This window comes from Acinetobacter populi (assembly GCF_002174125.1).
Taxonomy (GTDB): Bacteria; Pseudomonadota; Gammaproteobacteria; order Pseudomonadales; family Moraxellaceae; genus Acinetobacter; species Acinetobacter populi.
In genome coordinates this window covers 1-57,671 of sequence record NZ_NEXX01000002.1, presented here as the reverse complement: position 1 = coordinate 57,671, position 57,671 = coordinate 1, and the positions used below count along the sequence as shown (strand labels likewise).

Below are 57,671 nucleotides of genomic sequence, written 5' to 3'. Positions count from 1 at the left end.
ACAGCGAGCGCTGGAAGGTTTTGTGAAATCTGTCGGTAAAGAGTTTAAAAAGGGTATTGCCGCAGAGTTGGTCTATGTCGATCAGGATGCACAGGACAATATTGAATCCACTTTACGTTTTCTATTATCTCCACGATCTGCCTATGTGTCTGGTCAGGTGATTCGTGTCTCCAAGGCAAAAACAGTAGAAGTTGATTGGGCACAGCCATTGGCGGGGAAAACTGCTGTGGTGACCGGTGCCAGCCGCGGTATTGGTGAAGCAATCGCACATGTTCTGGCACGAGATGGCGCACATGTGATTTGTCTTGATGTTCCTCAACAACAGGCCGATCTTGAGCGGGTTGCAAATGAGATTGGTGGTTCTGTTCTGACACTGGATATTACAGCAAATGATGCCGGCGAGAAAATCAAGGCTGCCGCTGCGACTCAAGGTGGACTGGATATTATTGTACATAATGCCGGGGTTACACGTGACAAGACGTTAGCAAACATGAAACCAGAATTGTGGGATTTGGTGATTAATATCAATCTTGCAGCCAATGAACGTGTTAATGATTACTTACTAAATAATGCCGGCTTAAATGAAAACGGCCGTATTATTTGTGTATCATCAATCAGTGGTATTGCAGGTAATCTGGGTCAAACCAATTATGCAGTATCCAAAGCAGGTGTGATTGGACTGGTAAAATTCACAGCACCTACACTGAAAAACGGTATTACCATCAATGCAGTTGCACCTGGGTTTATTGAAACACAAATGACTGCTGCGATTCCTTTTGCAATTCGTGAGGCAGGTCGTCGTATGAATTCCATGAGCCAAGGTGGTTTACCTGTTGATGTGGCAGAAACAATTGCATATTTTGCTTCGACTGCCTCTACCGGCTTAAATGGCAATGTGGTACGTGTTTGCGGTCAGAGCCTGCTTGGCGCTTAAAACCAAGGCTAATCAAAATATCAAATTATTCAAGAGGGTGGTGTAATCCCCCTCTTTTTTGATCACAAGAGGTTCAATAAATAAATGAGAACTCGTCATTTTAGTGCATTGCCTAAAGCTTATACAGTCTATCCAAAGGTTATTCAGAGTTTAATCCAGAAACCAAAAAACACTGAAAAAGTTTTGCCACGAGTAGAATATGTGGTGGATCAACTTGAGATTAATGTTCCCCATCTGACCCAATATAATCGAATTTGCCAGTTTAAAAATGATGGTACTGTGCCTGCCATGTATTTGGCTGTATTGGCACAAAGTTTACAAATGCACATGATGACTAGTGAATCTTTTCCTTTTGTATTGCTTGGATTGGTTCATATTCGCAATAAAATCAAACAGTATCGGGTGATTCAGGCCGCTGAAACTATTCAGCTTGCATGTAAATTTGGTGAATTGCAACCGCATGACAAGGGCTTACAGTTTGACTTTATCATTACTGCAAAAATCGGTAATGAAGTAGTATTTGAAGGTTTGACCACTTATCTTTCCAGACAAAAGGTCGATAAAAAAGTTTCTACTGAAAAGACGAAAGGTGGTGATCCTGTTGTGGATTATCAACTTCAGGATACATGGACATTGGCAGAAAATACCGGTCGTCGCTACGCCCTGATTTCCGGTGATTTTAACCTGATTCATATTCATGCATTGACTGCCAAAGCTTTTGGATTTAAACAAGCCATAGCCCATGGTATGTGGAGTAAAGCAAGGGCATTGGCTGCACTGTCACCTTTACCAGCAGCTTATGAAGCAGATGTCGTGTTTAAACTTCCAATCTTTTTACCTTCGCAGGTTGAGTTTTTAACCGCACAAGTTGATACAACAACAGATTTTCTCTTGCGGAATGCGAAAAATCATAAACCTCATCTAAGCGGTGAAGTAAAAACACTTTAAACAGAGAGCATGTTGAGTACGCACCATATATTCAATTTAGCCTGATATAAAAAAGCCAGATTTTTTGATCTGGCTTTTTTGTTGAACTTTAATATTAAAAATCAATAGGTTTGAATGCATTATTTGCAGTGGTTGGATCAAGATTCATATTATCCAGACGAACTTGAAGATTTTTGACATATTGCTCAAAACGCTCAATCCATGAACCTGAACGAAGCACCTGTAATTTAAAATTGTCATCATCAATTTCTGATAAATGATAAATACACGTGCGTTGTCCGAGTTGATCGAGAAAGATTCGGTAAAATGTACTGGATCTGCCAATAATGACCACATGATCGCCATCAAGCCAGACATATTTTCTCACGTCGGTATATTCATTCCAGAGCGATACGCCTAAAGATTCCGGAATACCTTTTTTCTGGTTAATTTCCGATTCGATGTCAAAAAGTTGATCAATCAACTCCTTTATATGCCCCGCAGTTTTGTCAATACTATCATTTGATGTCATTTTCTCGTTCCTTTTTTCCACGTTGTCTTAATTGAGACTTTAATAAAAAACACGTTGTGAATAAATATGATGAAAGTCTAAGGCTGAATTTATAAATCTAAGTTTTTAAATTATAAGGGGAAAAATAAATGAATAAAAGATCATATAGGATTTTTGACTAACTTTTTCAATAATTTTTTAGCGAGAAAGATTTCATCAAAAATCGGGCATTTTCGCAATTGAGTGTTGCTATTTTCACTTTAGAATACAAAGTATGCGATACATTTATCTTTATCAAGGACTAGATCATGCAAGGTTTGAAAATCATCAAAAAGATTACCCAAGGGAAAAAAGACAATTACCGTGGGCAATGTGATGAACAGTTTCAGCCTGTTGCACAAGTTTTAAGTCAGATACAACCTGAAACCACTTTGGGCGGTGCTGCCATTAGTGTTTATTTTCAGGGACAGCAGGTTGCCGAGCTCTATACCGGAGAAGCCAAACCGGAAGAGGCTTGGGATCAGCGACATATGGCCTTGAGCTACTCAACCGGCAAAGCAATATTGGCAACTTTAACGCATATTTTGGCCAGTCAAGATTTGCTTGATTATGATGTGCCGATTGCACACTATTGGCCTGAATTTGCTCAAAATGATAAATCAAAGATTACGTTAAGACATGTACTGAGTCATCAAAGTGGCTTATATGACATTCGACATACCATTTCCAATGCCGCGCAAATGTTGGATTGGCAAGGCATGTTACAGGCATACGAGCAGGCGACACCACGTTTTGCACCTGCAACGGCGACAGCATATCAGGCTTTAAGTTTTGGCTGGCTTGTTGGTGGTACGCTGGAAAAAATCATGCAAAAACCACTGGCAGAATTATTACAAACTTATCTGGTTGAACCTTTGGCACTTGATGGCGCATATTTTGGTGTGCCTGAAGATCAACTTGAGCGTGTAGCAAAACCCTTTAAAAAGATCAAGGAAGGTCAGCCACAAATCCAGAAACCGCGTAAACCTTTAACAGCGGAAGGACGCCGACCTTTGAGTTTTACCGAGCGAGTCATTAGTCTAAGCGGTATCAATCCCTATGATGCTGATGATGCACTGGTGCCGCGAAGTATGGGCAAGTTTGATTTTTATAGTGATGAAGCATTACAAGCGATTATTCCGTCTGCCAACGGGGTATTCACGGCAAATAGTTTGGCGAAGATGTATGCCATGCTCGCGAATAAAGGGCAATGGAATGGACAGCAATTAATTCGCCCAGAAATATTCGAAGAACTTAGTAGCATTCAGACCTATGCTCGAGATAAAGTAATGCCGATACCGATGCATTGGCGTTTGGGTTATCATCGGGTATTTACCTTAGGTAAGCGTGTCCCAACTGCTTTTGGTCATATTGGCTATAATGGTTCTGGCGCATGGTGTGATCCTACACGTAATTTAAGCTTTTCCTATATTCATAATTTTAAATCCGGCAACATTACTGGTGATTATCGTTTGTGGTGGTTAACACAAACAGTCTTACAATGTGCCGATGAAGCATTAAAAGGTCACAAAAGCTGGTTTTAAGTTTAATACTTTTAACCAGGTTACATTTCTATATTGAGAAAAATGATGCGCTCTGATAATAAGTAAGCATCATTTTTTAATTTTATCCGACATTGAAAACGCTCTTTTTATCGACAGTTTGTGCTGCAAATCTGGCCTTTAGTTCAATTGCCTGGTCACATGGCGATATGGACTGGAGTAATATTACTGCGGAGAAAAATCAATATCTAGATATTCCCGATTTGGGCAGTCAGGTGGGTTTAATTAGTCGCCAACAAGAAAAACAAATTGGTGAAAAAGTATTACGTCAAGTGCGTCAGCAATTACCAGAAATTCAGGATGCCTGGCTTGAAGATGAAATAAATCAAATTTTTGCCAGTATTTATAGTCAGACCAATATGGGTAAACCCATTGCATTGGTTGTGGTGCGCGATCAACAAATCAATGCATTTGCCGTACCGGGGGGATTATTTGCAATTAATGCCGGAACCATTACCGCATCACATAATATCGATGAAATTGCCGGTGTGATGGCACATGAAATTGCACATGTCACACAACGTCATTACAGCCGCAGTCAGGAAGCCTTTAAAGGACAGGGACTTTTGGCATTGGCTGGTTTATTGGCTGGTATTGCCGTTGCATCTCAATCTTCTGATGCCGGTGCAGCAGTCATGTTAGGTTCTCAGGCAGCCATGCTGGATCGACAGTTATCTTATAGTCGTAATCAGGAACGTGAAGCGGATCGGGTTGGCATGCAGTATATGGCTATAGCCGGTTATAATCCCGAAAGCATGGCAGATTTTTTTGAGCTAATGCAACGCTCATCAACCCAATTAAGTTATTTGCCGGATTTTTGGTTAACTCATCCACTCACTGCCGAGCGTATGAGTGAAGCACGCTTAAGGGCGCGTCAATATAATGTCAAAATTAACAATAGTCTTGAGAAGCAGCAAAAATTTGAATTGATTCGATGGCGTACTGCGGTATTGGGCGGTTATGCCAATATCAATCAGTTAAAATCACTCGCGCCCCGCAATTCTGCTGCTGGTCTGGCCTTGGCAAGTTATTATATTCAACAATCGCAATATCAAAATGCCAAAGACATATTGGATGCAACTCAACCGACAGCCATTCAAAAAACTTTATATACGTTGACGTTATCGGATTGGTATATGGCACAGGGACAGTATGCGCAGGCCTTACAGACAATATTACCCTTATATCGTATTGCGCCTGAAAATCGGGCAGTCGCATTAAAGCTTGCGGAAATCTATATTCTGAATAAACAGCCAAATGATGCCAATAAGATTCTAACCAGCTTATCCAGTCGTTTTCCGATGGATACTAGTGTATGGCAATTGCTGCAACGGGCAGAAGACCTTCGCGTGGACAGCCCGGTGCGTGCGATTAATGTGTTGCGTTATCGTGCAGAAGTTCAATTTTGGAATGGTCAGGAAGAAGAGGCGATTAAAAGCCTATTACACGCACAGCGATTAAATAAGGATAATGAAGCATTAAAAGCACAAATAGAGGGGCGTTTAAAACAGATGCAGGATGCCAGACAATTAAAAATTTAAACCGTACCATGGAGAATAAATATGATTAGAGGTCAATGTTTATGTGGGGCGGTCAAGTATTCTTATCATGCGCCAATTGTAGAAACCATCATTTGTCATTGTTTGGATTGTCAAAAAGCACAAGGTTCTTTATTTGCGTTTAATAGCCCAATCGACCAACAACAGTTTGTCATTGAACAAGGTCAGTCGGCATTAAAAGAATTTTTCTATACAGAAAATAAGGCACGGGTGTTTTGTCAGCATTGTGGCAGTCCTTTGTATTCCTACCGCAAAGATCTTCCCAATGTTATTCGATTACGATTAGGTACAGTGAGCGAAGGCAATATTCCTGCACCCAAACAGGCTTTTTTTGTGCAACATTGTCCTGACTTTTTATCCATTCAATTATGTCAAGAATAAACAATTAGATGAGTTAGCAAAATTTATGCGATGAATGAGTTTGTAAAGGTGCATCAAGTTTGAGATCGTGATAATATAGGCTGCAATTCGGGTATTGCCCGATTTTTTTATGCGACCGATTTTTCGGTATTGATTTAATTTAGGTTTTACCACATGCCCATTTCAGAGACATGGTTGTTGCCTGATGGTGTAGCAGATGTTCTACCCGAACAAGCTCAGGTAATTGAACGTTTACGTCGTCAAGCATTAGATTTCCTTGCACAGCGTGGTTATCAGCTGGTCTATACGCCATTTATTGAATATTTGGAATCTTTATCTTCTTTAAGCGCACTCAATCACGATTTAGATTTGGTGACCTTTAAGATCATAGATCAGATTTCCGGGCGTTTACTCGGTGTTCGTGCCGATATGACACCGCAAGTTGCCCGTATAGATGCGCATGTTCGCCCGGTTTCAGGCGTTGCCCGTTATTGTTATGCGGGTACGATTTTACATACCAAACCGCAAGGTTTAACCGCTTCTCGTGCACCTTTACAGCTAGGTGCAGAATTATTTGGTCATGATGGTCTGGATGCCGATCTGGAAATGATTGATATCATGCTCGGTGTACTGAATGTTGCTGGTTATCAGGAAGGACTGCATTTAGACCTTGGACATGTCGGTTTATTCCGTAGTTTGGTTGAAGTTGCTGGATTAAATAAAGATCAGGAACTTGCGCTCTCAGAACTTTATCAGCGCAAGGCACTGCCGGAATTAAAAGATTTTACTGCAAGTTTAAATTATGGTTCGGATTTCTACGAATTAGGACGTCTATCCGGTGATCTTGATGCACTGACACAACATTTATCACAAGATATTCTGAATCATGCAAATTTTCATCAGGCATTAACCAGTTTACAAACCGCAATTGAGCAAATTGAATCCCGTTGGCCACAGGTGTGCGTTGGTGTCGATGTGGTTGAGCTGCGTAGTTATCATTATCATACTGGCTTGATGTTTGCTGTGTATGCACCGAATCATGCCATGCCATTGGCACAAGGTGGTCGTTATGATGGCATTGGCGAACATTTTGGTCGTGCCCGTGCAGCAACCGGTTTTAGTTGTGATTTATATCGTCTGGTGGCCAATCAATTTGCGCAGGTTGAGTTGATTGTTGCGCCAAGTGGGCGTGAACAAGATTTACAGGATGCGATTGCGAATTTGCGTCAGCAAGGGCGTCACGTCATACAATTACTGGGACAAGATCAACTGGATTCTGTACCACAGGCAACACATCAGCTTGTGAATAATAATCAGGGCTGGCAAGTTCAAACGATTTAAAGCGGAGGAAGTTGTTTTAAGAATGACTGTTTTGACATGCTCTCTGATGTCAATATGGTAGAGGAAATAGTTTTGGGTTTAATCTTAATGCTGTTTTCATTGAACTTTTTCCTTGGTGAAAAGGCTTAATCGCAACTTCTTTAAATTAAATTTTCTAAAAGATGTAATGAGGCAATTATGGGCAAGAATGTTGTGGTACTCGGTACCCAATGGGGCGACGAAGGTAAAGGTAAAATCGTCGACCTGCTCACAGACCAAGCAGCAGCTGTGGTACGTTATCAAGGTGGCCATAACGCTGGCCATACGCTCGTTGTGGGTGGCAAGAAAACTGTGCTACACCTCATTCCATCAGGTATTTTGCGCGATAATGTATTGTGCTTGATTGGCAATGGTGTGGTACTTTCACCTGAAGCATTGATCAAGGAAATGGATATTCTGGAACAGGAAGGTGTTCCTGTAAAAGACCGTCTGCGTATTTCCCCAAATTGTCCACTGATTTTGCCAAACCATATTGCGCTTGATCAGGCACGTGAGAAAAAGCGTGGTAATGCCAAAATTGGTACAACTGGTCGTGGTATTGGTCCAGCTTATGAAGATAAGGTTGCACGTCGTGCCATCCGTGTTGCGGATCTGGTGCGCGGTGGTGAAGCGCTCAACAAACAAATCGAAGATTTACTGGAATATCATAATTTTCAGTTGACCCAGTATTATGGTGTTGAAGCGATTAAAGCTGAAGATGTTATCGCTTTGTGTGACGAATGGCGTAAAGTCATTACTCCACTCGTGATTGATGTAACCGAGACTTTGCATGATTATCGCAAAGCTGGTAAATCGATCATGTTTGAAGGTGCACAAGGTTCATTACTTGATGTCGATCATGGTACTTATCCATTTGTAACCAGTTCAAATACTACAGCAGGTGGTGTGAGTTCCGGTTCTGGTTTAGGTCCTTTACATTTAGATTATGTCCTTGGCATTACCAAAGCCTATACAACACGTGTGGGTAGTGGTCCATTCCCAACTGAATTGGTATATGATGCTGCAACCGATACAGGTGACGCAATTGGTCGTCATCTGGGTACAGTTGGTCGTGAGTTCGGTGCGTCAACAGGTCGTCAACGTCGCTGTGGCTGGTTTGATGCAGAGATTTTACGTCGTTCAGTCGAAGTAAACTCGTTATCTGGTATCTGTTTGACTAAACTTGATGTGCTTGACGGACTAGAAGAAGTCAAAATCTGTGTTGGTTATGAAAATGCAGATTCTGGCTGTGTGGGTTCATCGGATGCTTTTTCATTTGAACATTTAAAACCAGTATATGAAACATTACCAGGCTGGTCTGAATCTACAGTGGGTTTAACTGATATTCAGCAATTGCCAGAAAATGCACTTGCTTATGTAAAACGTATTGAACAATTAATTGAATGTCCGATTGATATTGTTTCTACAGGTCCAGACCGTGCAGAAACGATTATCTTGCGCCATCCATTTAATGGTTAATGAGTTAAAACATAAATGACTTTTCCCCCTTAGTTGGGGGGAAGTTGTTATTAGGCAATAGGTTTTAAGCGAATTGTCTGTAGGGTATTAAAATAAGTTAGATCACCAGTAATTGATATTCATCCTGTGTGATCTTGATTTTAATCTGCTTATATTTTCGTTTATTTGGATTCATTGAGGAACCGACGACTTCTTCAAAAAACTTACGTTCCTGCATCAATTCAAAATACATTCGATAACCAATCAGGAGTTTTTCTGGTTTTTTTAATTTTTCGATTTCTTTAATTGACTCATTTAACTGATCAAAATATAACATCACATTGAGCTCATAAAAATTCGCTAGTATTATGGTACTAGTCTATGAATCTAAGATGACAATTGTATCAGCTAAGATAAAAAATTGTTATCTTAACTTTTAACCTCAAGTTGATATTCATCCGTCGTAACTTTGATTTTAATTTTTTTGTATTTACGTTTGGTGGGTGTCATTGCCGAATTCATAATTTCATCTGCAAATTTTGGATGATCCATTAACTCTGCATATGCTTTATAACCAATCAGTAGCTTTTCTGGTTTTTTCCCAGATTTTAAGGCTTCATCGATTAAATTGTTTAAGTACTTTACACTAATTTCCATCGGCACACACCTTTAAAAGTCTTTCAGTCATCTTAAGGTCAAATTGTTACACTTAGAAGTCATGAGTCAATATAAGCATTTAGGTGTTTATATTTTGGCAGATATTAAAATCAACCGCAGTTCATTGAGGGTTGATTTTAATATAGATTAATTATTTTCTATCACTATTTTTGTCTAAAAATAGTGCAATACTTAAATCCGTTCCAACAATATACCCGATTCAATATGATGTGTATAAGGAAATTGGTCAAATAGAGCAAAGCGTTTAATCTGGTGTGTTTGGGTTAAGGTCTTGAGATTGTCATGTAGGGTATCGGGATTACAGGAAATATAGATAATCCGCTGGAATTGAGAAATAAGTTTTAAAGTATCATCATCAATTCCGGCACGAGGTGGATCGACAAATACCGTATCAAATTGATATTGTTTTAAATCAATCTGTTGTTCTTTTAAACGACGAAATTCACGTGTACCTTGATAGGCTTCGGTAAATTCCTCCGCAGAAAGCCTAGCGATCTGAATATTGTCAATTTGATTTTGCTGCATATTCCATTCCGCTGCCTGTACCGAGCTTTTGGCAATTTCCGTGGCAAAGACTTTGTTGAAATAACGTGAAAGGGGCAGGGTAAAATTACCAATACCACAATATAGTTCCAGCAAGTCACCAGAAGTTCCTTGTGCAACCTCACATGCCCACGACAGCATTTTTTCACAGACTTTGGCATTGGGTTGGGTAAAACCATTTTCAATTTGTTTATAGATATATTGACGTTCACCCACAGTTAATTTTTCTATCACAAATTCATCCGTGAGCACAATTTTCTGTCCACGGCTGCGACCAATAATTTTAATATTCAGATCTTGCTGTAATTGCAAGGCGTGGTCTTGCCACTTCTGATCCAGTTTCCGATGATAGATCAGGGAAACCAGCATCTCGCCGCTTAAAGTCGCAAGAAAATCAATTTCAAATAAGCGTTTGGCTAATATCGGAATATTTTTGATGGCCTGTAATAATTTTGGCATTAAATCGTTAATGGATTGATCCGCAATAGGAAAATCTTCAATACGTACTACAGTTTTATTTTGATCCTGTGCATTACGTTCAAACATTGCATAAAACATGTCATCTTCGGTATGCCAGATACGAAACTCGGCCCGCATACGAAAATGTTGTTCAGGTGAGGAAAATACTTCTAAAGTGGGAATATTAAACTCAGCAAATTGTGCTTGGATACGCTGTGTTTTATCGTCAAGTTGTTGCTGATAGGTTTGGGTCATTATGTTGCAAAAATTAAAAACAGGGTTGAGCATTTTAACAAAATCTCGTTAAAAAAACAGAAGATAATCTCAATGAAAGTCTTTATGTTATATACTCGATATGTATAGCATCAAGATTAGAATTGCTAAACAAATTTCGGTATCATGCATCTTGGCTTACTAATTGTAAGAAAATGTAAAAATTTGTGTTGACTAAAGTTTTCTCGATAGAAGATAATAATTATCATTAGAATTATCTTAAGGCATCATGGTGAAATTCATGACTTATCAATCTCCACTTGCTATAGCAATTAAAATCTCCCTATTTTCTTTAGCTGCTACACTTAGTCCTGCTATTTTTGCTGAAGAAGATATCAAAATTTTACCAACGATTATTATTGAAACTTATGACGAAGGAAAAATCGCCCAAAAATCAGATTTAGGTGTATTGGGTGAAAAATCACTAATAGATACTCCCTTTTCAATTTTAACTTACACACAAAAAGGAATTAAAGATCAACAGGCTTCAACTGTTGCAGAAGTATTAAAAAATGATCCAAGTATTCGTGCCACTACAAATTCAGGGCATATGATGGAAAATTTAACCATTCGTGGTTTTGATGTTAATCATGATGAAATTGCTTTGAATGGTCAATATGGTATGCAACCTTTTGGTAATACGCCTACTGATTTGTTGGAATCAGTTACTGTTATTAAAGGTCCGAATGCTTTGGTTTCAGGTATGTCGCCAACAGGGGGCGTCGGCGGTAAAGTCATTGCAAATACCAAACGTGCGACAGAAGAGCTGACAGAAGTTTCTGCATCAATTGAAAAAGGTGGATACTATAAATCTGGATTTGATGCAGCAAGACGTTTTGGTGAAGATCAACAATTTGGTATTCGTACTAGTGCTTACTATGGTACAGGTGAGCATGTAGTTGATGGTATGGACGATACAAATGTCAGTGGTATTATTGCTTTGGATTATACAACTGATAAGTTTAAACTTAATTTTGATGCTTTCTCAATTAAACAAGACCGTCAGGGTGGTTCGCCTGCAATGATTTCTTTGGCAGCATATGCCAATAAAACAGTTCCTTCAGCACCTGAAGGAGATACTAATTATTTACCTTATTTATTTGGTCACATTAAAAGTAACTATGTTGGCCTAAATGGTGAATATAAGTTTACCCCAGACTTTAAAGTTTATGCTGGTGTAGGTTATGCAGAGAAATCTCATTCAGGGCAAATGTTCGGAACGCGTGTGAACTATCGAAACGGCATATATTCAATTAATTATTATGATCAGCCTCAATCTGAAATTGCGGTCACTGCGAATACAGGTGTGGAAGGTATTTTTAATACTGGAGCGATTCAGCATACTGTAGGGTTACGTGCTGATTATTTAACACAAAATACCTTTCAATATCAGACTACGGGATCATCTTCGACTTTGATTTTAGATGATTTCTATACTCCAAACACGACTTATGCAAAAACCACTTCTCCACAAACTTATCGATATGACGATAATAAATTTGTAAGTTATGCATTAACTGATCAAATGTCAGTGTTTCAGGACAAATTACAAGTGATTTTAGGTGCCCGTTATCAGGATATGGATATTAAAAATCACTTATCAAATACAACCTATTCTGGTGATCATGTATCACCAAGTGTAGCAGTTGTATTAAAACCTTTTGATGATAATTTTTCTGTTTATAGCAGTTATGTCGAAGGTTTAACTCAAGGAAGTACTGTCGGAAACACTTACGCTAATTATGGTACCGTACTAGATCCATATAAAACCAAACAATATGAGTTGGGAGCGAAATATCAGCAGGGATCATGGTTAAACACACTAGCATTCTATCAAATTGAAAAAGCAGCAAGTCTTGAAGAAGTGCGTAATGGATTAACTTATTTAACACAAAATGGTCAACAGCGTTCTCGTGGTGTGGAATGGATTTTCACAGGTAATTTAACTGATGATTTGAGTGTATTGGGTAGTCTGGCATATATTGATGCTGAATATACCAAACATGCGACACTTGAAGGAAATACAGTATTAGGTATTCCTGATTTTACTGCCGGTTTAACTTTAACTTATGATCTTCCATTTGTTGAAGGGCTAAGTGTTAATACCCATGCTACTTATGTTGCTGAGCAGTATTTGGATCAAACCAATACGATTAAATTACCGGATTATACTGTTGTCGATTTAGGCGCTAAATATGAAACTAAACTTGGCGGTGTAGGCACTATTTTGCGCTTAGGTGTTGATAATGTAGCGAATAAAAAATATTGGGCTGGAGTATTTGGTAATAATTACGCCACTATTGGTGAAGGGCGTACTTATACAGCAGGCGTTACGTTCAACTTCTAAATTTTTTATAAGTTAAAAATAATTAAAAGACAGCTTAGGCTGTCTTTTAATTTATTTCTCTATTCAATTTTTTTCAATGAAATAAAAATAACATGAGTTAGAAATTCTTAACCTAATTTTTCAATTTTAATAGTCACTTATCAATTGTAAAAAAATGTAAAAATAATGGTTGACTGAAAAACAAATTGCGAATGATAATAACTATTATTTAAGTCAATTTGGTTTTTAATGATGAAATTTTCTACACATCAAACAATTTTAAGCACCATGATAAAATGTAGTTTATTAACAGGCTGTGCCGTGATTGGAACAGCCGTTTTTGCCGATGATACGGTTCAACAATTACCCACCATTGAGATTAAGGCTGCACAAGAAGACACGTATACTGTTAAAGAAAGCAAAGCAGCAACCAAGCTGGATTTGAGTTTAAAGGAAACACCGCAATCGGTAACCGTCATTACCCAACAACAAATTGAGGATCAGAATTTAACCAGTACGAGTGCAATTTTGGCACAGACCCCGGGCATTACCAGTATTCAATATGGGCAGGAAGGTGCAGGGTATAGCACCTATTATTCACGAGGTTTTGCAATTACCAATGTACAACGGGATGGTATCCCGACCACTACCGCATCATTTGGTGGTTCAGATATGTTTGGTCTCGAAGATTCGGCAATTTATGATCGCATTGAAATTACCAAAGGTTCAACTGGTTTAACCAGTGGTTCGGGGAATCCAAGTGCCAGTATTAATTACGAACGTAAACGTCCAAGCAAAGATTTAACGGGTTCTATTCATATTCAAGGTGGCAGCTGGGATAATTACCGTAGTCAAATTGATGTTGGTGGTGCTTTAAATGATGAGGGTTCCATCCGTGGTCGTACAGTTGCTGTGTATGAGCAGGGTGGAAATCAGCAGGATCGTTATCATCGTCAAAACGCTGTGTTTTATGGTGCACTGGATTTTGATTTGTCAAAAAATACAGTTTTAACCACGGCTTTAACAGCACAACAGGTTAAACTCGATAATGCAACTGCACATGGTTTTCCTTTTATTACCCATGATGGGCAGAAACAGGTAACTTTTGATCGTAAAGATAATGCTGCTGCGAATTTTACCTATAGTGATACTGAAAAATTAAATGTCTTTGTCGGGTTGGAACATCAATTTAATAACAATTGGTCAGGCGTTGCAAATTATGCTTTTACCAAAGCCTCCAATCAACGTGAGTATGGCGTCGCTGGTTCAGGTGGAATAACTTATGATGTACCTTATAGAGTCAATGCTGGTTTGACTTTGCAGCCAGGTGAAATGGTGGTAACCAGTGGCCGTTTTGAAAGTACGCCGACAGTACATTCTGTGGATGTATATACCTCAGGTAAATTTAATGCTTTTGGACAGGAGCATAGTGTTAGTTTTGGCCTTAATGGTTATCATATTGAGTCTGATGATCCTTCTTTTGGACGTTATTATACGGCTACAGCAATTGAGGGATGGAATGGAAATAGTCCTCGACCAGATATGCAACAAACAGGTCGAACCATTGTCGATGAACAACAGCTGGGTGCATTTGCAGCGGCAAAATTACAATTGTTGGATCCATTGAAATTGATCATAGGTTCTCGTTTCAGTAACTGGGAACGTAAAGCGACCAATAATGAACAAAAACAAAATGGAGTATTTACCCCTTATGCAGGATTAGTTTTTGATATTACTGATCATTTGTCTGCATATACCAGCTATACCACAATTTTTAATCCATCTTCACGTAAAGACAAAAATGAAGATTATCTTGATCCAGAAGAAGGGAATAGTTTTGAACTAGGCTTAAAAGCAGATTTTTATGATGGACGTTTGAATGCCAGTGCAGCATATTTTGATATGAAGCAAGACAATTTTGCAGTACAAGATTTAAGTGCAGATGCTCAGCTTGTTGGATTTCAACCCTATATTGCTATTGATGGTGCAAAAGTCAAAGGCTATGAACTTAGTGTGGCTGGGGAGGTTTTAGCAAACTGGAATATTCAGGCAGGTTATACTCATACTGATGCCAAAGATCAAACAGGGAATATCTTAAACTCGCAACTGCCAGAAGATACCTTTAAGCTCTTTACAACGTATAAATGGGATAAATTTACGTTAGGTGGTGGTGTTAACTGGCAAAGTGAGTTTTACAATGCAGCGGCAACAGGTTTGGCTGCAAAATTAACACGTCAGGATAGCTATTATCTGGTGAATTTAATGGGGCGTTATCAGGTAAATGATGATATTGCGCTAGGTATTAATGTGAATAATTTGCTTGATGAAGAATATAAGCTAAATATTTCAAACTCATGGGGTGCCGGACGTAATATTACCGCATCTCTAAATTATAAGTTTTAACACCATAATTAATACTACTAGGCAGCTTTAGCTGCCTTTTTTGTGCGTGCATTAAGTGGTAGCATTACAGCCTTATCCATCTTTATCCATGATCTTCTCAAACATGATGTCTTTCTTGCAACCTACCATTTCAGAGTTAAATCTAAAGCAGCTTAAAAAGGGCGAACGTCGCTGGGTCGGACAGATTCAAGGTTCGATTGGTAGTTTATTGCTGAGTGAAATTGCCCAGCAAGAAAAACGCTTGATGGTGATAGTCGCAAGAAATAATCAGCATCTAGGGCAGTTGGAAAGTGAATTGGAGTTTTACGGTGTTAAACCACAGGTTTTTCCGGACTGGGAAACGCTGCCATATGACCGTTTATCACCGCATCAAGATATTATTTCCGAACGGTTGAGTTTACTCACCAATATTCCCAAGACTGGCATTGTATTGTTGGCAGCTACCACGTTGGCGCAGCGAGTTGTGCCACCTGGCTGGTTGTTTGGACAGCATTTTGATATCAAACAAGGTGAAAAATTTGATATCGAACGAAAGCGGGAACAATTGATCGCAGCGGGTTACCATCTGGTTGATACGGTCTACGAACATGGGGAATTTGCAGTACGGGGCAGCTTGATGGATATTTTTGCCTCAGGTCAGGAATTTCCGGTACGAATTGATTTGTTTGATGATATCGTTGAAAGCCTGCGTTATTTCGATCCGGAAACCCAGCGTACCACAGAAAAAGTCGAGAATTTCACGATCTTGCCTGCCAAAGAATTTCCATTAAAAGATGGGCGAAGTACTTTCCGTAATCGTTATGCCGAGATTTTTCCCAATGCCAATCCAAAACGTAATCCCTTATATCAGGATGTGATGGATGGTCTGGCGAGTCCGGGACTGGAATATTATTTCCCGCTGTTTTTTGAGAGTGAACAATTACAACAAAGTTTATTTCTGGATTATATTCCACTTGATGCATTAATCGTCACAGAACAGCATTTGGAGCAGGATGTTGATCATTTCTGGCAGGAAGTCGAACGACGTTATCATGATCGTCGTCATGATATTGATCAGCCGATTTTGCCACCGGAGCAATTGTTTGTGCCACAGGCACAAATTTCCCAGCGTTTAAATCAATATGCACGTTTGATTGTTGGCAATGACAGCGCATCGGATCGGGCTGGCGCAGTTAATTTATCGGGTCTGGAACCGCCAAAGTTAAGCGTTGATCATAAAAATGAAGACCCGTTTGCCAGTCTAAAACATTTTATCGCCCAGCAAAAACAGCCGACATTGATTGTGGCCGAAAGTGCTGGACGACGTGAAACCCTGAAAGAGTCATTAAAATTAAATAAATTGCCTGTGGTGACAGGCTTTCAGCAATTTATTCAGGATAAGTTAAATCTGGCGATCACTGATGCACCGCTGGAACGTGGTTTGCAGTTACCCAATCAGTTGACTATCATTACTGAAAATCAATTATATGAACAACGGGTAATTCAGCGTCGTCGTAAGCATCAAAAAGAAGTATCGGAAGAATTTTTGGTCAGAAGTTTGACTGAGCTGTCGATCGGTGCGCCAGTGGTACATATTGATTATGGTGTCGGACGTTATGCTGGTTTGGTAACGCTGGATATTGATGATCAAACCCATGAGTTTTTACAGCTTAATTATGCCGATGATGCCAAGGTCTATGTGCCTGTCACCAATCTGCATTTAATCAGTCGGTTTAGCGGTGGTGATCCAGATCTTGCGCCTTTACATAAATTGGGGACCGACCAATGGAATAAAGCCAAACGCAAGGCGCTGGAACAAATTCATGATGTGGCAGCAGAGTTATTGCATATCCATGCCCGTCGTCAGGCCAAACCGGGCTTTGCTTTTGTGGTGGATGAAGTTGCCTATCATCAGTTTGTCAGTGGTTTTATCTATGAGGAAACTATCGATCAACAAAATGCCATTACTGCAACCTTGCATGATATGCAACAGGCACGTCCGATGGATCGTCTGGTCTGTGGTGATGTCGGTTTTGGTAAAACTGAAGTGGCAATGCGTGCGGCATTTGTAGCAGCACAGAATGGCAAACAGGTAGCCGTACTGGTGCCGACGACCTTGTTGGCACAGCAACATTATGAATCCTTCAAGGATCGTTTTGCAGATACACCGATTCGAATTGAAGTTTTATCCCGTTTTGGAACCAATAAGACCCATCAAAAAACCATTGAGGATATCGCTGAAGGAAAAGTTGATATCGTAATTGGTACACACAAGATTTTGCAGGAATCGGTACAGTTTAAAGATTTAGGCTTGATGATCGTCGATGAGGAACATCGTTTTGGTGTGCGTGACAAAGAGCGGATTAAGGCATTACGTGCCAATGTTGATATGCTGACTTTGACTGCAACACCAATCCCACGGACCTTGAATATGGCATTTTCAGGTATGCGGGATCTTTCCATTATTGCCACGCCACCAGCACGGCGGTTGGCGGTAAAAACCTTCGTGATGGACGATACCGATGCCACCATTAAAGAGGCGGTACTTCGTGAATTATTGCGTGGTGGACAAGTCTATTTTCTGCATAACGAAGTTGAAACCATTGAACGCGCCGCAGAAAATTTACGGGTTTTATTACCTGAAGCGCGGGTTGCCGTGGCATATGGTCAAATGCGTGAAAAAGAGCTGGAACATGTGATGCAGCAGTTTTATCACAAACAATATAATGTGCTGGTCTGTTCTACCATCATTGAAACAGGGATTGATGTACCAAATGCCAATACCATTATTATTGAACGTGCGGATAAGCTAGGTTTGGCACAACTGCATCAATTGCGTGGTCGTGTGGGGCGCTCGCATCATCAGGCCTATGCCTATTTGCTCGTACCGTCTGTTAAGCATCTTAAAGGCGATGCCGAAAAACGCTTAGATGCGATTCAACGTGCCAATACGTTGGGTGCAGGTTTTGTGCTTGCCACCGAAGATCTGGAGATTCGTGGCGCAGGGGATTTATTGGGTGAGCAGCAAAGCGGGAGTATGCAGGCGATTGGTTATAGCCTGTATATGGAAATGCTGGAAAAAGCCACCAAAGCCATTCAAAAAGGCAAATCACCAAACTTTGATGCACCTTTGAATTTAACCGCAGATATTAACCTACATTTGCCGGCCTTGATTCCCGATGATTATCTGGGTGATGTACATCAACGTCTGTTATTTTATAAGCGCATCAGTAATGCAGCCAATGCCGAAAAACTGGATCATATTCGTGTTGAATTAATTGATCGTTTTGGAATTTTACCGCAAGCGGTCAAGGATTTGTTTGCTGTACATCAAATTCGGTTAAAAGCTGAAACACTGGGTATTGCCAAAATTGATATCGCCAAAGGTGGCGGTAACATCGACTTTTTGCCTGATACGCCAGTACAGGCCATGACGATTATTCAATTGATGCAGAAAAATCCGACCCATTATCGTATGCAGGGCGGACAGCGTCTAAAAGTGACTGTGAATCTGGAAGAGTCGGAAAAAAGACTGGCATTTGTACAGCAATTGCTCGATGGTCTATTGCAAGCTTTACATTGATTTTGCTGAATACTGGAGGATTGGATATGGAATGGCTACTTAAGTAAATATTTGTCGAAAAACTTAATATCTATCGCATAGCTATGATAGTATTGCTGCATCGTAATAACTGCTTCATTTAATAGATATGTTTACTTTGCATCCTCAACTCGCCCAAGACACTTTTTTTGTAGGTGATTTTCCGCTGTGTACATGTCGTCTGATGAATGATATGCAATTTCCATGGCTCATTTTGATTCCACGTGTGCCAGGTGTTAGTGAATTATATGAATTAAGTCAGGCAGATCAGGAACAATTTTTACGTGAATCAAGCTGGTTATCCAGTCAACTTTCCCGTGTTTTTCGTGCTGATAAAATGAATGTTGCTGCGCTAGGCAATATGGTGCCACAATTACATTTTCATCATGTAGTTCGTTATCAAAATGATGTGGCTTGGCCAAAACCGGTGTGGGGAACACCCGCAACCCCTTATACCAATGAAGTTTTAAATCATATGCGCCAAACCTTGATGCTCGCCTTGCGTGGTCAGGGAGATATGCCTTTTGACTGGCGTATGGATTAACTTCCCTAAAAGAGGGAATTTAAACTATGGCAATGATGCAGAATATCTTCAATTCCCATCATTTTAGCCGAATCTTACGTTTTGTCGGCTATGTCATTTTAAACCTGATTTTATTTGTCAGTACCATTACTGAAATACACGTTGAACTAAAACATTTACTATTGATTCCTTTTGTAGTTTTTGTTTTGTTGTATGAGTCACTTGTTTTAAAAAAAATAGAATATCACTTTGGTAAAACTGTACGTAAGAATGTACAGTTTATTATCGATGTCGCATTGGTGACATTATATGTTGCTGCAATGCATGCATTGCTTATTCCGACCTTGACGATTCTGGGTGCATTGATCTTTACTGCTGTATTTGGACGTATAAATAAGCTGGTTTTGATCATTTCTCCGATTGTGAGTTTGTTGGTTTTCTATCTGTCATCTTTCTTTGTGTTTGGTTTTCAGCCTTATTTAGACGTTACCAGTCGGGAACTTAATATTCTGTCCATTTTTGCCTTCATGCTATTTATTTTTATGGGCATGTATTATCAGGTACGACAATCCCATATTCTCAGTCAAGAAAAACAATATTATATGGAAGAAACCAATCGCTATTTAAAATTGAATAATCAACTGGCACGTTATGCACCTATGCAATTATGGCAATCCATCATGCGTGGTGAGCTAGAAGCCAAAGTTGAATATAAACGACGTAAATTAACGGTTTTCTTTTCAGATATTCAGGGTTTTACAGATTTATCAGAAAAATTAATTCCTGATGATTTGGCTTTTTTACTGAATGATTATCTCAAGCACATGACTGAAATCGCCAAGAATTATGGTGGTACCATCGATAAATTTATGGGTGATGGTATGCTCATTTTCTTTGGTGATCCAACCAGTCGTGGCGTAAAAGAAGATGCCATAGCTTGTCTGGATATGGCAGTTGCCATGCGCCAGCAAATGCGTATTTTGCGTGAACGCTGGATAAAAATGGGCTATGCCTCACTTCATATCCGTATGGGTATTGCAACAGGATATTGCCACGTCGGTAATTATGGCACCATTCATCGGATGTCTTATACCATCGTAGGGCGAGATGCCAATCTGGCATCGCGTTTGCAGACTGCGGCCGAAGTGGATCAAATTTTAATTTCAGAAGAAACTTTTAATTTGGTTAAAGAACAATTTTTATGTATTAAAAATCAGCCGATGAAGCTCAAGGGAATTACCGAATTTGTCCGATCATGGCAGGTGGTAGAGCGTTATAATGAAGCAGTAGATAAATATCAGCGTTGGTATGATTATGAATATAAAGGCTTTAATTTATTATTAAATCTGGACAAAACCACAATATACGAATATCCGCAATTGATTAATGCTATGGAGCAAACCATAGAACGTTTGAAACTACAACAAAAAAGAACGGATGATGATGGGGTAGTGGTACTAAGCGAGAAAAGTATTATACGTCTACCGAATGAAAATAATAAAGATGATAAAACCAAATCGTAATTCAGTTTTATCCTAATCTATCAAATCCTCATTTTTATAATCGTTTAATGCTTTTCAGAGGCATGATTGATGGTATATTTTGGAATCTCGATTTCCAGATCTTCATCTTCAATCTCAACCTGACAGGACAAACGGGATTCTGGTTCCAGTCCCCATGCTCGGTCGAGCAAGTCTGCTTCTACATCACTCATTTCATCTAGCTCATAAAAGCCTTTACGTACCACGACATGACACGTCGTACAGGCACAAGACATATCACAGGCATGTTCAATTTTGATACCATGATCCAGTAAGCTCTGGCAAAGATTGGCTTTTTTCTCAACTTCAAATTCTGCACCATCTGGGCAGATTTCAGGATGAGGTAAAACTTTAATACGTGGCATGGCTTATTTATCCTTGTCTTGTTGATTGGCTGCCCAATCTTCTACACGAGTACCTTTTAAGGCATGATCAATATGGCGATTCATACGCATTGCCGCAAATAGATCACTATAGACTTTTAGATTTTCTACAGCTTGCTCGATTTTATCAATGTCCTGATCTTGCAAGGTATGCTCTAAAATTTTCAAGGCACTATTTAATCGCTCTGCTTCTTCTGCACTTAAGAGATGCTGATCTACAGCAAGCGCCTGTTTTAGTGCTTCAATTTCACGCTGTGCCTCAACTTTGGTTTCCTGTAACTGGCGGTCTTTTTTATCTTGTTCGGCAAATTTAAAACCTTCCAATAACAGACGTTCGGTATCTTTTTCCGACAAGCCATAAGAGGGCTTGATAGTAATATGTGCCTGTACATTCGAAGTAGTTTCCAGTGCAGAAACATTGAGTAAGCCATCAGCATCTACTTGAAACGTTACTTCAATGCGGGCAGCACCGGCTGTCATCGGAGGAATACCACGTAATTCGAATTTTGCCAGTGTACGACAATGTTCGACCAGATCACGCTCACCCTGAACCACATGGATCAGCATGGCAGTTTGCCCATCCTGATAGGTGGTAAATTCCTGACGACGAGAAACTGGAATAGGGGTATTACGGGGAATTACCCGCTCAACCAGACCACCCATAGTTTCCAAGCCAAGTGATAATGGCGTGACATCCAGCAATAACGTACCATCTTGAGCATTACCCACCAATTGATTGGCTGTAATGGCTGCACCAAGGGCGACAACTTCATCCGGATTGATACTGCATAATGGCTCTTGATGAAAATAATTGCGTACCGCATCCTGAATTGCAAGGGTACGGGTTGAACCACCAACTAAAATCACTGCATTAATTTGCTCGGCTTTTAGCTTTGCATCACGCAAGACTCTTTGACAGACCTGAATAGTACGTTCTGTCACAGGCTGAATAATATCCTGTAACTGGTTTTGATCTAAGCTGGTGTGATACTGATGAAACTGGATATCGACACTTGTTTCAGTCGTCAATTGTTCTTTGGCGGCTTTGGCAATCTGAATCAATTCTGCATGTTGCTGATTGGCAAGTGTACCCAGAGAAAATTGCTGTTTTAGATATTTTACAATTAGGCGGTCAATATCGTCACCACCCAAGGCAGTGTGTCCACCAGTTGCCAATACTTCAAATACGCCTTTACTAAAGCGCAGGATTGAAATATCAAATGTACCGCCACCTAAATCATAGATAGCAAAATTCTGGTCTTCAGCAATTTGACTGTTTTGATCTAGACCATAAGCAATTGCAGCAGCAGTTGGTTCATTCAATAAGCGCAGTACATTTAAACCAACCAGTTTTGCAGCATCGCGTGTTGCCTGACGCTGTGCCTCGTCAAAATAGGCAGGTACAGTAATGACCGCACCAGTAATATCATGACCAAGCGCATTTTCGGCACGTTGCTTTAAGGTTAATAAAATCTGTGCTGAGATTTCAACTGGTGTTTTACTGCCTTGCCGGGTTATAAAGCTCGGCATTTCCTGATCAGTTCCTTCCAGTTGGTACGGATGCTGAAAACGAATGTCTGCTTTGGAGCGCCCCATAAAGCGTTTAACTGAAACAATGGTATTACTTGGATCCTGACTAATGAATGCTTTTGCAGGATCACCTACAAGTATGTCATCTTCAGTATAATGTACCACTGAAGGTAAAAGACTGTGTTGTTGTTCATCTTTTAAAATAGTTGGGGTAGATGAACGTACACTCGCAACCAGAGAATTTGTTGTGCCTAGATCAATCCCAATACCGATACGATGTTCGTGTGGACTGCTTGATTGTCCGGGTTCAGCAATTTGCAATAAAGCCATAAAGAATTCCGTCTTAAAGATGAGAGGCGATTATTCAGCGATCACTCAAAATCATGATCATCAAAATCGTCAAATTGTTCATCATCAAACAATTTGTCTTCGGCTTTATCAATATCTGCAAGGACATGGCGGAAAAAACGTAACTTTCGTACAGTATCCCGTGCTTCGCTCCAGTCTTGCGCATTAAAATCGATTTTGAATTCTCGAATTAGACTCGCCACCCATTGTTCAATTTCCTGACGTAGTAGCTGTAATTGAGCAGAGGTCGTGGCATCTTCCAATTGTTCACGTAATTCAAGGGCAGATTGTAAAAACTCGAAATCATGAATAGACTGTTCTAGTCCAAAATCCTGTTTTTCAAGTTTGAGTAAATAGGCTGCCCGACTATCAATATTTTTTAAGGTATCATAAGCCTGATTGACTTCACTTGATTGTTTCACTGCCTGGTCAATATTGTCCTGATTATTATCTGGATGAAATTTTTGCTGTAAAGCCAAAAAATTTGCTTTTAATACATCAAGATCAATGTCTAAGTTTGGGTCGAGGTCAAACAGTTCAAAATAAGTCATAACCAGCTACAGATAGATAAATGAAAGAAAAGCCAACAAAAACACGAGAATTTATTGGCTTTGTCAGGATGTCGGTCTGTGATTATACCGTGAAAGATTCACCGCAACCACATTCACCTTTTTGATTTGGATTGCTAAATTCAAAGCCTTCATTCAAACCATTTTTGACATAGTCCATCTCAAGACCATCGAGATAAACCAGACTTTTAGGATCAACAAATACTTTGACACCATGGTTTTCGAAGATTTCATCGTGTGGATCGACTTCATCAACAAATTCCAGCACATAAGCCAGACCAGAACATCCGGAGGTTTTTACCCCTAAGCGAATGCCTTCGCCTTTACCACGATTGGCAATAAAATTAGAAACATGTTGTGCAGCACTTTGCGTTAAATGAATCATCAAATTCTCCTTAACAGTTGCCAATCGAGTGCTTAAGCACCTTGTTTAACTTTCTTGTTACGATAGTCTTCAATCGCAGCCTTGATTGCATCTTCTGCAAGAACAGAGCAGTGCACTTTTACTGGCGGCAATGCCAATTCTTGTGCAATATCAATATTCTTGATGGCTTGTGCTTCATCCAGCGTTTTACCTTTTAGCCACTCTGTGACTAATGAACTTGATGCAATCGCAGAACCACAGCCATATGTTTTAAAGCGTGCTTCTTCAATCACGCCATTATCATCGACCTGAATTTGTAAACGCATAACATCACCACAGGCTGGTGCACCGACCATACCTGTACCAACATTTTCTGCATTCTTGTCTAAAACACCAACATTACGTGGGTTTTCGTAGTGATCTATTACTTTTTCGCTATATGCCATGACGCTTCTCCATACCTCGGGGTCAGCCAATATTTAAATGTGGGCGGCTTAATTACTTTTCAAGACAGTAATTAATGTTCTGCCCATTCAACTTTCGAGAAATCTATACCATCTTTGTACATGTCCCAAAGCGGTGAGAGTTCACGTAATTTTTCAACAGCTTGCTTGGTAATATCGATCACATAATCGATATCTTCTTCGGTTGTATATCGACCAAAGCTAAAGCGAATTGAACTATGCGCCAATTCATCAGATAGACCTAGCGCACGAAGTACATAAGAAGGTTCCAGCGTTGCTGAAGTACATGCCGAACCACTTGAAACAGCAACATCTTTCAATGCCATCATCAAGGATTCACCTTCGACAAAGTTGAAGCTGACATTTAAATAGTTGGCTACATTTTGTGTAGGATGACCATTTAAATAAACTTCTTCCATGTCATTTAAACCGGACCATAATTTGTCACGCAATTTACGGATACGCGCTTGTTCTGCCTGCATGGTTTTACCAGCAATTTCAAAAGCCTGGCCCATACCAACAATTTGATGTGTTGCCAATGTACCGGAACGCATGCCACGTTCATGTCCACCACCATGAATCAGTGCTTTGACACGAACACGCGGACTACGACGTACATATAATGCACCGATACCTTTTGGTCCATAGACCTTATGTCCTGAAAAACTCATCAGATCAACTTTCAGAGTACTCAGATCAATCTCAACTTTACCTGCTGCCTGTGCTGCATCAACATGGAAAAATGTTTTGTTGGCACGAGTTAACTCACCAATTGCTGCAACATCAGTCACTGTTCCCAGTTCATTATTGACCATCATTAATGAAACTAAAATAGTATCCGGACGCAATGCCTCTGCAACTTTTTCAGGGCTAATCAAACCTGTACGTGGTTCTGGTTCGATATAGGTAATTTCAAAACCTTCTGTTTCCAGATAGCGGCAGGTATCTAAAACAGCTTTATGCTCAATTTTAGAGGTAATGATATGTTTACCTTTATTCTTGTAAAATTGCGCCACACCAATCAATGCCAAATTGTCAGATTCTGTTGCACCAGAGGTCCATACAATTTCACGAGGATCTGCTTTAACAAGATCTGCAACTTGTTGACGAGCATTTTCTACGGCTTCTTCTGCACGCCATCCATAACTATGTGAACGTGATGCAGGGTTACCAAAATTCCCATCAAATGTTAAGCATCCTAACATCGATTCTGCAACCTCAGGGAGAACGGGTGTTGTTGCAGCATAGTCAAGATAAATTGGGAGTTTCATTTAAAATGTTCCTGTAACCGACTTTTGATTTACAATCTGGGAGGCTAGATCATCAGCAGATGACTGGCGTAAAGCAACAGTTTGTACATTGTCACGCTCAACAAGATCTTCAAGCGTAATGCTTTCTAGATAGCTTGCGATATGATTCGATAGATTATGCCAAAGATCATGCGTCAGACACATGGCGCCATTCTGGCAATTGCCCTGATGATCGCAACGTGTTGCGTCTACAGTTTCATTGACGGCTTCAATAATTTCCAAGACAGTAATGCTATTGGCTGCTCGGGCCAAATGGTATCCACCATTTGCGCCACGAACGCTTGCCACCAGTTGATGACGTTTAAGCTTGGAAAAAAGCTGTTCTAGATAGGCAACAGAAATTGTTTGTCTGGCAGCAATTTCTGCAAGCGTAATTGTTTGGTCGAGTGGCTGAAGTGCTAAATCGAGCATTGCAGTCACGGCATAGCGACCGCGAGTCGTGAGGCGCATAATCCGATCCATATAAGCATGCTGGTGCGATAGGGCTATTATAGTTAATTCTGACTAATTTAGTCAACTTTATTTCAGTAATATAATTCTTTGGTTTATTATTTATCTATGCGAAATTATACCAAAGTAGTGTAACAATTGATACCAACAGAATAAAAATAATTAACCCAAAGATTGTACACATTAACTTATATTTGTGTTGTAAGGTTTTTAAGTCAAATTGATAGGATTTATTCTCAATGGTTAATTGATTGATCTGGGAACGTTGCTGTTCGATCCGCTTGAATAAGGATTCAATGCTTTGTTTGGGGATTTTGGTACTAACATCATCAGCTGCCAGCCAGTTTTTCCAGTCTCTCGTCACGGCGGGCAAGCTAAGACTACTTAAAAGTATCCGGAACTCATCATGTAAATGTTCTTCACCGGTCATTCTGATTTTGCGAATGCTACTTTCACTTCCGGTTAATAAAATCCGAAATAAATCAAGACCGGAAGCAGAAATGACAAACTGGGGTGCTTCAACATGTTGAGGTTGGTGAAAATCAAACAGCAAGCCTTTTTGATCGAAAGTGACATAGAACACTTCACTGGGTAAAAAAGTATTAAACTGGATACAGATTTTTGATTTGATAAAAGGTTTTGCATGTTCACGAGCAATACGGTCATGCTTGAGTACAAATGTTAAAACGGTCTCTAGGAAAATTAGAACTAGAGATTGCAACAAATGTGGATTATTTTTGTTTTGTTGCGAATCATTCATAAATAAATAAAAACCTTAACTCAATCCTTAGAATATAAGGATTTAAGTTTAAAAGGGGGCATGCTGTCAACATAAAGTTTGAATATATTGGTAATTGTTAGACACAAAAATGTTGTTGGGAGTAATAATGTTGTTAACATTCGCGATTAAACCTAAAATAATTGTAGAATTTTTGAAAGATCGACAAATGTGAATCGTAAGTTAAATTTAGGAGTCGTCATCGATGTCTAAGACTGATATGGAACATCAAGATCAATCTAGTGAACCTATCGCTACCGAACAACAAGATGCCAAAATCCAATCCAAGCGCAAAAGTCCGCTAGAACTACGTCGTTATACCAAGCAAATCTGGCTTGCCGGATTAGGCGCTTTTTCTCGGGCAGAAGAGGAAGGTAATAAATTATTTGATTCTTTGGTTAAGGTTGGTGAGGAATTAGAAGCCAAAACAGTCGACATTGCCGATAATACGGCAGAAAAAGTAGGCGAGGTGACTGGTAAGGCAATTGAACGTGTTACAGATACTGTGGATAAGGTTGAAAAACTGATTGATCAGCGTACACATCATACGCTGAATCGTATAGGACTGGTGACACCAAAAGATATTTTGTTAATCGAGCAACTTTTACTCAATTTAAGTGACAAGGTCGATCAGTTGGCAAATGCCAATCAAAAGTTGATCGAAGAGATCGAGTATTTAAAAAAGAATAAAAAATAATCGATTTGTGTAAAAAATATGTTTCATGACGTTTTTTTTAAGCAAAACCCTCTTTCAAGTATTGCCTTCTCAGGAAGGCATTGCTATAAAGGCTTCTACGGCTAGTAGAAGATTTTTGGCTTTAATATTCAAACTATCAAATCAGAGGATGTTTTGCATGAATAAATCAGAATTAATTGATGCGATTGCTCAAAAAGGGGGGCTTACTAAAGTTGATGCAGCTAAAGCTTTAGATGCAACTTTAGAGTCTATCGGCGACGCACTAAAATCTGGTGATACAGTAACTTTAGTTGGTTTTGGTTCTTTCAGTGTGAAAGAACGTGCTGCACGTACAGGCCGCAATCCAAAAACTGGAGAAGAATTGAAAATCCCTGCAAGCAAAGTACCTAGCTTTAAAGCTGGTAAGGGTTTAAAAGATTCTGTTGCGTAATTGTTGATGCATCTTAAACGCGCCTAACTCTGGCGCGTTTTTTCTATTTAGATCAACACAAATTATCATAATATTGCTTGTGATTACTAGATTTTCGGCTAGTATTCGAATGTGAATTAATTTATTGGAAAACATATGGAAGCTTTTCGTACTTTAATTAGAGGTTGGCTCGGTAAAGTATTACTTGTGTTGTTTCTTGCGCCTTTGGCTTTGGTCGGTATCGAAGGTTATTTCTCGGGTTCCAATGAGCCTGTTGCCGTCAAGGTAAATGGTGAAAAAATTACACAGAAAGAATTAGATACCTGGATAAAATCACAAAAAGATCAGTATTTACAAGCAGTCAATGGTGATGAAACATTACTCAACAACAAAGTAATTGAAAATCAGGTCTATGATGCTGCCATTGTTCGTACTTTACTGTTACAACAAGCTGAGAAATTGGGGATCACCCTAAGTGATGAACAGCTGGGTACTTTACTACGTCAACAGCAAGTTTTTCAGCAAGATGGTAAGTTCTCGCAAACCTTATTGGATAATTATTTAATGGGGACAAAATCCACCATTAATCAATTACTGGCGGATTTTCGCAAACAAACTTCTTTATCATTATTGACCAATAGTATTTTGAATGCTGGATTATATAGTGACAAAGATACGCAAAAATTAATCAATTTATTAAGTCAGGAACGTACGACGCATCTGGCAGAAATTTCTTTAGATCAGTTTGCACAGAATTTTGTCGCAAGTGATGCACAAAGCAAAGCCTACTTTGACAAACACAGTAAAGACTATATCCGTCAAGCTAATGTAGATGTCAATTATGTGATTTTAAGCAAGGCACAATTTGCCGATCAGGTGCAAGTCACAGATCAGGACATTCAGCAACAATATCAAAGCTATGTTGCTGGTCTAAGTAAGGATGCTACTCGTCAGATCAGTCATATTCTGATTACCACAGATAAGCGTACACCTGAACAAGCATTAAAAATTGCACAGGATATTGAAACCAAGTTAAAAGCTGGCGAAAGTTTTAATGCTTTGGTACAGCAGTATTCTGAAGATCCTGTATCTAAACAGGAACAGGGTAAAGTAGACGGCTATACTGTTGGTGCTTTTGGTGATGCTTTTGACAATGCCGTCTTGGCATTAAAACAAGGACAGACCTCTGCACCAGTAAAAACTGATTTTGGTTATCATGTGATTCGTCTGGATAAAATTGAAGGACAACAAGTACCTGCACTGGCTCAGGTTCGTGATCAACTGATCAGTGATGTGAAAAAAAGCAAACTTGAAAATGTGTTTCAGGATGCTGTCAACAATGCCAATGATCTGGCAGTACAATCAGATTCGCTTGAAGCCTTGGCCGATCAATATAAAGTACAGGTTCAGTCTGAGAAAAACGTAACTCAGGCAACCAATAGTCCGGTATTGTCGCAGGCTGCGGTTAAAACCAAGTTATTTTCGACTGAAATTGCACAAGGCGATCAAAACGTATCCACAGGTATTAATTTAAAAGATGATGCCGTGTTGTGGTTTAAAGTATCTGCATATCGTGCCGAACGTCCAGAAACGCTTGCCGAGGCCAAAGGCAAGATTCAGGCAAAATTAAAACGTAAAGAACAGATCAAGCAGGCAAATGCCAGTGTAAAACAATTGTTGGCTGACTTTAAAACCAAGACACCGGCTCAGGCATTGGCAGCCAGTTCAGTGAAGTTTCAGGATATGGGACCAGTTCCACGTTATAGTCAGATTGTTCCGATCGAAATTGAAAAGGCAATTTATAGTGTTCCTGCACCACAAAAAGATCGCTGGTCTGCAACCACAGTCGGTGTAGGTAATTATTTATTTGTTGTGGCAGTGTCTGATATTGGTCAGAATCCGGCATTTCAATTAAATGATCAGCAAAAAGCACAGGTTGTAAACCGTTTTGATGCACGTGGTCAACAAGAACTCAATGATTATATTGAATATTTGAAATCGACTGCAAAGATCAAGAAAACTGAAAAATAATTGATTATCTTTTGATAAAGAACCGGAGTTTAATGCTTCGGTTTTTTATTGCTACAAAGTTTTTGCTATCAATTTTTAAGGCTTATTGCTGATCCAGATGCTGTTGACGATATTGAGTTGGACTAAATGAAAACTGGCGTTTAAAAGCCTGACTAAATGCAGTTTCTGAAGAATAACCAACTCGCTCGGCAATTTGATGAACATGTAGGGCACTTTCCCGTAAATAGCGACTGGCTAGACGAAGGCGATGTTGTGCTAGATAAGCCAGTGGTGTCTCACCCATAATGACACTAAAAGTCTCGGCAAATTTGGAGCGTGACATACAGGAGACTTGTGCCAGATCTGCAACAGTCCAAGGTTTTTCCGGTTCACCATGGATGGCAGCCAATGCATTGGAAAGTTCGGGATGGGTTAATGCACTGAGCCAGTTGCTTTGATCATCATTAAGCTGTTCGATATAGTCTCTTACCCCTTCAATGAGCAGGATTCCAACCAGTCGATCAATCAGGGTATCTCGTCCTGGACGAATACGTTCGGTTTCTAGTGCAAAAAAGCTCAAGCCGACTTGTAACCAAGGCGGTGCACCTGTGCCCATGGCATTGTGAATACGCATTAATTTTGGTAAGGCCTGCATCAGTGGACGTGCCATGATACTGTCCATATGGCAACGAATACATAATAATAAGTTTCGGGTCCGCTGATTTTCCTCGCCTACATGCAATACATCATGACGATGTCCGGAAAATAAGTGACTGAGTTCCGGCGTATTGGGGCTTAATATTTGGCATGATTTGGCAGAAAAGAAATGCGCTTTGCCAGTCGGGATAATAATAATATCGCCAATCTCTAATTCTACACATTGGTCTGTGTTAACACATAGATGAGCAGATCCGACCAGTAAGATATAAATCATACATTTATCTTGTTCTGCCATTTGAAATTGCCAATTTCCTCTGGGCTGTAAATAAAAATATTCAACTCTGCTTAAATGAATATCATCAAAAATTTTACTTAATGCGTCCATAGGCTCATCTAGGTCTGTGCAACAAATAATGGAAATAAACGATAGAACCACAATAAGCAATAAAAATTTAAAAATACATAGCATTACAAGCCAAAAAGAGCATCACAATGTTTTTTTGGACGATCAAAACTGTTCGTATACGATGCAATCAGCCAATATGGAAGGGTAGAAATCAAGAGTGGAAGCCAGAAGATGAATGCTCCAGCGAATTTGAAAGTTGTACAGGATCAGACAACTGAGAAAAATCAACATATCGATAAAAAACGTAAATTATGGTTATTAGGACCCGCTTTGCCTGTAATTGGTATGGGTATTATGCTCAGTTACCGATTTGCTCCAAAACCGTTAAAACCTGTATTTGCCTTGGGTGGACCAATTGTACTGCATATTGTAATTCCAGTAATTGATACCATCATTGGTAAAGACCCAAGTAATCCAGATGCAGATGCGATCAAGCAACTGGAAAATGATCCTTATTATATGAAATTGGTCAAATCCTTTATTCCGCTACAATATGCCACAACCATTTATGGTACATATTTGGCTAGTCGTGAAGAAACACCTTGGCATCATCGGATTTTACTTGGAATTTCCATTGGTGCGATCAGTGGTATTGCTATTAATACCGCACATGAATTGAGCCATAAAGCAGATCGTACTGATCATATCTTATCGCATTTGGCACTGGTACCTACGGGTTATAATCATTTCCGCGTAGAACATCCTTATGGTCATCATAAACGTGCTGCAACGCCGGAAGATCCGGCATCATCAAAAATGGGCGAAAGTTTTTATGAATTTTGGCCAAGAACAGTCTTTGGTTCATTAAAATCTGCGATAGAAATTGAAACACAGCGCTTAAAACGCAAAGGTAAGCAATTTTGGTCAACAGACAATGAATTGTTACAAGGGTGGGCAATGAGTGCAACATTCCATGCCACCATGATTAAACTTTTCGGTAAACGTGCTATTCCGTTTCTTGCCATGCAAGCATTTTATGGCATCAGTTTGTTTGAAATTATTAATTATATTGAACACTATGGTTTGTTACGCCAGAAAAAGCCTGATGGTAGCTATATGCGTACTATGCCGGAACATAGCTGGAACAATAACAATATTGTGACCAATCTGTTTTTATATCAATTACAGCGCCATTCAGACCATCATGCTTATCCAACCCGACCATTTCAGGCTTTGCGCCATTTTGATGAAGCACCTGAATTACCAAGTGGTTATGCCAGCATGTTATTGCCTGCGATGATTCCGCCATTATGGTTTAAGATGATGGATAAGCGTGTGTTTAACCACTACAAGGGTGATTTGAACAAAGCAAATATTTATCCAAAACGTCGTGCCAAAATTTTTGCCAAATTTGGTCAGCGTGATCAGTCCAAAGAAGAAATAGCATAAGCTTGCCAATGGATTAATATTTATCAAAGTAATATTTAAGTAGATAATTTGTTTAAAGCATAAAAAAAGCTGAGTCATGATGGCTCAGCTTTTTTATGTTTGACGTTCTAGCGTTGATTTTGTGGGACAGGCAAGAACTGGGTATTTTTATTTTCCGGACGTTCAGAAATTTTAATCTTGATATTCAATTCCTTGCCATCACGTTGAATGACTGCGGGAACTTCACTATTTGGTTTCTGACTTGCCACATAGGAAATCAATTGATTGGCATTGACAATCGGTTGACCATTAATTGATACAATAATGTCACCTTTTTTAATGCCGGCTTGAGCTGCTGGGCCACTTGGCAAGACGCCCATCACTTGCACACCCGTTTTGCTGTCGAGATTTAGTTCATCGGTCGGGTTGAGTCCTTTGACCTCAATACCTAACCAACCGCGAACCACACGTCCATCCTGCAAGATTGAATCCAGCACTTGCTGACAAATTTGTGCCGGAATGGCAAAACCAATCCCGAGAGAACCACCAGTTTTTGAAAAGATTGCTGTATTGACCCCAATCAGGTTTCCAGCGACATCAATTAAGGCACCGCCAGAATTTCCGGGATTAATTGCTGCATCGGTCTGGATGAAATCTTCGTAGGTATTGATGCCCAGACCGGTACGGCCCGTAGCAGAAATAATCCCTTGGGTGACTGTTTGTCCCACACCAAAAGGGTTACCAATTGCCAATACCACATCACCCACTTCATTACCGCTAAGTTTGAAAGGCAACACAGGTAATTTATCCAGTTCGATTTTAATCACTGCCAGATCAGTTTCGGGATCGGTACCAATGACGGTTGCCTTGGCTTTACGACCATCATGCAGACCGACAATAATTTCATCTGCCCCGGCAATCACATGATTGTTAGTTAAAATATAACCATCTGGACGCACGATTACCCCAGAACCCAGACTATTTTGATCTTCTGGCTGAAGTTGATCCGGAATTTGATCACCAAAAAACTCTCGTAAAAATTGTTCGTTAATTGGTAGGCTTTGTTGTTGTGAGACTTTTTGCAGAGTAAAAATATTTACCACAGCCGGTGCAGCAACTTTGACGGCACCACTATAAGAAACAATGCCACCACTTCGCGTGGTATCAATTAATGGCGCCACTTTTTCGGCGGGCATTTTTATCCCATCAGCTGCAATAGGCGGCTTGGGCACTTGCAGTTTTTGCCAGGCGATAAAGCCAGCGATCACCAATACCAATAAAATCCAAGGTAACACCACAAATATACGGCGCACAGCTTAATTCCTCAAAAGTCTTTTAGCAGTCAATAAAAAAGCAGAATTTACAAGTCGTTATAGTCTAATCCAAATTCGCTAATTTCTCACGATAGATCAAGCACATTTTGTAACACTTTGGTAAAAGTCATCTCTGGTAAAAGTTGAAATATACAAAGTTTCTTCGCTTAAAAGCATATCCAGTCTATGCTAGCATGTTGTAAATCTTTTAATTTTTGGAAGCAGAACCGGTATGGCAAAATTAGTCGATATAGTAAAATGGTGTGACCAGACCTTACAATCTCATCAATTTAAGGATTATTGTCCAAACGGTTTGCAAATTGAAGGCCGCTCAGAAGTCAAAACTTTGGTCAGTAGTGTTACTGCCTCTTTATCGGCAATTGAAGCCGCACTGGATTTAAAAGCAGATGCACTGATTGTTCATCATGGTTATTTCTGGAAAGGGGAGCCAAGCCCTTTAACTGGGTTAAAAGGTAAACGAATCAAACAATTGATGCAGGCCGATGTATCCTTGATCGCCTATCATTTGCCACTCGATGCGCATACCACATTGGGCAATAATGCTGCATTGGCAGATTTACTCGGTATTCACATTACTGCTGCACTCGATCCAGAAGAGCGTTTTCCGATTGGTAATATCGGTACATTGTCACAACCGTTATCACCTGAAGATTTTGCAAGTTTGTTAACGCAAAAATTGGGACAAGCACCTATCCATATTGCAACCAATAAAGAAAGTATCCAGACTATCGGATTTTGTACTGGTGCAGCACAGGACTTTTTATATAAAGCTGCACAAGCAGGCTGTGATGCCTATTTATCTGGCGAGGTGAGTGAACGAACTTTCCATGAGGCGCAGGAATATCATCTGGATTATTTTGCTGCCGGCCATCATGCTACCGAACGATATGGTATTCAGCGGCTTGCCGAGGCACTTGCCAAAACCTTTGATTTGAGCTATCAATACATTGAATTAAATAATCCGATCTAAACAGTCGGCTTTATGTATATTTATTATGCTTTTATTGTGTATTGTTATTTAAACCAACTACATTTTTAGTCCGGTTTTGAATTACAATGTCTATCGTTGAATATCCTCAACTTACCCAGCTATACGCAAGGAAATTGAAATGACAACTATTACTTTACCAGCATTACCCTATGCTTATGATGCACTTGAACCTCATATTTCTAAAGAAACTTTAGAATATCACCACGACAAACATCATCAAACCTACGTAACCAATTTAAATAACCTGATCAAAGGTACAGACCTAGAAGGTAAAACACTGGAAGAAATCATCACAACTGTTGCGGGTGATGCATCCAAAGCTGGCGTTTTCAATAATGCAGCACAGGTATGGAACCATACATTCTATTGGAATTCTATTGCACCAAACGGTGGTGGTAAACCAACAGGCGCAATCGCTGCTAAAATTGATGAAGCATTTGGTTCTTACGAAAAATTTGCAGAAGAGTTTACTGCTGCTGCAACCACTCAATTCGGTTCTGGTTGGGCATGGTTAGTGGCTGATGAAGTAAACGGTAAATTATCCATTACCAAAACTTCAAATGCAGATACACCACTTGCACATGGTCAAGTTGCTGTATTAACGATTGATGTATGGGAACATGCGTATTACATCGATTATCGTAATGCACGTCCAAAATATATCTCAACTTTCCTTGAAAGTTTGCTGAACTGGGATTATGCAAATGCCAAACTTGCGGGTCAGCCTGCTGGTGTTGAAAAATAAGTTATTATTTTAATTGAAGTAATCTTATTGGTTACTTGGTTAAATCAGGCCTAAAGCGTGTTCATGCTTTAGGCTTTATTTTTGCATAATCATGATAACATGATTAAAATTTAGTCCAATTTAGTCTTTATTGAAATTATATAAATGTTTTGATATGAACTATGCCCAAAGCTGTGTCCCAAATATTATAAAAACTGAAAGAATTTCATGTCGAATTAAATAAATATCAGTCTGTGCAAATCACAACTTCATGTTACAATGTGCCCCAATCAAAGTACGGCTATAAACGCCTTAAAACATAGGAACATCGCTAATGTTTGCCAATATTTCTCTTGCTGAATTTGACCCAGTATTAGCTAAAGCTATCGATGCTGAAGACAAACGTCAAGAAGCGCATATTGAGTTAATTGCTTCAGAAAATTATTGTTCTCCAGCTGTTATGGAAGCTCAGGGAACCAAGTTAACCAACAAATATGCAGAAGGTTATCCTGGCAAACGCTATTATGGCGGCTGTGAAAATGTTGATATTATCGAACAATTAGCGATTGATCGTGCAAAAGAATTATTTGGTGCAGACTACGCAAACGTGCAGCCACATGCTGGTTCACAGGCAAACTCTGCGGTATATCTGGCATTGTTAAATGCAGGTGATACTGTACTGGGTATGAGTCTGGCACATGGCGGTCATTTAACTCATGGTGCAAAAGTCAGCTTTTCGGGTAAAACCTATAATGCCATTCAATATGGCTTGAACCCGGAAACTGGTGAAATTGATTACGAAGAAGTAGAACGTCTGGCTGTTGAGCATAAACCACGTATGATCGTTGCAGGTTTTTCTGCCTATAGCCGTGTTGTAGATTGGCAACGTTTCCGTGATATCGCTGATAAAGTTGGCGCATATTTATTTGTTGATATGGCGCATGTTGCAGGTTTGGTTGCCGCGGGTGTTTATCCAAGTCCGGTACAAATTGCAGATGTGACCACAACGACTACGCATAAAACATTACGTGGTCCACGTTCTGGTTTGATTCTGGCCAAAGCCAATGAAGAAATTGAGAAAAAACTTCAATCTGCGGTATTCCCGGGCAATCAGGGTGGTCCTTTAATGCATGCGATTGCTGCCAAAGCAGTGTGTTTTAAAGAAGCCATGACACCAGAATACAAAGCTTATCAGCATCAAGTGGTTAAAAATGCACAGGCGATGGCACAAGTATTAATCGAACGTGGTTATGACATCGTGTCTGGTGGTACAGATAATCACCTGTTCTTGTTGTCATTGATCAAACAGGATGTGACTGGTAAAGATGCCGATGCATGGTTAGGTGCAGCGCACATTACAGTGAATAAAAATGCCGTACCAAATGATCCTCGTTCCCCATTTGTGACTTCCGGCATTCGTATTGGTACACCTGCGGTTACGACACGCGGTTTCGGTGAAAACGAAGTGCGTGATTTGGCTGGCTGGATTGCCGATGTACTGGACAGTAAAGGTGATGAAAAAGTGATTGCTGAAGTGAAAGAAAAAGTTTCCGCAGTCTGTGCAAAATTCCCTGTATATGCAAACTAATTTATAAGCAGATCAAGCGATTGGTCTGCTCAATAAAAAACCGACGATTAAATATCTGTCGGTTTTTTTATTGTCTACTCATTCTACTGAGCCAAATTATTAAACTTAAATCCCTTCAAATTGAAGATGATCGGGCTTAATCGTGGTATTAGGATAAGAAAAATCTATATTCAACTGTTTTTGCTGATATTTACAATCGACCTGCATGGTCTGTAATCGTGAAGTTACAGGATTATCCATACTACTTTTTCTCGGTTGATAGTGATAGGAAATCAGATGTTGGCTTAAAAATTTTGTATCATCGACTGTGCTCAAATGGAAATTGTCTATTCCATTTACAAATAAATAGTTTTTGGTCATGCTGCGACAGATCTCATCCTGTTTAAAGGCTTTTGGATCTACATCATGGCAAGCTGTTAATAAAAATAAACTATTGATTAATACTAGATATTTCATTTTAAACTTCCCCATTTTTTGCGTCTGTATTGAAGGGGTTAGCTTAAAATGAAACTATGTTAGGATACAGATACAATCATCGCTAAATAATGGTTACAGATAGATGCATAAGCAAGGGTTTAAATATCAAAAGCTAGCGGTACATATCGAACATCAGATTACGACTGGACAACTTAAAAATGGCGACAGATTATGTTCAATTCGTGATTTTTCCAAACGACATGGCATCAGTCTAAATACAGCTAAAGCCTGTTATCAGTTACTTGAAGCCAAGGGGTTAATCTCGGTTAAACCCAAATCGGGTTATTTTGTACAATATCAACCGCATCAGCCGGCTGATAAAAATGCTAATTTTTTATCCTATCCACGTCAGGTTTCCAATCTTGAATTGCTTCTAGAAATTCAACAAGCAGCTATTTCTGCCGATCAGATTCATTTGGGAACCATTCAGATTGATCCTAGATGGATTCCGCTGGATAACTTGCGTCGTTCACTCAATCGTGCCATTAAGCATTGTAAACCTGAAGATTTTTTACATTGTGATCGACAGGGGCATATACAACTTCGTTCGGCATTGGTGGAGTTGTGGCGTGAAGATGGTATTTATATTCCGACCGAACAGGTCTTTATCAGTTCGGGCTGTATGCCGGCTTTGGCATTACTGATTCAGATATTAAGCCATGAAAAAGACAGTATTATTGTCACCAGTCCCACCTTTAATGGACAATTGCAACAGATCGCCAATCTCAAACGCAAGATTATTGAGATTCCAGCATCATCACAAGGCATTGATCTTGAACGACTGGAACAGGTAATGCAATCGGGTCAGGCCAAATTATGTTTATTGACGGCAAATTTTCAGAATCCTTTGGGTTATTGTCTAAGTCATCAAGAAAAACAACATATTGCAAAGCTGGCAGAAAAATATCAGTGTTTTATTCTGGAAGATGATGTATTTGCAGAATGTGGTTATCAGATAGAACGTCCTTTACCGATTAAATACTGGGATCAGGCCGGTTATGTGATCTGGTGTGGTTCAATTTCAAAATCATTGTCACATGCTTACCGTATCGGCTGGTTTTGTCTTGGTGAACAGGCGATGGCCTTTACTTCCAAAATATTAAGCCAGAATCAGATGGTCAATACGCCTTTACAGCTTGGCTTGGCAGATTTTATTTACAGTAAAGCCTATCGGGAACATTTATCACATCTACATCACATCCTACAGGCGCAGGTTAGGGCATATATTGCGTATATTCAGGCGACTTTTGCCGAATTCTTGCTGGAATGTCATATGCCTAAGGGTGGATATATTCTCTGGTTAAAGCTAAGACCGGAAATTAATAGTGTCGAGTTATATCATCAGGCAAAAGCACATCACATCAGTATTGTACCGGGGCTGGTGTTTAGTGAAGATGGTAAACATCAACATTATATTCGTCTGAATGCTGGGCATATTCTGGATGAAAAAATGAAACAGGCCATTACGACACTGGCGCAATGTAGCCGGATATTGTATTTACAGCATACATTTTAGAATGAATGAACAATTCGTTGATGTGCATTGATGTGCATTGATGTGTTTTGATACAAATAGATTTTTAAAATCGGCAAAAATATGTTTAAGTAATACGTTTTTAAAATTCAGGGTGTGTTCAAGCCTTTATGTCCCTACAAATTTTGCCTGGTTTATTTATATCACATGGTTCTCCCATGCTAGCTTTACAGCCTGGACAGGTTGGGGCAGCATTTGAGCGGATTAGTCATAATCTGCCCAAGCCCAGAGCAATTGTGGTGATGTCGGCACACTGGGAAGATATTGTGCTGGAAGTTAGCACGGCAACGCGTCCAAAAACTTGGCATGATTTCAGGGGCTTTCCTGAGGCATTGTATAAACTGCAATATCCTGCGCCTGGTGAGCCTGAACTGGCAGAAAAAATTATCCAGCGACTACAGGACTCAGGATTTGAAGCCCATGCCAATGCGATGCGTCCACGTGATCACGGGGTGTGGATGCCGTTGTTACATATGTATCCCGAAGCAGATATTCCGGTAATCCAAATTTCATTGCCAAAGTTTTATACAGCCAGACAAATTTATCAATTGGCAGAATCTTTGGCTTATCTACGTCAGCAACAGGTGCTATTGATTGGCTCTGGAAGCATTACCCACAATTTGGCAGAACTTCGCTGGCAGGAACAAAGTGATGTGCCAGTCTGGGCCAGTGAGTTTCGTAACAAAGTAGCCAGTCTATTACAAAATAGTGATTATGAAGCTGTCTTAAATTGGAAAAATTTACCTTATATTCAAAAAAACCATCCGTCTTTGGAACATTTGAGTCCTTTATTTTTTGCCATGGGCACCGGAAAACGTATGAGTGTGGTTCATTCCAGTTTTAGTATGGGAACACTGGGTATGGATTTATATCGTTTTGATTGATTTTTCAATAGGCCTGATGTATATAGCAAGGAAAGCTGCGTCAGAGCACTTTATGGCCATGTTTTTGGCTAAACTCTTTGCTCATAATGCTCACTAAAAGTATCTTAGAAAATGCTAAATATATGACGAATCAAGATTATTTTTACAAAAAAGGAACTGGTTAAAACAAAAAGGTATTATATTTTTTTCTGCAATACTTATATCTTAACAGGCTAAATAAATTAGAGTTGATATTATGAAATTAAAGCTTATTTCTTCTGTCCTTAGCTTGTCTTTAGCCAGTGTATTGGCAGCCTGTCAGACTACACCATCCACATCATCACAAAAAGAAGCGATACATGTGAAGCAGCATCTACAACAAACCTTACAGGAATATACTTGGTCATATCAGCCACAACAGCAGATACCACCTATTGTGCTAAGCTTTCAAGACAATCGCATCGGTATCTATAGTGGCTGTAACCGCATGGGAACTGACTTTAGCCTGAATCAAAACACACTTAAAACAGGCAATGTCATCAGCACCCAAATGGCGTGTGAACCTGAGCTTATGAAACAGGAGCAATTTGCAGCATCATTATTTCAGAATCATGAATTAACGCTTAATATTAATACAGCAAATCCTGATCAACCGATCTTAACGGTGCATAGTGCAGATGGCCAACAATATCAGTTTGTTGGAACAGCAACCCCTGAAACAAAATATCAGGGACAGGGCGAGATTGTCTTTCTGGAAGTTGCACCAGAAACCAAAGCATGTGTAGGTGTCGCAGCACAGCAATGTTTGCAGGTACGAGAAATCCAATACAATGCACAGGGATTAAAGACAGCAACCGGAGATTGGGAACTGTTTTATGGTCAGATTGAAGGTTTTCAACATGATCCAAAATTACGTACTATCATTCGTACCAAACGCTTTACTTTAAAAAATCCAGCAGCAGATCAATCTAAATATGCCTATGTGCATGATATGACAGTTGAACAGGAACTGGTGAAATAAGCGCTTGGCATTTATATAGAATATTTGCATTAAAGTAATTGAGTTAAAAAAGCATATATCTTTTAGGGATATATGCTTTTTTTTTAAATGGATGCTTGAAACGTCAAATATCGCTATGCAATGTTTAATTGCGGCGCGGTTTTTGCCTTTCTTAAGATAAACGCATTTTTATCAGGACTTTGGGTTTCCAGCCAATATTTCCATGTATAACCCGGCCATAAACTAAAGTTTTTACCTTCTGCATTGGTGTACCAGCTATTGCAACCACTATTCCACACAGTATGAGAGAGATCTTTTTGTACTTTTTGGTTAAAATGATCCTGCACATCAGCCTTGATTTCGATACTGTCCGCACCTTGTTTTTGCATAATATTCAGTACTTTTAAAATATATTCGACCTGTGCTTCAATCATAAAAATAATCGAATTGTGGCCTAAGCCGGTATTGGGGCCAACCAGCTGGAATAAATTCGGAAAACCTTTGGTTAATATACCATAATAACTTTCGGCATTATCTTTCCAGTCTTGTATCAAGTCATGACCATCTATGCCTTGACATGGGAAATCTTTCATATAAATACGTGGATCGGTAATAAAGCCCGTGCCATAAATAATGCAATCAATTTTTCGGACTTTGCCATCACTGCTGATAATGCTATCTTCGGTAACTTCCTGAATACCATCGGTCACCAATTCCACATTTTTACGATTAAAGGTCGGATAATATTTGTTTGAAATCAAAATCCGTTTACAGCCCATAACGTAATCTGGGGTTAATTTTCTAGCAATTTCCTTGTCTTTGACCTGATAACGAATCCAGGCTTCGACCAGTTTTTGCCCATACTTCATGATCTCGGGTTTAAAAATAGGCACAACTCTGGACTCATTACTCCAGTATAAACGGGCACGATGAATCTTTCGCAGCAATGGCACTTTGTTAAATAAGGTTTTGCTTAGATTGGAATATGGACGTTCATCACGGGGAATCACCCAGGCTGCACTACGCTGGAATACATACAGTTGTTTCACCAGACTGGCAATTTCTGGAACATACTGGATTGCACTACCACCGGTACCAATTGACGCAACTGTTTTGTTTTTTAGATCATAAGTATGATCCCATTGTGCAGAATGGAAGATTTTGCCTTTAAATTTTTCTATGCCTTTTATTTTTGGAATCTGTGGTACATGCAGTGGGCCGGAGGCCAGCACCACAAACTGTGCCAGAATAGGGGATTGGTCTTTAATCTCCAAACGCCACTGGGCACTGTGTTCCTGATAATATGCACCAATCACTTCCTGATTAAAGTGGCAATAAGGTCGTAATCCAAATTTTTCTGTGGTATCCAGAATATAGTCATGAATTTCATGACAATTGGCATAGCGTTTTGACCAGTCGGTTTTTGGCGCAAAAGAAAATGAATACATATGCGATTGCACATCACAGGCAGCACCTGGATATTTATTTTCACGCCATGTGCCACCGACTTCATTGGATTTTTCCAAAATCATGAAATCTGTATAGCCTGTTTGCAATAGACGGATTGCCATCGCCAGACCACCAAAACCGGAACCAATGATGGCAATTCCTGTTTGCCGTATGGTGTTTGGGACTGATGTGACTTGTTGTTTTTCAGTCAAAGTTGTCATAGGATTACCTAATATCAAAAAGTGATAATGGCAGGATAAGACAAAAAAACACTTGTCACCATGATAGAATTGACATAAAAATTGATCATTTCGGCAAGATGATGTCGATAAATTGCGTATAACATAGAAAAGTGGCAAATGGATAGGTCGCAATGAAGCGTTCAATTATGGGACTCATGTATCTGATACAAGGCATGCAATCGGCAGGTGTCGATGTGCTATCCCGATTAAAAGAAATCGGCATTTTATCAGATCAATTAACCCCCACTGCACTGATATATCGTGATCTGGAATGGCAGATACAACAGCATATTACTCAGGGGCTTGATCCTTTTTTAGGTTTAAAGGTCGGACAGCACTATACGCTAGCAGGCTATGGTCCTTTCCTCATGTTTTTGATGACCGCAGAACATGTTGAACAGGCTTTGCATCAGGCAATGCAATATCAGGGCTTAACCTATTTGTCTGGCAAACTATCTTATGAGATTGCAAAACAGCATCTTATTTTACGTTATCAGCCGCTTGATGTGCAGGATGCGGTCTCGCAATTTCGCATGAATTCTGAAATTTCGGGCACTTATCGGTTTATCCGAGATATCTATACCATGTCCGGCTTGCCCAATTATGACATTGATGTCTATTTACCAATGAGCCAGCCCACACAAAATGAACAATTACTGGCCTATCGCAATTATTATGGCGAAAATCTACGTTTTGGCTGGTCCTGTGCAGAGTTTTGGATTGATATTAGGATTCTTCGTCATCGTTTAAGCAGTGCCGATGCGATTATGCATGAGGTGTATCGTCAGCGCTGTGAAGACGAATTGGCGAGAATGAATGCTTCATCCTCTAATACAGATCGTTTAAGTGAACAAATTCGTGATTATTTATTGCTGCAACGCGAGGTGATACCAAATTTAACTGCGATTTCACGTGCGTTGAATATTCCTGAACGTACTATTCGCTATCAACTTGCGGCGCATCAAAGTTCATTTCAACAGATTAGACAAAGTGTGATAAAGCAAAAAGCTGAATTCTTGCTCAAAGAAGGACAATACACTATCGAAGAGATTGCACGTTCACTTGGCTATGCCGAAACGGCATCATTTAACCATGCCTTTAAACGTTGGTATGGGATGAGCCCAAAACAATTTCAGGCGATCACAGCGCATGATGTGTAATCCGTAAAACGAGTTTGTCCGGAGATATATTTTGCTTTCACTAAAGTTGGATTCTTTTTGCAAAATAATGCGTATAATATCAAGCTATGTTCAGCCAATGAAAAACTTATCCTATATGAACAATATATACTCGACTGAAGTTTTATCTCCTGCCATGCGTTATCAACAGGCATTAGATTCCGGACAATTTTCCCCGGACGTTGAACAACAAAAAGCAGTGCAAACTTTGGATGACGTATGGCAAGAACTGATGCAACGTTACAAATCTTCCAAAAAGGCGTTTCGTCGTTTCCGCCGCCAAACTGCACCGGATGGCGTCTATATGTGGGGTGGGGTGGGCCGTGGTAAAACTTGGCTGATGGATCAGTTTTTTGATTCGATTCCGTTTCGCCGTAAAATGCGTATGCATTTTCATCATTTTATGCAGCATGTGCATCAGGAGTTAAATAAACTCTCTGGACAACGTAACCCGCTGGATATTGTGGCAGATCAAATTTATCGTGATGCTGTGGTGATTTGTTTTGATGAGTTTTTCGTTTCCAATGTGACCGATGCCATGATTCTGGGTGATTTATTCCAGAAATTGTTTAATCGTGGTATTACGCTGGTGGCGACTTCCAATATTGCCCCAGATGGTTTATATAAAAATGGTATTCATCGTGATCGTTTTTTACCGACCATCGAACTGGTGAAAAAGCATTGTACGATTTTAAATGTGGATTCTGGGGTTGATTATCGACTCCGATTATTGAAACAATCACAATTATTTAAATCACCACTGAATCGTGAAAATGAAGCATGGATTGAAGAGCGTTTTAATACCTTAACTTCAACACAAACAGTGGTTCGTGAATCGATTTTAATTAATCATCGTATTGTTGCCAATCGTGCGCATACGGAAGATGTGTTGTGGTGTGATTTTTCAGAATTGTGCCTAAAACCGCGCAGTCCAGCAGATTTTATTGAAATTGCTAATACGTATAATACAGTATTAGTCAGTAGTGTTCCGCATTTAACTGATCAGTTATCTGATGGAACACGACGTTTTATTTATCTGGTCGATGAGTTTTATGATCGCCGGGTAAAATTGATTTTGACTTCGGAAGACTCGATTATTCATCTTTATCAGGGTGAAAAATTGGCATTTGAAATTGAACGTACTCGTTCACGTTTATTAGAGATGCAATCGGAAGAATACCTGAATACCGAACATCGTTTGTCTGAGTCAAATAATACAGAGCATCAAAAGGTGATCTGAGAATAAACAGGTTGTGTCTTGGCACAAAGATTTGCAAAAAAAATACTATTATTTTTTTGCAACATGTTTATTATTTAGAAACGGAATAAAAGTATGCAGATGTCTTTTCATCGGTATACTAACAGGAACCTATTTGACTTAAAGTAGCCAACAGTTAGGAAGCACAATGACCGAACGTATTCAACAAGGCAAGCTTGCAATTGCCAAAGAACTTTATGATTTTATTGAAAATGAAGCACTCCCAGGTACGGGTATTGACAGTGCAACATACTGGAAAAACTTTGAGCAAGTCGTTGTAGATTTAAGCCCTAAAAACAAGGCGCTTTTAGAAAAGCGTGATGCGATTCAAAAACAAATTGATGAATGGCACCGTAACAACAAATTTGAATTAAATGCTTACAAAGCATTTTTAACTGAAATTGGTTACTTACTACCCGAAGTAGAAGATTTTCAGATTAGCACTGAAAATGTCGATGAAGAAATTGCCTTATTGGCAGGTCCACAGCTGGTTGTACCGGTGCGTAATGCACGTTACTGCCTAAATGCTGCCAATGCACGTTGGGGTTCTTTATACGATGCTCTGTATGGCTTTGATGTCATTCCGGAAGATGGCGGTGCAGAAAAAGGTAAGGGTTACAACCCGGTTCGTGGCGCAAAAGTTATTGCTTTTGCCAAGGACTTTTTGGATAAAACCTTCCCGCTTGCTCAAGGTTCTCATGCCGATGCAACAAAATACGCCATCGAAAATAATAAATTGGCGGTTAGCTTAAAAGACGGTACAACAACTGCATTACAACATGAAGCACAGTTTGTTGGTTTTAATGGTGATGATGCTAGCCCAACGGAAATTGTGCTGTTAAATAATGGTTTGCATGTCATTATCGAGATTGATGCCAATAGTGCCATTGGTCAGACAGATGCAGCTGGCGTTAAAGATTTAGTGCTGGAAGCAGCAGTCACAACCATTCAGGATCTGGAAGATTCGGTTGCCGCAGTAGATGCGGAAGAAAAAGTTGAAGGTTATCGCAACTGGCTGGGTCTGATGAAAGGCACACTCGAAGAAAAAATCGAGAAAAATGGTAAAACCATTACCCGTGCATTAAATAAAGACCGCACAGTGAAAAACCTGATTGGTGGTACCACCACTTTACACGGTCGTTCATTGATGTTGCTACGTAATGTCGGTCATTTAATGACAAACCCTGCAATTCTTGTTGATGGACAGGAAATTTATGAAGGGATTTTAGATGCACTGGTTACTCCATTGCTGACTTTTGCCGACATTAAAGGTGAAAACGAGAACAAAAACTCACGTAAGGGTTCTATGTATATCGTTAAACCGAAAATGCACGGTCCTGAAGAAGTGGCGTTTACCGTTGAATTATTTGAACGTGTAGAGCAAGCACTGGGCTTACCAGCAAAAACGCTGAAAGTTGGTATCATGGATGAAGAGCGTCGTACCTCTGTAAACCTGAAAAACTGTATTGCACAGGCCAAAGACCGTACCATCTTTATTAATACCGGATTTATGGACCGTACAGGTGATGAAATCCATACCTTTATGGAAGCAGGTCCGTTTGTTCGTAAGGGTGAGATTAAGGGACAAAAATGGTTCCCGGCTTATGAAAACCGTAATGTCATGATCGGTCTGGAAACAGGCTTGCGTGGTAAAGCACAAATCGGTAAAGGTATGTGGCCAAAACCGGATATGCTACTGGATATGTACAAAACCAAAATTGAACATCCAGAAGCTGGTGCAAGCTGTGCATGGGTACCATCACCATCGGGTGCCGTGATTCATGCTATTCATTATCATCAATGTAATGTGTCTGAACGTCAGCAGGAATTGCTGAAAACTCAGCCTTTACCACTTGATGACTTACTGACACCACCTTTAGCCAGCGATACCAATTGGACAGCAGACGAAATTACCAAAGAACTTGAAAATAACTGTCAAGGTATCTTGGGCTACGTTGTGCGCTGGGTAGATTTGGGCGTAGGTTGTTCTAAAGTTCCGGATATTAACAATGTCGGCTTGATGGAAGACCGTGCGACCTTGCGTATTTCTTCGCAGCACGTTGCAAACTGGTTGCGTCATGGCATCGTAACAACCGAACAAGTTGAAGAAGTGCTGAAACAAATGGCAAAAATTGTTGATGAACAAAATGCCAATGATCCAGCTTATACGCCAATGGGACCAAACTTTGATGGGATTGCGTTCCAAGCTGCTTCTGATTTGATCTTTAAAGGTGCAGAACAACCTTCTGGCTATACCGAACCTTTATTACATGCAGCACGTTTGAAGTTAAAAGGCTATACAGGTGATTAATTTCGCTGGTATTGCCTAAACAAAAAACCTCTCGAATTTGAGAGGTTTTTTTCATTCTGTGATAAAAGCATATTTTGATAGGGCATGAATATGTTGTTGTATATCTATAGGTGCCTGTTCGATCAACTGATAAAATATTTGTGCTTGATCACGATATAGCGCACGGCTTGCCTCTCATAAATTACGCTTGAGTTCTTTTTCAAAGTGTTTTACCGACTTGACATATTTCCTCACTTTCCATCGTGTCCAGAAACTGGATTCATAGCCTGTAGGTCCAACGTTATAATAGGCAATGGCCTTTTTCCAGCTACCGCCTTGAGCATGGTAAGCAGAAAGGATATGCGCGGTACAATGAATATTGGTGCTTTCATTATAAAGATCATTACCACACACTTTTGCCCAGTAACTTGGAATAATTTGTCCTAGTCCTATCGCACCCGTTGGTGAACGTGCATTGCTATTAAAGTTGGATTCCTGCCGAATAATGGCAGAGATCAGTCTTGGATCAACATCATAATGATCAGCACTATTGATAATCATAGGAGAGAGCCGATTTGCCTGATATTGAGGTATGGCATATGCTTTTTGTAATCCAGCAGATAATTTGTCTGCCCGTTTGGCGACAGGACCACCATGCGGACCTAGACTGGCACAACCTGTTACGACAAGTGTAGAGGAGAGTAAAACGGCTTTGAGACTAAAGTTGAAATTCACATGTCACCCTTGATTTATCATTTATGATCCGTGATTTATTTTTTCACAAAGCGAACCTGAGTCCAAATCACTTTCTGATGGTAATCAGCGAATTGTTTTCCGTCAAATCCTTTTGGGGAATGTCTTAAATATAAACATCTATGATGCAATGATCGGTTCTGGCTTAAAAAGATAAAGCAAAAGAGGTAAAACTCATTTATAATAGCCGCATCTTTGGGGAGTAGCCGCACGCTATAGCGTGACAAACGTCAACATACTTGTTTAAACTCATTCCATGAGTAAAAACATGGCGTTTGTATCTTGTTGTCAATCTGAGTATTTTCTATTCGCTTGACAACCTGACTGGCAAGACCATTGACACTATTTTTGTCGTCACCAATGCATAGCCTTTTCGCCATTGCATGGTAGCTTTTTGGCTGGCAAGAAATAGTTGTCAATTGTCTTCAATTGCCAGCCAGAGTATATTTTATGGAAGCATTCTTAATCTCTACAGGTCTAGTCGCTCTCGCAGAAATGGGTGATAAGACACAACTTCTTGCTTTACTTCTCGCCGCCAAATTCCGTAAACCTGTTCCTATTATTTTTGCAATTTTATTTTCGACTATCGTCAATCACGCATTGGCTGCGCTTGTTGGGCAATGGCTAACCGGATTGGTCAGCCCTGATGTGATGCAGTGGATTCTTGCCATTTCATTTATCGCCATGGGTGTTTGGATGCTGATTCCGGATAAGCTGGACGATGAGTCGGAAAGTGTGAATCGCTGGCAAAAATATGGTGTGTTTGCGACCACATTCATTTTGTTTTTCCTTGCAGAAATGGGGGATAAAACACAAATTGCGACCGTCGCATTATCTGCCCGTTTTGATAGTCTGATTCCTGTGGTTATGGGTACCACAGCCGGTATGATGATTGCCAATGCACCGGCTGTGATTATTGGCGATAAAATGGCAAATCGTTTACCAATTTCACTAATTCATAAAATTGCTGCGGCGATCTTTTTTATTCTGGGTCTGGCCATCATTGTAGAAAGTTATATCCATTAAAAGCTGATAATCAAGAAATAATAACGACGTATTCTATTTATCATATTTTATATAGCAAAAGGATTGGTGTAATGCACCAATCCTTTTTTTCGGTGTTCTTATGTACTACACAAAACGAGAATATTTAATGCTGGTGCTGATGTGTATGTTCATTATGTGAATGTGGTACATGATCATGGTGTTTATTTTCCATGATACAGTTATGAATATGGCCATGTTGATGTGCAGTTGTTTCGGTTTGAATGGTCACGTGTTCAATGCCTAAATCCAGCATGTTATGTTCTATCTGATGTAATAGGGTTTGCACATCTGCCATTTGCATTGTGTCATCTACGACAATATGACAGGATAAAATATAGCGTTTACTGGTCAAGCTCCAGATATGTAAATCATGGACATCGATAATATTGTCCAGATGTAAAATATCATGTTTAATTTTTTCCGGATTGAATTGTTCCGGTGTACCTTGCATTAATACATGAGAGGCTTTTACTGCAACGAGGTAACCACTGCGTAATACCAAAATCGCCACGATAATACTGGCAACAGTATCAGCCCAAAACCAGCCAAAAAAGAAAATACATAAGGCCGCAACAATTGCACCGACTGAACCCAATAAATCACTTAATACATGTAAAAATGCACCACGCATATTCAGATCATGTTCGGTATCACTGCCTTTAAACATCATCCAGGCAACAATAATATTGATCAGTAGGCCGATTACACTGATGCTTAACATACCTTGTACATCAATATGTTGCGGAGTTTGAAAACGCAGAATGGCTTCAATAAAAATATAAACCGCTATAGCCACCAGCGTAATACCATTTAAAGCCGCAGCCAGAATTTCAAACCGCTGATAACCAAAACTTTTTTTGGTATTACTATTTTTTTGTCCAATAAAAACCGCAGCCAAGGCAATACCGAGTGCCACCGAATCACTGAGCATATGACCAGCGTCAGAAATGAGTGCCAAACTATTGGTTAGATAGCCACCGACAAACTCTACCAGCATAAAAATACTGATCAGCAGGAAACTAATGATTAAAACTTTTTTATTGGTTGGGATATGACTATGATCATGCTGGTCATGATCATGTGAATGTCCATCGAGACTCATAATACACACCTTAATAATGATGGTGATTTCATGCCGTTATAATTTGATAGGATAAAGCATATACCTATTAGATACATCTTGATCTTTCAAGCATACATCAAATGTATTCAATCTATTTTTATCATAAATTGCATATTAAGCTAAGTAAATGTTTTTTAAGTAATAATGAAATGTTATAAGGTTGCAAGATCAGTGAAAAGATTGGCGGAAGATAACGGATTTTACCTAGACATGACTATAGTTAACGGTCAGTCAGTGGTTATATTGCATAGCCCTGTATGTGACTATGCAATATATCGGTTGTGCAATTTATCAATAGTTTTAGTGCTTAGGTTTTTTTAAAGAAATAAAATAACCGATATAGCATAATGCCATAATAATCAGACAACCAATAAAACTGGCGCGCATATTGGGATCGGTTGCCATACTCAAACAGGTTAAGACACAGAATATTCCACCCAATATCGGTGTAAGCGGATAAAGCGGTGCAGCAAATTTAAGTTGCGAAACAGTATGGCCAGATTTATACCATTGTCGTCTAAAGTTAAACTGACTAACGCAAATGGAAATCCAGACAATGACCATGGTAAATGCTGCAATATTCAATAAATTGGTAAAAATCACTTCGGGCGCATAAAACTCGGAGAGTAATCCGGGGATGGCACCCATCATGGTGACACATATTGCAATCATCGGCGTACCAGTACGACTTAGGCGGGAGAAAACTGCCGGAAGTTTTTGTGTACTGGATAAAGACCATAGCATACGCGAAGCCGCAAACAGACCTGAATTTGCCGCAGAAAGCAGGGCGGTGATGATCACAAAACGAATTAAATCTTCTGCATAGGGAATACCAATGCGGGAAAATACACTGACAAAAGGACTATGACTTAAACCGTGCGTATCGTTAACTGCGGTGGCTTGATAAGGCAATAAGGCACTAACAATAATAATGGTTCCGACAAAAAAGATCAGTAAGCGCCAGATTGCTGCATTAATAGCACGGGGGATATTTTTTTCCGGATTTTGTGTTTCACCTGCGGCAACACCAATTAACTCTGTACCGGAAAAGGCAAAGTTCACCACCAGCATTGTGGCAAAAATGGGCCAGAAACCTTCCGGAAACCAACCATCTTTGGTGAGATTACTCAATAATGGCGCAGTATCATAACCCTGCATTGGTATGATGCCGACAATTGCAGCTGTACCTAGAATAATAAAAAGTACAACTGTTGCCACTTTTATGAGTGCCAGCCAGAATTCTGCTTCGGCAAAAAATCGGGTTGAACTGATATTGAGAAAAAAGACAGTTGCAGCAAAAATCATAATCCAGAGCCAAATGGGAACATGCGGAAACCACTCCTGCATTAATAATGCAGCAGCAGTAAACTCGGTGCCTAAGGTCACTGTCCATGTGAGCCAGTACATCCATGCCACCATATAGCCTGTAGCAGGGTTGATATAGCGGCCTGCATATTCCCCGAAAGAACCGGCAATCGGCATATGTACCGCAAGTTCACCTAGACACAACATGACCATATAGGCAATCAATCCACCAAGCGCATAGGCCAGAATCGCCCCGATTGCGCCTGTTTGCGAAATGACTTCACCGGAACCCAAAAATAAACCAGTCCCGATCGCACCACCTAATGAAATCATCACAAGATGGCGACCCTGCATAGAGCGTTTAAGTTGTGGGGGTGAAGTCATAGATCATCTAACTATTTTAATAAAGCCGGCTATTCTAGGTCTAAGTGCATTCAGAATAAAGTTAAATTGTCAAAAATAAAATTTGCCTGCTTAAAAAATAAATCGATGGTATAAGATCAAACTGTTATATTGCGTGAGTGGGGTGTGCTAAATTCTTTTTTTAAATAAGCAATATAAGAATTAATTTATTGCACTTTTTTTCATATACAAATATAAAAATATTATAAGAAATCTATTTCATTCATATATCTGAATATTTCATAAAACTTAATTCATATTTACATCGCTAAAAATAAGATTGATCTAGTTATCAAAAAGTTAGTCGATTGTATGCTAGAATGCAGGGCTGAAATTTAACGTTATAGCTAGAGTCTGCAATGTCTGATGAAAGATTAACCCACCTTAAACAGTTAGAAGCTGAAAGTATTCATATCATACGTGAAGTGGCGGCCGAATTTGACAATCCAGTGATGTTATATTCAATTGGCAAAGACTCAGCAGTCATGCTTCATCTGGCCATGAAAGCATTCTATCCAGCCAAACTTCCATTTCCGCTATTGCATGTCAATACCGGCTGGAAGTTTAAACAAATGATCACTTTCCGTGATGAAATGGTCAAAAAGTTAGGTCTGGATCTGATTGAATATAAAAATCTGGATGGTATCGCACAAAATATCAATCCGTTTGATCATGGTAGTTCCAAATATACCGACATCATGAAAACTCAGGCATTAAAGCAGGCATTGGATAAATATAAATTTGATGCCGCTTTTGGTGGTGCCCGCCGTGATGAAGAAAAATCTCGTGCCAAGGAACGTGTTTACTCTTTCCGTGATAATAAACATCGCTGGGATCCTAAAAACCAGCGTCCGGAACTCTGGAATATTTATAACGGTAAAGTCAATCAAGGCGAAAGCATCCGTGTATTCCCATTGTCGAACTGGACCGAACTGGACATCTGGCAATATATCTATCTTGAGCAAATTCCGATTGTACCATTGTACTATTCAGCTAAACGTCCTGTAGTAGAACGTGATGGCACCTTAATTATGGTTGATGATGAGCGCTTCCCATTAAGAGAAGGCGAAGTACCGGAAATGAAATCGGTACGTTTCCGTACACTTGGTTGTTATCCATTGACTGGTGCGGTGCAATCCGAAGCGGATACCTTGCCTGAAATCATTCAGGAAATGCTGTTGACCACAAGTTCAGAACGTCAAGGTCGTATGATTGACCATGATGAAGCTGGTTCAATGGAAAAGAAAAAGCAAGAAGGCTATTTTTAGTCTAAGTTTCTAAATTAGGTGGAGCAAAAACATGTCTCATCAATCCGAGCTGATTAGCCAGGATATTTTGGCGTATTTAAAACAGCATGAACAAAAAGACTTACTCCGCTTCCTGACTTGCGGAAATGTTGATGATGGTAAAAGTACGCTGATCGGACGCTTATTACATGATTCCAAAATGATCTATGAAGATCAACTGGAAGCAGTACAACGTGATAGTAAAAAAGTCGGTACACAAGGCGATAAAATTGACCTTGCTTTATTGGTCGATGGCTTACAGGCAGAACGTGAGCAGGGCATTACCATTGATGTTGCTTACCGTTATTTCTCAACCGAAAAACGTAAATTTATTATTGCCGATACCCCGGGACACGAACAATATACTCGTAATATGGCGACAGGTGCATCGACTTGTGACCTTGCCATTATCCTGATTGATGCACGTTATGGTGTACAGACCCAAACCCGTCGTCATACCTTTATCTCGGCATTATTGGGTATTCGTAATATTATCGTTGCGATTAACAAAATGGATCTGGTTGAATTTTCTCAGGATAAATTTAATGAGATTCAGGCGGACTATCTTGAATTTATAAAATATTTGGGTGACCGTGCACCAACAGAAATTCATTTTGTACCGATTTCTGCGTTAAATGGTGATAACGTCGTTAATCCATCGGAAAATACGCCATGGTATTTTTCAGGAGAAAATCAAGGTAAAACTTTGATGAATATTCTGGAAACTGTGCAAATTGCCCATGACACCAAGAAAAAAGATTTCCGTTTCCCTGTACAGTATGTCAATCGCCCAAATCTGGATTTCCGTGGCTTTGCCGGTAATATCGTATTGGGTTCGGTCAATGTTGGTGATGAAATTGTGGCATTACCTTCGGGTAAACGCAGTTCAATCAAAGAAATCGTGACTTACGATGGTAATTTGCAGCATGCATTTGCCGGTCAGGCAGTCACTTTAACTTTAAATGATGAAATCGACATTAGCCGTGGCGATATGATTGTTCATCCACATGCATTGCCACAGGTTTCCCGTGCAGTACGTGCGACCGTGGTATGGATGAATGAACAGCCATTGGTTAAAGGCAAATTGTATAACGTTAAAGTTGGAGTACAAAGTGTACCAGCCAAAGTCAGTGAAATTAACTATCGTGTTGATGTCAATACACTGGAAAAAACACCGGCTGAACAACTTGAACTCAATGCCATTGCTGATATTACGGTAGAGTTTGACCGTCCGATTGTATTTGATAACTATCGTGACAGCCGCTATACCGGTGCTTTTATCTTTATTGATCGCCTAAGCAATGTAACCATTGGCGCAGCGATGATTGAAGATACAGCACAATTGTCCAGCAAAGAACAAGCGGTGAGTAGTGAAGAACGTGCAGCACGTTTGGGACAAAAACCTGCGGTATTGGCGGTAAATGCCGAAATCTTCAAGCAAGCGCAGCAATTGGAACGTGCTTTGCTGGAAAATGGTATTGTTGCCTTGGCAAAAGCTGGTCTGGATGCTCAGCAGGTTGATCTATTACGAGAAACTGGTTTGACCATTATTGTAGATCAGGTTGATTTTGCTGATTCCAGTATTGATGCGACAACACTTGATGTCGCAGTACAGAAAATTCAGCAGTTGGTTCAACTTTAAGCTTAAATCAACTGTAAAATTAAACCCGATGCTGAATGTATCGGGTTTTTTTATCTATAAAATACAAGGAAAATATGTATGCCACATGTCATTGTTGAACAATCTGCAAATATCCAAAAACTTAATGCTATTGATTTATTAACAAAAATTAATCAAACCTTATTTGCGACCGGTAGCATTGCGCAGCGCAATGACATCAAAGCACGTTTGCGAGTTGATCAGGATTTTGTAATTGGTGCAGGACATAATAATCAGGCCTATATCCATGTCAAAATATATCTATTGTCTGGCCGTACACTTGAACAAAAACAACAGATAAGTCACGATGTACTGGCTGTATTACAACAATTTGAAGATTTTGATGCCAATCAGCTAGAGGTTCAATTATGTGTGGAAATCATCGAGATGGACAGGGCAGTCTACCAAAAGCAGCTTAAGTCTTATTAAAGGTTTAAGCTGAAATAATCTGTAAAACTTCCTTAGCCACATTTTCAGTCAGTTGATTTAAACGATCAAGTGGAGAACCTTCAATAAAATATCGGAATGAAGAAATGTTCGCTTGATATAAAATCGAAATAAAAAATGTACCTTCCGGTTTTTGTAAAGATTCGCTACCACCAGGTTTAAGTAAACCGGTACAAGCCACAATCACATCAGCTTCAGTAAATAATTTTTTGCCCTGAATTGCCATTGCATCAGTGACTTGTGCAGACTCCGCACTATATTCTTCAATTAAAACAGGATCGACTTTTAAGATAGAAACTTTAATACTTGGATCATAACTAACCAATCCACCCAATAAAATATCAGCACCGCTATTTTTGTAAATAGAAAATTGACTACTCAGATAGCCGGAACTGGCACTTTCGATAAAGGCAATGGTCAGCTGATGTTGTTCTAAGTAATCACAGCATTGTTTTAGCATGGTTTAAATCTCTAATCTATTGAACACAATCAAATTTTATTTAAGAGTTATGTGATTTTAATACTAGAATATATCAGATTTTGATTGATATACGCTAAATAATGTTCAAAACAGTTAATATTGTATTGAATAACTTAAAAAAACATAAAATTGATAGAAAACAACGCTCAATTGGATTGTAATAAAAATCATCTACTTATCTTTATCATAAAGTATATAACCATGATTGTTTTAAATGTTTTTTTAAAAGTGAAACCTAATGCAAGACAACATTTTCTGGAACTTTTCCATGAAGTTATTGAAGAATCCCGCAAAGAAGCTGGAAATCTGCATTATCAAATGGCTGAAGACATTTTGCAGGAAAATACATTCTTATTAATCGAACATTGGAAAGATGAACAAGCCATTGAATTTCATCATACAACACCACATTGGGATAAACTTGTTTCATCAATTGATGATTATCTTGCAGCACCTACAGTGCTTAAACAATATCAACAGAACTGAACATTTAAATTGCTAAGGAAAAATGATGAAACTTTTTATCTATCAACATTGTCCATTTTGTTTACGTACCCGCATGATTTCTGGATTAAAAAATTTAAAGATGCAATATCAAGTGATTATGGAGGGTGATGCCGAAACACCTATACGCATGGTCGGTAAAAAAGTGGTGCCCATTTTACAAAAGGATGATGGGACCTATATGACAGAAAGCATGGATATTGTGAAATATCTGGATCAATTTGGTGAAGAAAAATATACGCTTGAGCCTCAAAATAGCGAAATAAGCGAATGGTGTGAGCACGCAGCAGACGATATTTTTAAGCTGGCCATACCTAGATTTACTAAAGGACAATTTAAAGAAATTTCTACACCCGAAGCACGTCAATTTTATCGTGAGCGTGAAGCAAAAGCTTTTGGTGATCTGGATCAATTGATTGTAGATACCGAGCTTTATTTAAAACCGACTAATCAAAGCCTACAACAACTTGAGCCAATTCTTGCTAAGCATAATCGGATTGATCTGGACGACTTTAAATTATTTCCTTTATTACGCTCATTAACAATTGTAAAAGGTATTGTATTTGGTGAGCAGGCACAGACATATCTGGATAATATACATGACAAGGCAAAAGTAGATTTGTTATTTGATCAGGCAATGTAGGGATCAATATAGTCAAATTATGATTTTAGGCCCAGAATCATTCTGGGTTTAAACTTTATAAAATATTTCGTATAATGTATATTATGTTAAATAGAATATCTAAAGACCACGCCCTACAATTTACTTATTGTTGGCGTGGCACTTGACGGTTTCGATGATAAATCATCTTACCGTCAAGTGTACCCTAAATAACATAATATAAGTTATGCAGAAATCAGACCGCTACTCGATTTGCGTGCCGACAAGTCTACGCAAATCTGCGTGGCTATGACCTGATAAATATTCCTTCATGTCCATATATGGACAAAAAG

51 protein-coding genes and 1 riboswitch (1 of these 52 running past the window's edge) are annotated in these 57,671 nt (G+C 39.5%); of the genes, 31 read left to right on the top strand and 20 right to left on the bottom strand.

Annotation, left to right across the window (positions count from 1 at the left end; translation table 11 throughout):
• Positions 1 to 934, top strand: the 3' portion of a protein-coding gene (locus CAP51_RS06455; RefSeq protein WP_087619952.1) for a 3-oxoacyl-ACP reductase. 470 nt of this gene lie to the left of the window's left edge; the window shows 934 of its 1,404 coding nt (coding positions 471-1,404); the start codon falls outside the window, past its left edge; it ends in the stop codon at positions 932 to 934.
• 84 nt (positions 935 to 1,018) lie between these two features.
• On the top strand, positions 1,019 to 1,882 hold the full coding sequence (locus tag CAP51_RS06450; protein WP_087619951.1) for a MaoC family dehydratase: 864 nt from the start codon (positions 1,019 to 1,021) through the stop codon (positions 1,880 to 1,882).
• 94 nt (positions 1,883 to 1,976) lie between these two features.
• Here CAP51_RS06450 and CAP51_RS06445 read toward each other — a convergent pair whose 3' ends face one another.
• Positions 1,977 to 2,393 carry a hypothetical protein gene (locus CAP51_RS06445; RefSeq protein ID WP_087619950.1) on the bottom strand — a complete coding sequence of 139 codons (417 nt, stop codon included), beginning with the start codon at positions 2,391 to 2,393 and terminating at the stop codon, positions 1,977 to 1,979.
• 302 nt (positions 2,394 to 2,695) lie between these two features.
• On the opposite strand from CAP51_RS06445, the gene CAP51_RS06440 reads away from it, so the two are divergent.
• The 5 genes from CAP51_RS06440 to CAP51_RS06420 all read left to right on the top strand — a co-directional run bounded on the left by CAP51_RS06440 (position 2,696) and on the right by CAP51_RS06420 (position 8,730).
• Positions 2,696 to 3,955, top strand: a complete 1,260-nt coding sequence (locus CAP51_RS06440) for a serine hydrolase domain-containing protein (RefSeq protein WP_425426773.1) — start codon at positions 2,696 to 2,698, stop codon at positions 3,953 to 3,955.
• 167 nt (positions 3,956 to 4,122) lie between these two features.
• Positions 4,123 to 5,514: a M48 family metalloprotease gene (locus CAP51_RS06435; protein WP_087620411.1), complete on the top strand. Its 1,392-nt coding sequence runs from the start codon at positions 4,123 to 4,125 to the stop codon at positions 5,512 to 5,514.
• A gap of 21 nt (positions 5,515 to 5,535) precedes the next feature.
• A complete protein-coding gene (locus CAP51_RS06430; protein ID WP_087619948.1) occupies positions 5,536 to 5,913 on the top strand; it encodes a GFA family protein in 378 nt (125 codons plus the stop codon).
• A gap of 153 nt (positions 5,914 to 6,066) precedes the next feature.
• A complete protein-coding gene (locus CAP51_RS06425; protein WP_087619947.1) occupies positions 6,067 to 7,233 on the top strand; it encodes an ATP phosphoribosyltransferase regulatory subunit in 1,167 nt (388 codons plus the stop codon).
• Between the two features lie 177 nt (positions 7,234 to 7,410).
• Positions 7,411 to 8,730: an adenylosuccinate synthase gene (locus CAP51_RS06420; RefSeq protein ID WP_087619946.1), complete on the top strand. Its 1,320-nt coding sequence runs from the start codon at positions 7,411 to 7,413 to the stop codon at positions 8,728 to 8,730.
• 97 nt (positions 8,731 to 8,827) lie between these two features.
• On the opposite strand, the gene CAP51_RS06415 is transcribed toward CAP51_RS06420, so the two are convergent.
• The 3 genes from CAP51_RS06415 to trmA all read right to left on the bottom strand — a co-directional run bounded on the left by CAP51_RS06415 (position 8,828) and on the right by trmA (position 10,644).
• Positions 8,828 to 9,046, bottom strand: coding sequence for a hypothetical protein (locus CAP51_RS06415; protein ID WP_087619945.1), 219 nt, complete (start codon positions 9,044 to 9,046; stop codon positions 8,828 to 8,830).
• A 92-nt stretch (positions 9,047 to 9,138) separates the two neighbouring features.
• Positions 9,139 to 9,366, bottom strand: a complete 228-nt coding sequence (locus tag CAP51_RS06410; protein ID WP_087619944.1) for a hypothetical protein — start codon at positions 9,364 to 9,366, stop codon at positions 9,139 to 9,141.
• Positions 9,367 to 9,558: 192 nt separating this feature from the next.
• A complete protein-coding gene (gene trmA, locus CAP51_RS06405) occupies positions 9,559 to 10,644 on the bottom strand; it encodes a tRNA (uridine(54)-C5)-methyltransferase TrmA (protein WP_087619943.1) in 1,086 nt (361 codons plus the stop codon).
• Between the two features lie 259 nt (positions 10,645 to 10,903).
• On the opposite strand from trmA, the gene CAP51_RS06400 reads away from it, so the two are divergent.
• The 5 genes from CAP51_RS06400 (at position 10,904) to CAP51_RS06380 (ending at position 21,017) form a co-directional block, all read left to right on the top strand.
• The gene (locus tag CAP51_RS06400; protein ID WP_245809090.1) at positions 10,904 to 13,009 is read left to right on the top strand and encodes a TonB-dependent receptor; all 2,106 of its coding nucleotides are present in this window, start codon (positions 10,904 to 10,906) and stop codon (positions 13,007 to 13,009) included.
• A gap of 231 nt (positions 13,010 to 13,240) precedes the next feature.
• Positions 13,241 to 15,391: a TonB-dependent siderophore receptor gene (locus tag CAP51_RS06395; RefSeq protein ID WP_245809089.1), complete on the top strand. Its 2,151-nt coding sequence runs from the start codon at positions 13,241 to 13,243 to the stop codon at positions 15,389 to 15,391.
• 106 nt (positions 15,392 to 15,497) lie between these two features.
• A complete protein-coding gene (gene mfd / locus CAP51_RS06390; RefSeq protein ID WP_087620408.1) occupies positions 15,498 to 18,953 on the top strand; it encodes a transcription-repair coupling factor in 3,456 nt (1,151 codons plus the stop codon).
• 127 nt (positions 18,954 to 19,080) lie between these two features.
• On the top strand, positions 19,081 to 19,515 hold the full coding sequence (locus CAP51_RS06385; protein WP_087619942.1) for an HIT domain-containing protein: 435 nt from the start codon (positions 19,081 to 19,083) through the stop codon (positions 19,513 to 19,515).
• A 26-nt stretch (positions 19,516 to 19,541) separates the two neighbouring features.
• Positions 19,542 to 21,017, top strand: a complete 1,476-nt coding sequence (locus CAP51_RS06380) for an adenylate/guanylate cyclase domain-containing protein (protein ID WP_087619941.1) — start codon at positions 19,542 to 19,544, stop codon at positions 21,015 to 21,017.
• A gap of 44 nt (positions 21,018 to 21,061) precedes the next feature.
• On the opposite strand, the gene fdx is transcribed toward CAP51_RS06380, so the two are convergent.
• The 8 genes from fdx to CAP51_RS06340 form a co-directional block, all read right to left on the bottom strand.
• Positions 21,062 to 21,400 carry an ISC system 2Fe-2S type ferredoxin gene (gene fdx, locus CAP51_RS06375; RefSeq protein ID WP_087619940.1) on the bottom strand — a complete coding sequence of 113 codons (339 nt, stop codon included), beginning with the start codon at positions 21,398 to 21,400 and terminating at the stop codon, positions 21,062 to 21,064.
• Positions 21,401 to 21,403: 3 nt separating this feature from the next.
• Positions 21,404 to 23,278 carry a Fe-S protein assembly chaperone HscA gene (gene hscA, locus CAP51_RS06370; RefSeq protein WP_087619939.1) on the bottom strand — a complete coding sequence of 625 codons (1,875 nt, stop codon included), beginning with the start codon at positions 23,276 to 23,278 and terminating at the stop codon, positions 21,404 to 21,406.
• A 41-nt stretch (positions 23,279 to 23,319) separates the two neighbouring features.
• Positions 23,320 to 23,847 (bottom strand): Fe-S protein assembly co-chaperone HscB, encoded by a 528-nt coding sequence (hscB, locus tag CAP51_RS06365; protein WP_087619938.1) that lies wholly within the window; start codon positions 23,845 to 23,847, stop codon positions 23,320 to 23,322.
• Between the two features lie 82 nt (positions 23,848 to 23,929).
• Positions 23,930 to 24,250 (bottom strand): iron-sulfur cluster assembly protein IscA, encoded by a 321-nt coding sequence (gene iscA / locus CAP51_RS06360; protein ID WP_087619937.1) that lies wholly within the window; start codon positions 24,248 to 24,250, stop codon positions 23,930 to 23,932.
• Between the two features lie 32 nt (positions 24,251 to 24,282).
• A complete protein-coding gene (iscU, locus tag CAP51_RS06355; RefSeq protein WP_087619936.1) occupies positions 24,283 to 24,675 on the bottom strand; it encodes a Fe-S cluster assembly scaffold IscU in 393 nt (130 codons plus the stop codon).
• A 71-nt stretch (positions 24,676 to 24,746) separates the two neighbouring features.
• Positions 24,747 to 25,964: an IscS subfamily cysteine desulfurase gene (locus CAP51_RS06350; RefSeq protein ID WP_087619935.1), complete on the bottom strand. Its 1,218-nt coding sequence runs from the start codon at positions 25,962 to 25,964 to the stop codon at positions 24,747 to 24,749.
• Positions 25,965 to 26,453 carry an Rrf2 family transcriptional regulator gene (locus CAP51_RS06345; protein WP_087619934.1) on the bottom strand — a complete coding sequence of 163 codons (489 nt, stop codon included), beginning with the start codon at positions 26,451 to 26,453 and terminating at the stop codon, positions 25,965 to 25,967. It abuts the gene before it with no gap.
• Between the two features lie 106 nt (positions 26,454 to 26,559).
• Positions 26,560 to 27,213, bottom strand: a complete 654-nt coding sequence (locus CAP51_RS06340; protein WP_087619933.1) for a hypothetical protein — start codon at positions 27,211 to 27,213, stop codon at positions 26,560 to 26,562.
• A gap of 223 nt (positions 27,214 to 27,436) precedes the next feature.
• Here CAP51_RS06340 and CAP51_RS06335 point away from each other — a divergent pair, with 223 nt between their 5' ends.
• The 3 genes from CAP51_RS06335 to CAP51_RS06325 all read left to right on the top strand — a co-directional run bounded on the left by CAP51_RS06335 (position 27,437) and on the right by CAP51_RS06325 (position 30,368).
• The gene (locus CAP51_RS06335; RefSeq protein WP_087619932.1) at positions 27,437 to 27,928 is read left to right on the top strand and encodes a phasin family protein; all 492 of its coding nucleotides are present in this window, start codon (positions 27,437 to 27,439) and stop codon (positions 27,926 to 27,928) included.
• Between the two features lie 157 nt (positions 27,929 to 28,085).
• Positions 28,086 to 28,358, top strand: a complete 273-nt coding sequence (locus CAP51_RS06330; RefSeq protein WP_087619931.1) for an HU family DNA-binding protein — start codon at positions 28,086 to 28,088, stop codon at positions 28,356 to 28,358.
• 135 nt (positions 28,359 to 28,493) lie between these two features.
• Complete coding sequence (locus CAP51_RS06325) at positions 28,494 to 30,368, top strand: SurA N-terminal domain-containing protein (protein ID WP_087619930.1); 1,875 nt, start codon at positions 28,494 to 28,496, stop codon at positions 30,366 to 30,368.
• An 82-nt stretch (positions 30,369 to 30,450) separates the two neighbouring features.
• Here the strand turns inward: CAP51_RS06325 and CAP51_RS06320 are convergent, their stop codons facing one another.
• Positions 30,451 to 31,392, bottom strand: a complete 942-nt coding sequence (locus tag CAP51_RS06320; protein WP_087619929.1) for a helix-turn-helix transcriptional regulator — start codon at positions 31,390 to 31,392, stop codon at positions 30,451 to 30,453.
• A 192-nt stretch (positions 31,393 to 31,584) separates the two neighbouring features.
• On the opposite strand from CAP51_RS06320, the gene CAP51_RS06315 reads away from it, so the two are divergent.
• Positions 31,585 to 32,802, top strand: coding sequence for an alkane 1-monooxygenase (locus CAP51_RS06315; RefSeq protein ID WP_087619928.1), 1,218 nt, complete (start codon positions 31,585 to 31,587; stop codon positions 32,800 to 32,802).
• 107 nt (positions 32,803 to 32,909) lie between these two features.
• On the opposite strand, the gene CAP51_RS06310 is transcribed toward CAP51_RS06315, so the two are convergent.
• Positions 32,910 to 34,094: a S1C family serine protease gene (locus CAP51_RS06310; RefSeq protein WP_087619927.1), complete on the bottom strand. Its 1,185-nt coding sequence runs from the start codon at positions 34,092 to 34,094 to the stop codon at positions 32,910 to 32,912.
• Between the two features lie 232 nt (positions 34,095 to 34,326).
• Between CAP51_RS06310 and CAP51_RS06305 the strand changes: the two genes are divergently transcribed.
• From CAP51_RS06305 to glyA, 3 genes are all read left to right on the top strand, one after another.
• Positions 34,327 to 35,085: a Nif3-like dinuclear metal center hexameric protein gene (locus tag CAP51_RS06305; RefSeq protein ID WP_087619926.1), complete on the top strand. Its 759-nt coding sequence runs from the start codon at positions 34,327 to 34,329 to the stop codon at positions 35,083 to 35,085.
• A gap of 139 nt (positions 35,086 to 35,224) precedes the next feature.
• Positions 35,225 to 35,851 carry a superoxide dismutase gene (locus tag CAP51_RS06300; RefSeq protein ID WP_087619925.1) on the top strand — a complete coding sequence of 209 codons (627 nt, stop codon included), beginning with the start codon at positions 35,225 to 35,227 and terminating at the stop codon, positions 35,849 to 35,851.
• A gap of 313 nt (positions 35,852 to 36,164) precedes the next feature.
• Positions 36,165 to 37,418: a serine hydroxymethyltransferase gene (gene glyA / locus CAP51_RS06295; RefSeq protein ID WP_087619924.1), complete on the top strand. Its 1,254-nt coding sequence runs from the start codon at positions 36,165 to 36,167 to the stop codon at positions 37,416 to 37,418.
• Between the two features lie 105 nt (positions 37,419 to 37,523).
• Here the strand turns inward: glyA and CAP51_RS06290 are convergent, their stop codons facing one another.
• Positions 37,524 to 37,874, bottom strand: a complete 351-nt coding sequence (locus CAP51_RS06290) for a hypothetical protein (protein WP_087619923.1) — start codon at positions 37,872 to 37,874, stop codon at positions 37,524 to 37,526.
• A 103-nt stretch (positions 37,875 to 37,977) separates the two neighbouring features.
• Between CAP51_RS06290 and CAP51_RS06285 the strand changes: the two genes are divergently transcribed.
• From CAP51_RS06285 to CAP51_RS06275, 3 genes are all read left to right on the top strand, one after another.
• Positions 37,978 to 39,411 (top strand): aminotransferase-like domain-containing protein, encoded by a 1,434-nt coding sequence (locus tag CAP51_RS06285; protein ID WP_087619922.1) that lies wholly within the window; start codon positions 37,978 to 37,980, stop codon positions 39,409 to 39,411.
• Between the two features lie 128 nt (positions 39,412 to 39,539).
• Positions 39,540 to 40,313: a DODA-type extradiol aromatic ring-opening family dioxygenase gene (locus CAP51_RS06280; RefSeq protein ID WP_087619921.1), complete on the top strand. Its 774-nt coding sequence runs from the start codon at positions 39,540 to 39,542 to the stop codon at positions 40,311 to 40,313.
• A gap of 235 nt (positions 40,314 to 40,548) precedes the next feature.
• Positions 40,549 to 41,313, top strand: a complete 765-nt coding sequence (locus CAP51_RS06275; RefSeq protein WP_087619920.1) for an META and DUF4377 domain-containing protein — start codon at positions 40,549 to 40,551, stop codon at positions 41,311 to 41,313.
• A 113-nt stretch (positions 41,314 to 41,426) separates the two neighbouring features.
• Here CAP51_RS06275 and CAP51_RS06270 read toward each other — a convergent pair whose 3' ends face one another.
• Positions 41,427 to 42,962 carry a flavin-containing monooxygenase gene (locus tag CAP51_RS06270; protein WP_087619919.1) on the bottom strand — a complete coding sequence of 512 codons (1,536 nt, stop codon included), beginning with the start codon at positions 42,960 to 42,962 and terminating at the stop codon, positions 41,427 to 41,429.
• Between the two features lie 152 nt (positions 42,963 to 43,114).
• On the opposite strand from CAP51_RS06270, the gene CAP51_RS06265 reads away from it, so the two are divergent.
• The 3 genes from CAP51_RS06265 (at position 43,115) to CAP51_RS06255 (ending at position 47,730) form a co-directional block, all read left to right on the top strand.
• Entirely contained in the window at positions 43,115 to 44,143 is a 1,029-nt protein-coding gene (locus CAP51_RS06265; RefSeq protein ID WP_087619918.1) for a helix-turn-helix domain-containing protein, read from the top strand.
• Between the two features lie 115 nt (positions 44,144 to 44,258).
• Complete coding sequence (gene zapE / locus CAP51_RS06260; protein WP_171294760.1) at positions 44,259 to 45,401, top strand: cell division protein ZapE; 1,143 nt, start codon at positions 44,259 to 44,261, stop codon at positions 45,399 to 45,401.
• A 166-nt stretch (positions 45,402 to 45,567) separates the two neighbouring features.
• Entirely contained in the window at positions 45,568 to 47,730 is a 2,163-nt protein-coding gene (locus CAP51_RS06255) for a malate synthase G (protein WP_087619916.1), read from the top strand.
• A gap of 174 nt (positions 47,731 to 47,904) precedes the next feature.
• On the opposite strand, the gene CAP51_RS06250 is transcribed toward CAP51_RS06255, so the two are convergent.
• Positions 47,905 to 48,444 (bottom strand): lytic transglycosylase domain-containing protein, encoded by a 540-nt coding sequence (locus CAP51_RS06250; protein ID WP_087619915.1) that lies wholly within the window; start codon positions 48,442 to 48,444, stop codon positions 47,905 to 47,907.
• A 203-nt stretch (positions 48,445 to 48,647) separates the two neighbouring features.
• A riboswitch (yybP-ykoY riboswitch) is annotated at positions 48,648 to 48,797 on the top strand.
• A 115-nt stretch (positions 48,798 to 48,912) separates the two neighbouring features.
• On the opposite strand from CAP51_RS06250, the gene CAP51_RS06245 reads away from it, so the two are divergent.
• A complete protein-coding gene (locus tag CAP51_RS06245) occupies positions 48,913 to 49,488 on the top strand; it encodes a TMEM165/GDT1 family protein (protein ID WP_087619914.1) in 576 nt (191 codons plus the stop codon).
• A 124-nt stretch (positions 49,489 to 49,612) separates the two neighbouring features.
• Here the strand turns inward: CAP51_RS06245 and CAP51_RS06240 are convergent, their stop codons facing one another.
• Entirely contained in the window at positions 49,613 to 50,611 is a 999-nt protein-coding gene (locus CAP51_RS06240; RefSeq protein WP_087619913.1) for a cation diffusion facilitator family transporter, read from the bottom strand.
• A 321-nt stretch (positions 50,612 to 50,932) separates the two neighbouring features.
• Complete coding sequence (locus CAP51_RS06235; RefSeq protein ID WP_087619912.1) at positions 50,933 to 52,321, bottom strand: amino acid permease; 1,389 nt, start codon at positions 52,319 to 52,321, stop codon at positions 50,933 to 50,935.
• 377 nt (positions 52,322 to 52,698) lie between these two features.
• Between CAP51_RS06235 and cysD the strand changes: the two genes are divergently transcribed.
• The 3 genes from cysD to CAP51_RS06220 all read left to right on the top strand — a co-directional run bounded on the left by cysD (position 52,699) and on the right by CAP51_RS06220 (position 55,714).
• Positions 52,699 to 53,607, top strand: a complete 909-nt coding sequence (cysD, locus tag CAP51_RS06230; protein ID WP_087619911.1) for a sulfate adenylyltransferase subunit CysD — start codon at positions 52,699 to 52,701, stop codon at positions 53,605 to 53,607.
• Positions 53,608 to 53,638: 31 nt separating this feature from the next.
• The gene (gene cysN / locus CAP51_RS06225; protein ID WP_087619910.1) at positions 53,639 to 55,267 is read left to right on the top strand and encodes a sulfate adenylyltransferase subunit CysN; all 1,629 of its coding nucleotides are present in this window, start codon (positions 53,639 to 53,641) and stop codon (positions 55,265 to 55,267) included.
• 78 nt (positions 55,268 to 55,345) lie between these two features.
• The gene (locus CAP51_RS06220) at positions 55,346 to 55,714 is read left to right on the top strand and encodes a 5-carboxymethyl-2-hydroxymuconate Delta-isomerase (protein ID WP_087619909.1); all 369 of its coding nucleotides are present in this window, start codon (positions 55,346 to 55,348) and stop codon (positions 55,712 to 55,714) included.
• A gap of 4 nt (positions 55,715 to 55,718) precedes the next feature.
• Here the strand turns inward: CAP51_RS06220 and CAP51_RS06215 are convergent, their stop codons facing one another.
• A complete protein-coding gene (locus tag CAP51_RS06215; protein WP_087619908.1) occupies positions 55,719 to 56,192 on the bottom strand; it encodes a CinA family protein in 474 nt (157 codons plus the stop codon).
• 222 nt (positions 56,193 to 56,414) lie between these two features.
• On the opposite strand from CAP51_RS06215, the gene CAP51_RS06210 reads away from it, so the two are divergent.
• A complete protein-coding gene (locus tag CAP51_RS06210) occupies positions 56,415 to 56,699 on the top strand; it encodes a putative quinol monooxygenase (RefSeq protein ID WP_087619907.1) in 285 nt (94 codons plus the stop codon).
• A 25-nt stretch (positions 56,700 to 56,724) separates the two neighbouring features.
• A complete protein-coding gene (gene grxB / locus CAP51_RS06205; protein WP_087619906.1) occupies positions 56,725 to 57,360 on the top strand; it encodes a glutaredoxin 2 in 636 nt (211 codons plus the stop codon).
• Positions 57,361 to 57,671: the final 311 nt, after the last annotated feature.

Excerpts from the sequence above, each read along its gene's own strand:
- CAP51_RS06450 (WP_087619951.1), top strand. The coding sequence starts at position 1,019 with ATGAGAACTCGTCATTTTAGTGCATTGCCTAAAGCTTATACAGTCTAT.
- CAP51_RS06445 (WP_087619950.1), bottom strand. The coding sequence starts at position 2,393 with ATGACATCAAATGATAGTATTGACAAAACTGCGGGGCATATAAAGGAG.
- CAP51_RS06435 (WP_087620411.1), top strand. The coding sequence starts at position 4,123 with ATGGACTGGAGTAATATTACTGCGGAGAAAAATCAATATCTAGATATT.
- CAP51_RS06430 (WP_087619948.1), top strand. The coding sequence starts at position 5,536 with ATGATTAGAGGTCAATGTTTATGTGGGGCGGTCAAGTATTCTTATCAT.
- CAP51_RS06425 (WP_087619947.1), top strand. The coding sequence starts at position 6,067 with ATGCCCATTTCAGAGACATGGTTGTTGCCTGATGGTGTAGCAGATGTT.
- CAP51_RS06420 (WP_087619946.1), top strand. The coding sequence starts at position 7,411 with ATGGGCAAGAATGTTGTGGTACTCGGTACCCAATGGGGCGACGAAGGT.
- CAP51_RS06415 (WP_087619945.1), bottom strand. The coding sequence starts at position 9,046 with ATGTTATATTTTGATCAGTTAAATGAGTCAATTAAAGAAATCGAAAAA.
- CAP51_RS06410 (WP_087619944.1), bottom strand. The coding sequence starts at position 9,366 with ATGGAAATTAGTGTAAAGTACTTAAACAATTTAATCGATGAAGCCTTA.
- trmA (WP_087619943.1), bottom strand. The coding sequence starts at position 10,644 with ATGACCCAAACCTATCAGCAACAACTTGACGATAAAACACAGCGTATC.
- CAP51_RS06400 (WP_245809090.1), top strand. The coding sequence starts at position 10,904 with ATGACTTATCAATCTCCACTTGCTATAGCAATTAAAATCTCCCTATTT.
- CAP51_RS06395 (WP_245809089.1), top strand. The coding sequence starts at position 13,241 with ATGAAATTTTCTACACATCAAACAATTTTAAGCACCATGATAAAATGT.
- mfd (WP_087620408.1), top strand. The coding sequence starts at position 15,498 with ATGTCTTTCTTGCAACCTACCATTTCAGAGTTAAATCTAAAGCAGCTT.
- CAP51_RS06385 (WP_087619942.1), top strand. The coding sequence starts at position 19,081 with ATGTTTACTTTGCATCCTCAACTCGCCCAAGACACTTTTTTTGTAGGT.
- CAP51_RS06380 (WP_087619941.1), top strand. The coding sequence starts at position 19,542 with ATGGCAATGATGCAGAATATCTTCAATTCCCATCATTTTAGCCGAATC.
- fdx (WP_087619940.1), bottom strand. The coding sequence starts at position 21,400 with ATGCCACGTATTAAAGTTTTACCTCATCCTGAAATCTGCCCAGATGGT.
- hscA (WP_087619939.1), bottom strand. The coding sequence starts at position 23,278 with ATGGCTTTATTGCAAATTGCTGAACCCGGACAATCAAGCAGTCCACAC.
- hscB (WP_087619938.1), bottom strand. The coding sequence starts at position 23,847 with ATGACTTATTTTGAACTGTTTGACCTCGACCCAAACTTAGACATTGAT.
- iscA (WP_087619937.1), bottom strand. The coding sequence starts at position 24,250 with ATGATTCATTTAACGCAAAGTGCTGCACAACATGTTTCTAATTTTATT.
- iscU (WP_087619936.1), bottom strand. The coding sequence starts at position 24,675 with ATGGCATATAGCGAAAAAGTAATAGATCACTACGAAAACCCACGTAAT.
- CAP51_RS06350 (WP_087619935.1), bottom strand. The coding sequence starts at position 25,964 with ATGAAACTCCCAATTTATCTTGACTATGCTGCAACAACACCCGTTCTC.
- CAP51_RS06345 (WP_087619934.1), bottom strand. The coding sequence starts at position 26,453 with ATGCGCCTCACGACTCGCGGTCGCTATGCCGTGACTGCAATGCTCGAT.
- CAP51_RS06340 (WP_087619933.1), bottom strand. The coding sequence starts at position 27,213 with ATGAATGATTCGCAACAAAACAAAAATAATCCACATTTGTTGCAATCT.
- CAP51_RS06335 (WP_087619932.1), top strand. The coding sequence starts at position 27,437 with ATGTCTAAGACTGATATGGAACATCAAGATCAATCTAGTGAACCTATC.
- CAP51_RS06330 (WP_087619931.1), top strand. The coding sequence starts at position 28,086 with ATGAATAAATCAGAATTAATTGATGCGATTGCTCAAAAAGGGGGGCTT.
- CAP51_RS06325 (WP_087619930.1), top strand. The coding sequence starts at position 28,494 with ATGGAAGCTTTTCGTACTTTAATTAGAGGTTGGCTCGGTAAAGTATTA.
- CAP51_RS06320 (WP_087619929.1), bottom strand. The coding sequence starts at position 31,392 with ATGGACGCATTAAGTAAAATTTTTGATGATATTCATTTAAGCAGAGTT.
- CAP51_RS06315 (WP_087619928.1), top strand. The coding sequence starts at position 31,585 with ATGAATGCTCCAGCGAATTTGAAAGTTGTACAGGATCAGACAACTGAG.
- CAP51_RS06305 (WP_087619926.1), top strand. The coding sequence starts at position 34,327 with ATGGCAAAATTAGTCGATATAGTAAAATGGTGTGACCAGACCTTACAA.
- CAP51_RS06300 (WP_087619925.1), top strand. The coding sequence starts at position 35,225 with ATGACAACTATTACTTTACCAGCATTACCCTATGCTTATGATGCACTT.
- glyA (WP_087619924.1), top strand. The coding sequence starts at position 36,165 with ATGTTTGCCAATATTTCTCTTGCTGAATTTGACCCAGTATTAGCTAAA.
- CAP51_RS06290 (WP_087619923.1), bottom strand. The coding sequence starts at position 37,874 with ATGAAATATCTAGTATTAATCAATAGTTTATTTTTATTAACAGCTTGC.
- CAP51_RS06285 (WP_087619922.1), top strand. The coding sequence starts at position 37,978 with ATGCATAAGCAAGGGTTTAAATATCAAAAGCTAGCGGTACATATCGAA.
- CAP51_RS06280 (WP_087619921.1), top strand. The coding sequence starts at position 39,540 with ATGTCCCTACAAATTTTGCCTGGTTTATTTATATCACATGGTTCTCCC.
- CAP51_RS06275 (WP_087619920.1), top strand. The coding sequence starts at position 40,549 with ATGAAATTAAAGCTTATTTCTTCTGTCCTTAGCTTGTCTTTAGCCAGT.
- CAP51_RS06270 (WP_087619919.1), bottom strand. The coding sequence starts at position 42,962 with ATGACAACTTTGACTGAAAAACAACAAGTCACATCAGTCCCAAACACC.
- CAP51_RS06265 (WP_087619918.1), top strand. The coding sequence starts at position 43,115 with ATGAAGCGTTCAATTATGGGACTCATGTATCTGATACAAGGCATGCAA.
- zapE (WP_171294760.1), top strand. The coding sequence starts at position 44,259 with ATGAACAATATATACTCGACTGAAGTTTTATCTCCTGCCATGCGTTAT.
- CAP51_RS06255 (WP_087619916.1), top strand. The coding sequence starts at position 45,568 with ATGACCGAACGTATTCAACAAGGCAAGCTTGCAATTGCCAAAGAACTT.
- CAP51_RS06245 (WP_087619914.1), top strand. The coding sequence starts at position 48,913 with ATGGAAGCATTCTTAATCTCTACAGGTCTAGTCGCTCTCGCAGAAATG.
- CAP51_RS06240 (WP_087619913.1), bottom strand. The coding sequence starts at position 50,611 with ATGAGTCTCGATGGACATTCACATGATCATGACCAGCATGATCATAGT.
- CAP51_RS06235 (WP_087619912.1), bottom strand. The coding sequence starts at position 52,321 with ATGACTTCACCCCCACAACTTAAACGCTCTATGCAGGGTCGCCATCTT.
- cysD (WP_087619911.1), top strand. The coding sequence starts at position 52,699 with ATGTCTGATGAAAGATTAACCCACCTTAAACAGTTAGAAGCTGAAAGT.
- cysN (WP_087619910.1), top strand. The coding sequence starts at position 53,639 with ATGTCTCATCAATCCGAGCTGATTAGCCAGGATATTTTGGCGTATTTA.
- CAP51_RS06220 (WP_087619909.1), top strand. The coding sequence starts at position 55,346 with ATGCCACATGTCATTGTTGAACAATCTGCAAATATCCAAAAACTTAAT.
- CAP51_RS06215 (WP_087619908.1), bottom strand. The coding sequence starts at position 56,192 with ATGCTAAAACAATGCTGTGATTACTTAGAACAACATCAGCTGACCATT.
- CAP51_RS06210 (WP_087619907.1), top strand. The coding sequence starts at position 56,415 with ATGATTGTTTTAAATGTTTTTTTAAAAGTGAAACCTAATGCAAGACAA.
- grxB (WP_087619906.1), top strand. The coding sequence starts at position 56,725 with ATGAAACTTTTTATCTATCAACATTGTCCATTTTGTTTACGTACCCGC.